At 72.8% G+C, this 57,671-nt stretch carries 47 protein-coding genes and 1 pseudogene (2 of these 48 running past the window's edge); 31 read left to right on the top strand and 17 right to left on the bottom strand.

What is annotated here, in order from left to right:
* Both menD and BMY04_RS18695 read left to right on the top strand, forming a co-directional pair.
* Window positions 1-996 carry the 3' portion of a 2-succinyl-5-enolpyruvyl-6-hydroxy-3-cyclohexene-1-carboxylic-acid synthase gene (gene menD / locus BMY04_RS18700; RefSeq protein ID WP_091184880.1) on the top strand. The gene continues 648 nt to the left of window position 1, outside the view, so the window shows 996 of its 1,644 coding nt (coding positions 649-1,644); the start codon falls outside the window, past its left edge; its stop codon occupies window positions 994-996.
* 42 nt (window positions 997-1,038) lie between these two features.
* Window positions 1,039-1,503 carry a group II truncated hemoglobin gene (locus BMY04_RS18695; RefSeq protein WP_091184876.1) on the top strand — a complete coding sequence of 155 codons (465 nt, stop codon included), beginning with the start codon at window positions 1,039-1,041 and terminating at the stop codon, window positions 1,501-1,503.
* A gap of 42 nt (window positions 1,504-1,545) precedes the next feature.
* Here the strand turns inward: BMY04_RS18695 and BMY04_RS18690 are convergent, their stop codons facing one another.
* The 4 genes from BMY04_RS18690 to sigK form a co-directional block, all read right to left on the bottom strand.
* A complete protein-coding gene (locus BMY04_RS18690; protein ID WP_139209987.1) occupies window positions 1,546-3,411 on the bottom strand; it encodes a TM0106 family RecB-like putative nuclease in 1,866 nt (621 codons plus the stop codon).
* Window positions 3,360-4,085, bottom strand: a complete 726-nt coding sequence (locus tag BMY04_RS18685) for a demethylmenaquinone methyltransferase (RefSeq protein WP_091184871.1) — start codon at window positions 4,083-4,085, stop codon at window positions 3,360-3,362. The genes BMY04_RS18690 and BMY04_RS18685 overlap by 52 nt, the downstream gene beginning before the upstream one ends.
* Before the next feature lie 70 nt (window positions 4,086-4,155).
* The gene (locus BMY04_RS18680; RefSeq protein ID WP_091185146.1) at window positions 4,156-5,001 is read right to left on the bottom strand and encodes an anti-sigma factor; all 846 of its coding nucleotides are present in this window, start codon (window positions 4,999-5,001) and stop codon (window positions 4,156-4,158) included.
* Window positions 4,998-5,648 (bottom strand): ECF RNA polymerase sigma factor SigK, encoded by a 651-nt coding sequence (sigK, locus tag BMY04_RS18675; protein WP_091185143.1) that lies wholly within the window; start codon window positions 5,646-5,648, stop codon window positions 4,998-5,000. Before sigK ends, BMY04_RS18680 begins: the two co-directional genes overlap by 4 nt.
* Window positions 5,649-5,843: 195 nt before the next feature.
* On the opposite strand from sigK, the gene BMY04_RS18670 reads away from it, so the two are divergent.
* Together BMY04_RS18670 and BMY04_RS18665 are read left to right on the top strand one after the other, a co-directional pair.
* Entirely contained in the window at window positions 5,844-6,488 is a 645-nt protein-coding gene (locus BMY04_RS18670) for an ABC transporter ATP-binding protein (protein ID WP_091184867.1), read from the top strand.
* Window positions 6,489-6,495: 7 nt separating this feature from the next.
* Window positions 6,496-8,178: a DUF6297 family protein gene (locus BMY04_RS18665; RefSeq protein ID WP_091184864.1), complete on the top strand. Its 1,683-nt coding sequence runs from the start codon at window positions 6,496-6,498 to the stop codon at window positions 8,176-8,178.
* Between the two features lie 31 nt (window positions 8,179-8,209).
* On the opposite strand, the gene BMY04_RS18660 is transcribed toward BMY04_RS18665, so the two are convergent.
* Window positions 8,210-9,241: a zinc-dependent alcohol dehydrogenase family protein gene (locus tag BMY04_RS18660; RefSeq protein ID WP_091184861.1), complete on the bottom strand. Its 1,032-nt coding sequence runs from the start codon at window positions 9,239-9,241 to the stop codon at window positions 8,210-8,212.
* Between the two features lie 48 nt (window positions 9,242-9,289).
* On the bottom strand, window positions 9,290-10,156 hold the full coding sequence (locus tag BMY04_RS18655; protein WP_091185140.1) for a class II fructose-bisphosphate aldolase: 867 nt from the start codon (window positions 10,154-10,156) through the stop codon (window positions 9,290-9,292).
* Between the two features lie 104 nt (window positions 10,157-10,260).
* Between BMY04_RS18655 and BMY04_RS18650 the strand changes: the two genes are divergently transcribed.
* Window positions 10,261-11,532 carry an isochorismate synthase gene (locus tag BMY04_RS18650; protein WP_091184858.1) on the top strand — a complete coding sequence of 424 codons (1,272 nt, stop codon included), beginning with the start codon at window positions 10,261-10,263 and terminating at the stop codon, window positions 11,530-11,532.
* A 2-nt stretch (window positions 11,533-11,534) separates the two neighbouring features.
* Complete coding sequence (gene mobA / locus BMY04_RS18645; RefSeq protein WP_170854217.1) at window positions 11,535-12,104, top strand: molybdenum cofactor guanylyltransferase; 570 nt, start codon at window positions 11,535-11,537, stop codon at window positions 12,102-12,104.
* 101 nt (window positions 12,105-12,205) lie between these two features.
* Here mobA and BMY04_RS18640 read toward each other — a convergent pair whose 3' ends face one another.
* The 3 genes from BMY04_RS18640 to BMY04_RS18630 all read right to left on the bottom strand — a co-directional run bounded on the left by BMY04_RS18640 (window position 12,206) and on the right by BMY04_RS18630 (window position 15,841).
* On the bottom strand, window positions 12,206-13,747 hold the full coding sequence (locus BMY04_RS18640) for an MFS transporter (RefSeq protein WP_091184852.1): 1,542 nt from the start codon (window positions 13,745-13,747) through the stop codon (window positions 12,206-12,208).
* On the bottom strand, window positions 13,740-14,363 hold the full coding sequence (locus BMY04_RS18635) for a PadR family transcriptional regulator (RefSeq protein ID WP_198410262.1): 624 nt from the start codon (window positions 14,361-14,363) through the stop codon (window positions 13,740-13,742). The genes BMY04_RS18640 and BMY04_RS18635 overlap by 8 nt, the downstream gene beginning before the upstream one ends.
* A 242-nt stretch (window positions 14,364-14,605) precedes the next feature.
* On the bottom strand, window positions 14,606-15,841 hold the full coding sequence (locus BMY04_RS18630) for a geranylgeranyl reductase family protein (RefSeq protein ID WP_091184848.1): 1,236 nt from the start codon (window positions 15,839-15,841) through the stop codon (window positions 14,606-14,608).
* Window positions 15,842-16,089: 248 nt separating this feature from the next.
* Between BMY04_RS18630 and BMY04_RS18625 the strand changes: the two genes are divergently transcribed.
* From BMY04_RS18625 to BMY04_RS18555, 15 genes and pseudogenes are all read left to right on the top strand, one after another.
* Entirely contained in the window at window positions 16,090-16,473 is a 384-nt protein-coding gene (locus BMY04_RS18625; protein ID WP_456299058.1) for an NADH-quinone oxidoreductase subunit A, read from the top strand.
* Window positions 16,474-16,485: 12 nt separating this feature from the next.
* A complete protein-coding gene (locus BMY04_RS23160; RefSeq protein WP_091184842.1) occupies window positions 16,486-17,040 on the top strand; it encodes a NuoB/complex I 20 kDa subunit family protein in 555 nt (184 codons plus the stop codon).
* Between the two features lie 59 nt (window positions 17,041-17,099).
* Window positions 17,100-17,951 carry an NADH-quinone oxidoreductase subunit C gene (locus tag BMY04_RS23155; RefSeq protein WP_091185133.1) on the top strand — a complete coding sequence of 284 codons (852 nt, stop codon included), beginning with the start codon at window positions 17,100-17,102 and terminating at the stop codon, window positions 17,949-17,951.
* Between the two features lie 46 nt (window positions 17,952-17,997).
* A complete protein-coding gene (locus BMY04_RS18610; RefSeq protein WP_091184839.1) occupies window positions 17,998-19,404 on the top strand; it encodes an NADH-quinone oxidoreductase subunit D in 1,407 nt (468 codons plus the stop codon).
* Between the two features lie 68 nt (window positions 19,405-19,472).
* A complete protein-coding gene (gene nuoE, locus BMY04_RS18605) occupies window positions 19,473-20,222 on the top strand; it encodes an NADH-quinone oxidoreductase subunit NuoE (protein WP_091185131.1) in 750 nt (249 codons plus the stop codon).
* Window positions 20,219-21,562 (top strand): NADH-quinone oxidoreductase subunit NuoF, encoded by a 1,344-nt coding sequence (nuoF, locus tag BMY04_RS18600; RefSeq protein ID WP_408630468.1) that lies wholly within the window; start codon window positions 20,219-20,221, stop codon window positions 21,560-21,562. Before nuoE ends, nuoF begins: the two co-directional genes overlap by 4 nt.
* Window positions 21,559-24,051: pseudogene (locus BMY04_RS18595) on the top strand (NADH-quinone oxidoreductase subunit G); the annotation flags it as partial. The gene nuoF and the pseudogene BMY04_RS18595, both read left to right, overlap by 4 nt.
* Window positions 24,052-24,149: 98 nt before the next feature.
* Complete coding sequence (gene nuoH / locus BMY04_RS18590; protein WP_170854216.1) at window positions 24,150-25,490, top strand: NADH-quinone oxidoreductase subunit NuoH; 1,341 nt, start codon at window positions 24,150-24,152, stop codon at window positions 25,488-25,490.
* Window positions 25,490-26,155 carry an NADH-quinone oxidoreductase subunit NuoI gene (gene nuoI / locus BMY04_RS18585; RefSeq protein ID WP_091184823.1) on the top strand — a complete coding sequence of 222 codons (666 nt, stop codon included), beginning with the start codon at window positions 25,490-25,492 and terminating at the stop codon, window positions 26,153-26,155. The genes nuoH and nuoI overlap by 1 nt, the downstream gene beginning before the upstream one ends.
* A 157-nt stretch (window positions 26,156-26,312) precedes the next feature.
* Entirely contained in the window at window positions 26,313-27,206 is an 894-nt protein-coding gene (locus BMY04_RS18580; RefSeq protein WP_091184820.1) for an NADH-quinone oxidoreductase subunit J, read from the top strand.
* Between the two features lie 10 nt (window positions 27,207-27,216).
* Window positions 27,217-27,513 carry an NADH-quinone oxidoreductase subunit NuoK gene (gene nuoK, locus BMY04_RS18575; RefSeq protein ID WP_091075780.1) on the top strand — a complete coding sequence of 99 codons (297 nt, stop codon included), beginning with the start codon at window positions 27,217-27,219 and terminating at the stop codon, window positions 27,511-27,513.
* A gap of 13 nt (window positions 27,514-27,526) precedes the next feature.
* The gene (gene nuoL, locus BMY04_RS18570) at window positions 27,527-29,431 is read left to right on the top strand and encodes an NADH-quinone oxidoreductase subunit L (RefSeq protein WP_091184817.1); all 1,905 of its coding nucleotides are present in this window, start codon (window positions 27,527-27,529) and stop codon (window positions 29,429-29,431) included.
* 16 nt (window positions 29,432-29,447) lie between these two features.
* Window positions 29,448-31,004, top strand: a complete 1,557-nt coding sequence (locus BMY04_RS18565; RefSeq protein ID WP_091185127.1) for an NADH-quinone oxidoreductase subunit M — start codon at window positions 29,448-29,450, stop codon at window positions 31,002-31,004.
* Complete coding sequence (gene nuoN / locus BMY04_RS18560; protein WP_232506498.1) at window positions 31,004-32,611, top strand: NADH-quinone oxidoreductase subunit NuoN; 1,608 nt, start codon at window positions 31,004-31,006, stop codon at window positions 32,609-32,611. The genes BMY04_RS18565 and nuoN overlap by 1 nt, the downstream gene beginning before the upstream one ends.
* A 67-nt stretch (window positions 32,612-32,678) precedes the next feature.
* The gene (locus tag BMY04_RS18555) at window positions 32,679-33,659 is read left to right on the top strand and encodes a polyprenyl synthetase family protein (RefSeq protein WP_232506497.1); all 981 of its coding nucleotides are present in this window, start codon (window positions 32,679-32,681) and stop codon (window positions 33,657-33,659) included.
* A gap of 189 nt (window positions 33,660-33,848) precedes the next feature.
* Here the strand turns inward: BMY04_RS18555 and BMY04_RS18550 are convergent, their stop codons facing one another.
* Together BMY04_RS18550 and BMY04_RS18545 are read right to left on the bottom strand one after the other, a co-directional pair.
* Window positions 33,849-34,865 carry a type IV toxin-antitoxin system AbiEi family antitoxin domain-containing protein gene (locus BMY04_RS18550; RefSeq protein ID WP_139209985.1) on the bottom strand — a complete coding sequence of 339 codons (1,017 nt, stop codon included), beginning with the start codon at window positions 34,863-34,865 and terminating at the stop codon, window positions 33,849-33,851.
* A gap of 281 nt (window positions 34,866-35,146) precedes the next feature.
* On the bottom strand, window positions 35,147-36,475 hold the full coding sequence (locus BMY04_RS18545; protein WP_091184809.1) for a NupC/NupG family nucleoside CNT transporter: 1,329 nt from the start codon (window positions 36,473-36,475) through the stop codon (window positions 35,147-35,149).
* 219 nt (window positions 36,476-36,694) lie between these two features.
* On the opposite strand from BMY04_RS18545, the gene BMY04_RS18540 reads away from it, so the two are divergent.
* Window positions 36,695-37,600 (top strand): pyruvate, water dikinase regulatory protein, encoded by a 906-nt coding sequence (locus BMY04_RS18540; RefSeq protein WP_091184804.1) that lies wholly within the window; start codon window positions 36,695-36,697, stop codon window positions 37,598-37,600.
* A complete protein-coding gene (gene ppsA, locus BMY04_RS18535) occupies window positions 37,597-40,026 on the top strand; it encodes a phosphoenolpyruvate synthase (RefSeq protein ID WP_091184801.1) in 2,430 nt (809 codons plus the stop codon). Before BMY04_RS18540 ends, ppsA begins: the two co-directional genes overlap by 4 nt.
* 124 nt (window positions 40,027-40,150) lie before the next feature.
* Here ppsA and BMY04_RS18530 read toward each other — a convergent pair whose 3' ends face one another.
* Together BMY04_RS18530 and BMY04_RS18525 are read right to left on the bottom strand one after the other, a co-directional pair.
* The gene (locus BMY04_RS18530) at window positions 40,151-42,136 is read right to left on the bottom strand and encodes a M13 family metallopeptidase (RefSeq protein ID WP_232506496.1); all 1,986 of its coding nucleotides are present in this window, start codon (window positions 42,134-42,136) and stop codon (window positions 40,151-40,153) included.
* A gap of 95 nt (window positions 42,137-42,231) precedes the next feature.
* The gene (locus BMY04_RS18525) at window positions 42,232-43,554 is read right to left on the bottom strand and encodes a hypothetical protein (RefSeq protein WP_091184798.1); all 1,323 of its coding nucleotides are present in this window, start codon (window positions 43,552-43,554) and stop codon (window positions 42,232-42,234) included.
* Between the two features lie 242 nt (window positions 43,555-43,796).
* Here BMY04_RS18525 and BMY04_RS18520 point away from each other — a divergent pair, with 242 nt between their 5' ends.
* Genes BMY04_RS18520 through BMY04_RS18505 form a run of 4 tightly spaced genes read left to right on the top strand, consistent with a single transcriptional unit; the run spans window position 43,797 to window position 47,495 of the window.
* Complete coding sequence (locus BMY04_RS18520) at window positions 43,797-44,903, top strand: ABC transporter substrate-binding protein (protein WP_091184794.1); 1,107 nt, start codon at window positions 43,797-43,799, stop codon at window positions 44,901-44,903.
* 2 nt (window positions 44,904-44,905) lie between these two features.
* The gene (locus BMY04_RS18515) at window positions 44,906-45,751 is read left to right on the top strand and encodes an ABC transporter ATP-binding protein (RefSeq protein WP_232506495.1); all 846 of its coding nucleotides are present in this window, start codon (window positions 44,906-44,908) and stop codon (window positions 45,749-45,751) included.
* Window positions 45,748-46,593 carry an ABC transporter permease gene (locus BMY04_RS18510; protein ID WP_232506494.1) on the top strand — a complete coding sequence of 282 codons (846 nt, stop codon included), beginning with the start codon at window positions 45,748-45,750 and terminating at the stop codon, window positions 46,591-46,593. The genes BMY04_RS18515 and BMY04_RS18510 overlap by 4 nt, the downstream gene beginning before the upstream one ends.
* Window positions 46,590-47,495: an ABC transporter permease gene (locus BMY04_RS18505; protein WP_198410261.1), complete on the top strand. Its 906-nt coding sequence runs from the start codon at window positions 46,590-46,592 to the stop codon at window positions 47,493-47,495. The genes BMY04_RS18510 and BMY04_RS18505 overlap by 4 nt, the downstream gene beginning before the upstream one ends.
* A 158-nt stretch (window positions 47,496-47,653) precedes the next feature.
* On the opposite strand, the gene BMY04_RS18500 is transcribed toward BMY04_RS18505, so the two are convergent.
* Window positions 47,654-48,658 (bottom strand): aldo/keto reductase family protein, encoded by a 1,005-nt coding sequence (locus tag BMY04_RS18500; RefSeq protein WP_091184787.1) that lies wholly within the window; start codon window positions 48,656-48,658, stop codon window positions 47,654-47,656.
* A gap of 178 nt (window positions 48,659-48,836) precedes the next feature.
* Entirely contained in the window at window positions 48,837-49,769 is a 933-nt protein-coding gene (gene rarD / locus BMY04_RS18495) for an EamA family transporter RarD (RefSeq protein WP_091184784.1), read from the bottom strand.
* Between the two features lie 171 nt (window positions 49,770-49,940).
* On the opposite strand from rarD, the gene BMY04_RS18490 reads away from it, so the two are divergent.
* Both BMY04_RS18490 and BMY04_RS18485 read left to right on the top strand, forming a co-directional pair.
* On the top strand, window positions 49,941-50,333 hold the full coding sequence (locus BMY04_RS18490) for a YciI family protein (RefSeq protein WP_091184780.1): 393 nt from the start codon (window positions 49,941-49,943) through the stop codon (window positions 50,331-50,333).
* 4 nt (window positions 50,334-50,337) lie between these two features.
* Window positions 50,338-51,618, top strand: a complete 1,281-nt coding sequence (locus tag BMY04_RS18485) for an RNA polymerase sigma factor (protein WP_232506493.1) — start codon at window positions 50,338-50,340, stop codon at window positions 51,616-51,618.
* A 79-nt stretch (window positions 51,619-51,697) separates the two neighbouring features.
* Here the strand turns inward: BMY04_RS18485 and BMY04_RS18480 are convergent, their stop codons facing one another.
* Together BMY04_RS18480 and BMY04_RS18475 are read right to left on the bottom strand one after the other, a co-directional pair.
* Complete coding sequence (locus tag BMY04_RS18480; RefSeq protein ID WP_091184775.1) at window positions 51,698-52,777, bottom strand: 2-oxoacid:ferredoxin oxidoreductase subunit beta; 1,080 nt, start codon at window positions 52,775-52,777, stop codon at window positions 51,698-51,700.
* Entirely contained in the window at window positions 52,774-54,687 is a 1,914-nt protein-coding gene (locus BMY04_RS18475) for a 2-oxoacid:acceptor oxidoreductase subunit alpha (RefSeq protein WP_091184771.1), read from the bottom strand. The genes BMY04_RS18480 and BMY04_RS18475 overlap by 4 nt, the downstream gene beginning before the upstream one ends.
* Window positions 54,688-55,156: 469 nt before the next feature.
* On the opposite strand from BMY04_RS18475, the gene BMY04_RS18470 reads away from it, so the two are divergent.
* Window positions 55,157-56,779 (top strand): DUF7507 domain-containing protein, encoded by a 1,623-nt coding sequence (locus tag BMY04_RS18470; protein WP_139209983.1) that lies wholly within the window; start codon window positions 55,157-55,159, stop codon window positions 56,777-56,779.
* A 168-nt stretch (window positions 56,780-56,947) separates the two neighbouring features.
* On the top strand, window positions 56,948-57,671 hold the 5' end (the start) of the coding sequence (locus tag BMY04_RS18465) for an Ig-like domain-containing protein (RefSeq protein ID WP_091184765.1). It continues 2,273 nt past the right edge of the window; only the first 724 of its 2,997 coding nucleotides appear in the window; the start codon lies at window positions 56,948-56,950; the stop codon falls past the right edge of the window.

The following is a 57,671-nucleotide window of genomic DNA, read 5'->3' as shown; positions in this document are numbered from 1 at the left end:
GCGCCCCCAGCGCTCGGGCGTGCGTGGGCACTGCGGGCCGCCGCCGCGTCGGTGCCGCTGCTCGCGGAACCCTCCAGCAACGCCCGCTCGGGACCCGCGGCGGTCGCGACCTACCGGCTGCTGCTGGCCGGCTCGGCCGGCTCGGCCGGGCTCGCCGAGGAGGTCGAGCGCGTCGTCGTGGTCGGGCACCCGACCCTGTCGCGCCCGGTCCAGCGTCTGCTGGCCCGTCGCGACGTCGAGCTCGTCGTCGTCAGCCCGTACGCCGACTGGCCCGACCCGGGTCGAGCGGCGACGGTCGTCGCCGGCGACGCGGTGCTGCCGGCGCCCGGACCGGCCGAGACGGCGTGGGCGGCGACCTGGCGGGAGTCCGACCGCCGGGTCCGGACCAGGCTCGACGCGCTGCTCGCCGGGTGGCCGGGTCTCACCGGGGCCGAGGTGGCCGCCGCCGTGCTCGCCGGACTCGGCCCCGAGGACGTCCTCCTGGTCGGGTCCTCCAACCCGGTGCGCGACCTCGACCTGGCCGCCGTGCCCGAGCAGCCGCCCGCCACCTACGCCAACCGGGGGCTCGCCGGCATCGACGGGCTCGTGTCGACCGCGGGCGGGCTCGCCCTCGGCCACGACCGGCCGGTGACCGCGCTGCTCGGCGACCTGACGTTGCTGCACGACGCGAACGCGCTCGTGGTCGGCCCGCTGGAGCGCCGCCCGGACCTGCGGCTCGTCGTCGTCAACGACGACGGCGGCAGCATCTTCACGACGCTGGAGCAGGGCGGCGCCGCGTACGCGGAGGCGTTCGAGCGGGTGTTCGGCACGCCGCAGCGGGCCCGTCTGGAAGGGTTCGCGGAGGCGGCCGGGGCGGCGTACCGGCGGGTGACGACGACCGTCGACCTGCGCGACGCCCTGAGCCGGCCGCCGCGGGGGATCGAGCTGGTGGAGGTTCCGGTGGACCGTGCGCAGCGCCGTGCGCTCGACGAGGCGGTGCGCGCCCTGGGCGCCTAAAAGCTCTGGCGGCAGACGCGTGTAACGGTGTAATTTCCGGGTATGACCGGTACGCCGTCGCTGGTCGAGTGGGCCGGGGGCCCGTCGTCGATCCGCGCCATGATCGAGGCCTTCTACGACCGCGTGGAGTCCGACGAGCACATCGCCCCGCTGTTCCCGGGCGGGGTGAGCCGGGAGCATCGCGAGCACGTGACCGACTGGTGGGTCGAGGTCTTCGGCGGGCGCGCCGCGTACACGGAGCAGCACGGCGGCTACGCGACCATGCTCGCCCACCACCGCGGGCTGGGGATCAGCGTCGAGCAGCGTCGCCGCTTCGTCGCCCTGATGAGCGTGGCGGCCGACGACGCCGACCTGCCGGCCGACCCCGAGTTCCGGTCCGCGCTGCTGGCCTACCTGGAGTGGGGCACCCGGCTGGCCATGGCCAACTCCCAGCCCGACGCCGTCGTGGTCGAGCAGGCGCCCGTGCCCCGGTGGGGCTGGGGCGTCGCCCCGCCCTGGCAGCCCTGACCCCTCTCCGTCAGCGAGCGGCGCGCCGGACCGGCGGGGTCCTCAGCGGGCCGCGCGGAGCCAGGCCCGGACGTGGCGGGTGGCGAGGACGTCGTCCTCGTTGTACGCGAGGACGCGGGCCGTCGCCGCCGCGCGGACGTCCTCGTCGGGACCGTGGACCGCGTCGGCGAACCAGCGCTGCGAGTTCAGGCCGCCGGGGTCGTCGTCGCGCCAGGAGAAGCCGGCGTGCGCGGCCACAAGCTTGAGGCCGAGGCCGCCCACCCCGAACCAGTGCGCCTTGACGACGTCCAGCAGGTCGACGAACCCCTCGCGCGCGTACGCCGACGCCCACCCGAGGACGGGCTCCCCGGAACGCTTGGCCAGCGCGTCGATCTGGCTCGGCTCGTAGCTGCTGTAGTGGTAGACGGCCACGCCGCCGCCGGCCGCGGTCTCCGCCTCGACGAGGTCGCGCAACCAGGTGAACGCCTCCACCGCCAGCGTGGTCTCGGCCTGCTCGTCGAGGTCGCGGAACGCGGCGAAGGCCCGGTAGTGCCCCTCGCCGGGCCGGTCCGGGCGTTCCACCCAGAAGCCCCACAGGTAGACGCGGCCGTCGGCCGAGCTCTCGATGTCGAGGTCGACCTCGACGCTCGCCGACGGGACCTCGATGGGCCCCGACGTCTCCCGCACGAACCCGACGCCGCTCTCGAGCAGCCGGGCCCGCCGCACGGCCGTGCGCAGCCGGTCGTCGGCGTGGCTCCGGTGCGGCACCAGCGGGAGGTAGCGGGACAGCAGGTCGTCGACGTCGGCGGTGGCGAGGGCGTGCACGGTCCCGGCCCGGAGGGAGCGGAGGGCCTCGACCTCCTGCCGGTCGAGGGCGCCGCGGTCGATCCGCAGGCTGACGTCGTCGTCGTCCAGCCGGGGGCGGCACCGCGGCCACCACGCGCAGCCGGCGCACTCGCGCACGACGACGGGCTCGAGCAGGGGCTCGCCGCGCCGCGCCGCCTCGGCGACCGCCACCCGACGGGCGAAGGCGGCGTCGTAGCGCTGGAGGGCGGGCTCGAACCGGTAGCGGCCCTCGACCTCCGGGTCGTACGTGCGCAGCATCGGCTCCGCGAGGTCGCACCAGATGACCGTGCGCTCCGCCCGGCTGGCCGGGTCGGTGCCGACCAGGCCGCCCCACGCCGTCGTGCCGGCGAAGCCGGCCGCCTCGAGGAGCCGGTGGTGGTGGGCGAGCTCGCGCAGGTCACGTTCCTCGGACCGCAGCCGCAGGGCCACGTCCTCGCGGCGCCGCACGCGGGCGGGACCCGGCTGCGCGAAGGGCGTCCAGGCCAGGCCGGGGCCCGTCGCCGGAGCGCCGTCGGCGCGCGGCGGGACAGGGGCCAGGACGTGGTGCCACACCACGAGGGCGGGGTGGTAGGTCGCCCGGCCGTCGGCCCGGTCCGCACCGCGCACGAGCAGATCGGGGCTGCCCGTGCGGTGCCCGGCGCGGTCGGGCGGCAGCAGGCCGCCGACGACCACGTCCACGCCGTCGGCGAGCGCCTGGCGCGTGGCCGCCGCCTGGACCTCGGGCCCGTCGGCGGCGAGCAGGCGCAGGTCGACGACGCGGCCCTCGCACTCCTCGATGAGCTGCTCGAGCAGCACGCTGCGGTGCCGGCGCACGGCCTCGGCGCGCAGCGCGGCCGGGTCGTCGAACGCGGCCGGAGGTGACGGCGGCACCTCGCTGCCCGGGGTGAAACGGTGCTGGGTCTTGACCGGGCAGCTGCGGGCGGCGCGGGCGCCGAGCAGCACCGGGCGGGCGGCCTCGGTCAGCTCGGGCACCTCGGGCCCGTCGGGAGCGTCCACCGGCTCGACGGCGGGCGGGGACCCCGCGTACGCCGTCACCGCACGGCCCGGTGCAGGGCCACGACGCCGCCGGTCAGGTTGCGCCACGCGACGTCGCGCCAGCCTGCGGCGCCGATCCGCTCGGCGAGGTGGACCTGGTCGGGCCAGGCCCGGATCGACTCGGCGAGGTAGACGTAGGCCGCCGGGTTGGACGAGACCGCCCGGGCGATCCTGGGCAGCGCCGCCATCAGGTATTCCGTGTAGACCACCCGGAACGGCGCCCAGACCGGCGCGGAGAACTCGCAGACGACGAGCCGACCGCCCGGCCGGGTCACCCGCCGCATCTCCGCCAGCGCGGCCTGGGTGTCCTCGACGTTGCGCAGGCCGAAGGAGATGGTGACGGCGTCGAAGGAGGCGTCCGCGTACGGCAGCTGCAGGGCGTCGGCCGCCACGAAGGACAGGGCCGGGCGTCGCTGCTTGCCCACCCTGAGCATCCCGAGCGAGAGGTCGGTCGGGACGACCGTCGCCCCGGCGGCGGCGAAGGGTTCGCTGGACGTGCCCGTCCCGGCGGCGAGGTCGAGGACCCGCTCGCCCGGGCGCGCGCCGACGGCCTCGAGCACGGCGCGACGCCAGGCCCGGTCCTGCCCGAGGGAGAGCACGTCGTTGGCGAGGTCGTAGCGCTCAGCGACGTGGTCGAACATGGTCGCGACGTCGGCGCGGCGCTTCGCCAGGGTGGCCCGGGCCCCCGCCCGGCCTGCAGGTGCGTGCGCGTCGTCGGCCATGGGAGGAACTCTTCCACGGGCCACCGACAGTTCCGTGCGGCGCGGTGGCGCCGGCCGGCGGCCCGCCGGGTCAGATCTCGACGATCCCCAGGACCGGGGTGGTCGGGGTCTGCGGCGACGTACCGGCCGGCTCGACGTTGATCGCCAGGTTGGTGGAGTCGTCGACCGGGCCGGTGAACTCCGCCGCGGTCTGGCCGCTGGTGGAGAAGACCGCGTCCGGTCGCACCGTCTTGCCCTTGAGGGTCCACAGGTGGAACACGTTCCCGGCGCCGGCCGAGGGCAGGTCGCTGCTCACGAAGGCGGCGCGGTTCAGGCTCTTGGAGACCACGAAGGACGCGGCGGCCCCGTTGACCGTGGTGGCGTAGATCCGGGCGTCGGGTGCGGCCAGCAGCGACGGGTCGACCTGAGGGACCGTCACGGTCGGGGCCGGCCCGGCCACCGGCGGCTCCTGCTGGCGCACCAGCCCCCACACGGTGAAGCCGAGCGCGAGCGCGACGACCGTCACGGCCGCGACGAGCACGGACAGCGCGCGGGCGCGGCGGCTCGCGCGGCGCAGGGCCAGCTCGTCGACCACCGGGTCGGCGACCGGCTCCAGCGCGCGGCGAGGAGCCGCGGAGGTCGCGGCGGCCACGGCGGGGGCGGCGGGGAAGGCGCTCGGGACGGAGCCCGTGGCGGTGGGGGCGGCCAGCGGCGGCAGCTGCTCGACGCCGGTGATCGCGTCGAGGACCGAGGCCCGCAGCGACGGCGGCGGGAGCGGGACCGGCTCGGCGAGCACCAGGGCGGCCGCGGCCTCGTGCAGCTCGGCGACCTCGTCCCGGCACTGCGCGCACCCGGCCAGGTGCTCCTCGAACTGTGCGCGCTCGGCCGCGTCGAGGGCGTCGAGGGCGTACGCGGCGGCGTCGTCGTGGTCGCTCACGGCTCCACCACCAGGACCTTGCGCAGGCTCGCGAGCCCGTCGCGCATGCGTGTCTTGACCGTGCCGAGGGGCAGCCGCAGGCGCTCGGCGACCTGGCTCTGGGTCAGCCCGCCGAAGTAGGCCAGCGTCAGCGCCTCGCGCTGGACGGCGCTCAGCCGGGCGAGCCCGTCCCGTACGCGTTCGGCGTCGAGATGCTCGGACACGTCCTCCCAGACGTGGTCGACCTCGCGGCCGACCTCGGTGAGGGCGTAGTGCTCGTCCCGGGCGACCTCGCTGGTCACGGCACGCACCCGGTCGATCGCGCGGCGGTGGGCCATCGTCGTGATCCAGGCGCTCACCGAGCCCTTGCTCGCGTCGAAGCGCGCGGCCTGGCGCCACACCTCGGTGTAGACCTCCTGGGTCACCTCGGCGGCGTGGTCGCTCGACCGGAGCACCCGCCACACCACGCCGAACGTTCGCGTCGAGGTCGCGTCGTAGAGGCGGGCGAACGCGTCGGCGTCCCCGGCGGCGACCTCGTGCAGCAGGGTGACCAGCCGCGCGGCCTCCTGCGCGCGCTGGGCGCGCTGCTGGGCCTGCGCCGCGTCCCCGGCCGCGTCGACCGTCGGGCCGGACCGCGCCGGCTCGGCGGGCACGGCCTGGGGGTCCATCCGGTGACCGTACCTGCTGCGCACCCGGGTGAGGCGGAGCGGCGGGGCGACCAGCAGTGCGGACACGCTCCACCTCTTTTCTCCGGGCTCTGCTCCAGGGCGCACGACCGGGCACCTCGTCCGGCTCGTCGAGGGTGGTTCGGAGGCGCTGTGCAGAGGGATTGGTCGACGCCCGCGGTGAGGCACACTTCTCCGGTGGCCAAACGCGCGACCGTGCTCAAGGTGTCCGGGCTGCGCCGTGCCTTCGGCCCGAACACCATCTTCGACAAGTTCAACCTCGAGGTGCGCGCGGGCGAGGCGATCGCGCTGACCGGGCGCAACGGCGCGGGCAAGTCGACCCTGCTGCGCTGCCTGGTCGGCGCCGACCGGCCCGACGACGGCACGATCGAGGTCTGCGGCAACCCGATGTCGGAGACCAACCCGCAGGTCCGCCGCGACGTCGCGACGGTGATCGACGACCTCGACTTCTTCCCCGACCTGTCGGTCGTGGAGCACCTCGACCTGCTGGCCCGCGCCCACGGCATCACCGACCCCGACGCGCAGGTCGACGAGGTGCTCGAGGAGGTGCAGCTCGTGCCGCAGTCGGGTCAGCTGCCCGGCACGCTGTCCTCCGGTCAGCGCCGCCGCCTGGCGCTGGCCACCGCGTTCGTCCGCCCGCGCCGGCTCCTGATCCTCGACGAGCCCGAGCAGCGCCTCGACACCGAGGGCGTGGGCTGGCTGTCGCGCCGGCTCCAGGCCGAGCGCCAGCAGGGCCTGGCGATCGTCTTCGCCAGCCACGAGCCGACCCTGGTGGAGAGCGTCGCGACCCGCGTCGTCACGCTCGGGGCGCCGCGCGGATGAGCGCGGCATGAGCACCGCCTCCGTGCCCTCGGTGCCCTCCGACGACTCCCACGGCCCGGACGGGACCGACGCCGTCGACCCGACACCGGTCCAGGTGCTGCCCGCCGCGTCCCCGCGCGAGCTGCGCGGGCTGATGAAGGACTGGCGCCGCGGACGCGCCACGCGCAACGTCGGCCAGGCCCTGAGCGACGCGTACGTCGCGGTCATCGCCGCGCTGATGATCGGGGCCATGACGGTCAACGTCATCCTCAAGGCCCAGCGGGTCGTGGCCGCGTGCGACAGCGCCTCCTGCCTGTCGGCCCGCGCCCTGCTGCCCTGGGCGGCGGTGCTCGCCGCCGTCGCCACGGCGCTGGCGGTGGCGCGGCTGTTCGGTCCCGTGCTCGCGTCCGCCGCGGAGGGCTTCTGGCTGCTCGACGCGCCGATCTCGCGGTCCCGCCTGCTGCGGCCCCGGCTCGTGGCGGCCCTCGCCGGCGCGCTCGTGGGCGGCGCCCTGATCGGCGGCCTCATCTCGCTGCTCACCGGCTCGACCGGGCTCGAGTCGGCCGTCTGGGCCGTCGCCACCGGGCTCTCCGCGTCCGCCGCGGTGGCCGCCGCCGCCGCCCAGCAGGGCCACGAGCGGCACCGGCTCAGCCGCGCGGCGTCCTTCGTCTTCGGCCTGCTCGGCGTCGTCGCGCTGCTCGGCGTGGTCGGCGTGGCCGCCAACTGGTTCACCCTGCGGCTGTCCACCACGCTCGGCACCGAGATCGGCACGGTCGTCGCGGGGATCGCCGTCGTCCTGCTCCTCGTGGCCACGGCGCTGGCCGCCCGGCGGCTCTCGTCGATCCGGCGTACGCGCCTGGTCAGCGGCGGTTCCCTGGTCAAGGGGATCTCCGGCGCCTTCTTCGCCCTCGACGTCGGCCTGGCGCGCGACATCGTCGTGCAGCGCCGCACCATGGAGATCGGGCACGTCACGCCCAAGCGCGGTCACGGCGAGGGGCTGCAGGCCCTGACGTGGCGCGAGTGGCAGCGGCTGCGCCGCTTCCCCCAGCCGCTGATCGCCTGGGCCGGGACCCTCGTCGTCCCCTACGCGTCCGAGGCCCTGGGGATGAGTGCGGTGACGCCGGTGTTCGGCGCGCTGGCGCTGTTCGGCGCGACGGTGCCCATGCTCAACGGGCTGCGCGTCCTGACCCGTACCGGCGGCCTCGCGCGCTGCCTGCCCTTCTCGACGCCGCAGATCAAGCTCGCCGTGGTGACGGCGCCCGCCATCCTCGCCGCCGTCTGGGCCGTGCTCGTCGGGCCGGCGTTCGTCGGCGTGGCGGGCGGTTCGGTGAGCCGTCCGTTCGGCGACGCGTCGCTGATGGCGGTGGCGACCGCCGCGGCCGGCCTGCTCGCCGCGATCCGTTGGACGCAGGCCAAGGGCGTCGACTTCAGCAAGCCGATGGTGTCGACCCAGGCCGGTGCGCTTCCGCCGGGCCTGGTCACAAACCTCTTCCGGGGCTTCGACGTCTGCCTGCTCGCGACCGCGCCGATGCTGCTCGGCTTCTCGCCGGTCTGGTCGCTGGCGATCTCCGCGATCACCGCGATCGTGCTCTTCAACTCCTTCGACGCCGAGTCGATGCAGGCCCGCCAGAAGGAGGCGCAGCGCCAGCTCGACCTGCAGAAGCGCGAGCGCGAGGCGCAGGCGACGCTGTCGCGCCAGCGCAAGCGCTGACGGCGGACCGTCGGCGCCTGCGCCTCCCGCGTCACGGGACCAGGGCGACCTTGCCCGCCCGGCCCTCGGCCGCGAGCTGGTAGGCGGCGTCTGCGTCGTCGATGCCGAAGCGGTCGGTGACGACCACCTCGGGGTGCAGGTCCCACACCGGGAGCCGCTCGACCAGCTCGCGCATGTGCTCCAGGCTCGTCACCCACGACCCGATGATCTGGATCGAGGGGTGGATCAGCGTCGGGCTGACCTCGGGCACGGTCATCCCGTTGCCCTCGCCGACGAGCACCATCCGGCCGCGCGCCCGCAGCAGGCTGATCGCCGTGGCGCGACCGGGCTCGCTGCCCGAGCAGTCGATGGCGACGTGCGCGCCGGCCCCCAGGAGCTCGAGCGCCCCGTTCGCCTCGTCGGGCGCGTACGCGGTGTCGACGGCGCCCAGCTCGAGGGCCAGGGCGCGCCGTTCCGGGCTCGGGTCGACGCCCACGCGCGGGACGGCCCCGAGCTTGCCGCCGAGCAGCCCCGCGGCCAGGCCGACCGGTCCGAGCCCGACGACGGCCAGGCTGTCGCGCCCGCTCACGCCCGCCCGCAGCAGCCCCTCGTACGCGGTCCCGAAGCCGCAGGCGACGCAGGCGCCGTCCATGAACGTCACGAAGTCGGGCAGCACGACGCAGTCGCGCTCCTCGGCCAGGATCAGGTCGGCGTGCCCGCCGTCGCGCTGCCAGCCGTACGCGGCCCGGCGCGGGGAGGAGCAGCTGATCTGGTAGCCGCGGACGCAGTCGTCGCACTGGCCGCAGCCGCTGATGTGGTAGACGCAGACCCGGTCGCCGACCTTGAGCCGGACGGGGTCCGGGCCGACCGCGACGACCTCGCCGGCGGGTTCGTGGCCCGCCACCACGTCCTGGTACATCTCCGCCGGGTCGCCCTGGAGGTGCTCGCGGTAGATGGCGCGGATGTCGGAGCCGCAGATCGTCGACGCCTTCATGGCCAGCAGCACCTGCCCGGGACCGGGCTGGGGGTCGGGCACCTCGCGGATGTCGACGTCGGAGTGGCCGGGCAGGTAGACGCCGCGCACGGGTGGCTCGCTCTCTTCTGGTGGTTCGGGAGGGTTCGGGTGGGGCTGTCAGGACGAGCGGGTGCCGGCGAGGCCGACGGTCGCGACCATCTCGGCGACGACCCCGCTGACGGCCTTGCGGGCCGGCTCCAGGTACTGCCGCGGGTCGTTGAGCGCGGGCAGGTCGGCGAGCTTGGCCCGGATCGGCCGGGTGAAGGCGATGGTGGTGATCGTGCCGATGTTGACCTTGGTGATCCCGGCGCGGATGGCGGCGGCGATCGTCGGCTGCGGCACGCCGGACGAACCGTGCAGGACGAGCGGCACGTCGACGGCCGCGCGCAGCCGGGCGACCAGGTCGAGGTCGAGCTCGGCCTCCGCGCTCGTCATCGCGTGCTTGCTGCCGACGGCGACGGCGAGGGCGTCCACGCCGGTCTCCGCGACGTACTCGCGCGCCTGGTCGGGGTCGGTGCGGACGCCGTCGCCGTGCGCGGACTCGACCTGGCTGGCCTTGCCGCCGACGTAGCCGAGCTCGGCCTCGACGAGCAGGCCGTGCTCGTGGCCCCAGGCCGCGGCCTCGCGGGTGGTGGCGACGTTCTCCTCGTAGGGCAGCGGGCCCGCGTCGAACATCACCGAGCTGAAGCCGCACTCCGCCGTGCGGTGCAGCAGGTCGGTGCGGGTCACGTGGTCGAGGTGCAGCGAGACGTCGACGAGGCTGGCCCGGGCCAGCGCGGCGAGGGCCGCGGCCAGGGGAGCCGGGTCGTCGAGGTGGAACTTCGCGGCGTTCTGGCTGACCTGGAGGATGACCGGGAGCCCGGCCTGCTCGGCCCCGAGGACCGTGCCCTCGGCCTGCTCGAGCGTGATCACGTTCAGGGCGGCGACGCCCGTCCCCCGCGCGTACGCGTCGTCGAGCAGGGCGCGGGTGCTGACGAGGCTCACCGGCCGCTCCGGACGGAGGAGCACCGCTGGATGCGCTCGACGTCACCTGGTGCCGTGGGGTTCGTCACGACTCACCACCCTAGGCCGAGCACTACCCTGGACGTGTGAGCAGCCCCGCCGGGGTGACCCTGGTGCCCCCGCGACTGCGGGTGCGCACCGTCGTGGTCCCTGACCCCGGACCGCTGGTGGCGCTGCTGCCCGAGACCGACGCCCTGGCGTGGATCCGCGGCGGCGACGGCATGGTCGCGTGGGGCGAGGTCGTGCGGCACAAGGCCGCCTCCCCGGCCGACGCCGAGGAGTGGTGGACCACCCTCGTGGCGTCCTGCGACGAGGAGACCGAGCTGGACGGCGCCGTCCCGGGCAGCGGCCTGGTGGCGTTCGGCAGCTTCGTCTTCGACCCGGACAACACCTCGGCGAGCTCGGGCCTCGTGGTGCCGCGCACGGTCCTGGGCCGCCGCAACGGGCGCGCCTGGCTGACCGAGATCGGCGTCGAGGCCGACGAGCAGCGACCGGTCCCGTGCGCGACGCCCGTCCCGCCGGCGCCGGAGGGCGTGCGCTTCGAGGGCGGTTCGCTGACGTCGGAGCAGTGGCGCGCCGCCGTGTCCCGGGCCGTCGGCTCCATCACCGCCGGTCAGCTCGACAAGGTCGTGCTCGCCCGCGACCTCGTCGCCCGGGCCGACGCCGACCTCGACCCCCGGTGGCTCGTGGGCCGGCTCAGCGAGACCTACCCGCGCTGCTGGACCTACCTCGTCGACGGCATCGTCGGCGCGACCCCGGAGATGCTGGTCCGCCTCGAGGCGGGCCTCGCCACCTCGCGGGTCCTGGCCGGCACGATCCAGCGCACCGGCGACGGTCGGACGGACCTCGCCCGGGCCGACGCGCTGACCCGCTCGAGCAAGGACCTCGAGGAGCACGAGTACGCCGTCGCCTCGGTCGCCGCGGCCCTCGAGCCCTTCTGCTCCGCGCTGAACGTCCCGGAGACGCCGTACGTGCTCGAGCTGCCGAACGTGCTCCACCTGGCCAGCGACGTCACCGCCGCCGTCGCGCCGGGCGTCACCTCGCTCAGCCTCGCTGCGGCCCTGCACCCGAGCGCGGCCGTCTGCGGCACCCCGACCGACGTCGCGCGCGGCCTCATCGCCGAGCTCGAGCACCTCGACCGCGCGCGCTACGCCGGCCCGGTCGGCTGGACCGACGCGAGCGGTGCGGGGGAGTGGGCGATCGCCCTGCGCTGCGGCATCCTCGACGAGACCGACCCGCGCACGATCCGGCTCTTCGCGGGCTGCGGCATCGTCGCCGGCTCCGACCCGGACGCCGAGTGGGCCGAGGCGCAGGCCAAGCTCGCGCCGATGATCGGCGCGCTCACCACCCGGCGCTGACGGTGTCGCGCACCGTCGCCGTCGTCCTCGCCGGCGGGGAGTCGCGACGGTTCGGCCGCGACAAGCTCGCCGCCGACCTCGACGGCCGGACGCTGCTGGCCACGACGCTCGACTCGCTGCCGCCGGAGCTGCCGGTCGTGGTCGTAGGGCCTCCCCGGGACGTCGGCCGTGAGGTCACGCTCGTGCGCGAGGAACCTCCGGGCGGCGGGCCGGCGGCCGGGCTCGTCGCCGGGATCCGCGCAGCCCTCGACGCGGGCGCCGAGCGGGTCGTGACCCTGCCGGGCGACGCCCCGGCGGCCGGCGCCGGCGTACGGCTCCTGCTCGACGCCCTCGACCCGGCCGACCTGGCGGTGGCCGTGGGCGCCGACGGTCAGGTGTTCCCGCTGCAGCTCGCGCTCACGCGCACCGGCGGGGCACGGTTCCTGGAGGCGGCGGGGGACGGTGCGGGGCTGTCCCCGCGGCGTCTGCTGCAACCGCTGGCGCCCGTCCGGGTCCTCGTGGGTGCCGCGGCCCTGCGCGACGTCGACGTCCCGACGGACCTTGCGGAGATCGGAGCGGATCCGACCGCGTAGTCGCGGCCGGATCCGCTCCAATCTTGTTCAGGCCGCGCCGGCAGGAAGTACCGACGGACGCCCAGCACGCGTTCCACGAGGTCGGCGTGCCGGTGACGGTGTCACGCGGTGGTCTGGGCCACCTCGGTCTCGGGCGCCGCCCGGCGCGGCGTCGGCGCGGCCGGTCCGCCCGTGCGCTTCGGCAGGACGAACACCAGGAGCAGGGCCACGACGCTGAACGCGGCGCTCACGCCCATGGCGTCGCCCGCCGCGGAGGTGAAGCCCGTGGCGACCGTGTCGGGACCTGTGATGACCAGGGAGCCGAAGAACACGCTGCCGATGATCGCGATGCCCACGGCGCTGCCGACCCGCTGCACCGTCGAGACCACGCCGCTCGCGGCGCCGGCCTCGGAACGGTCGACCGTCGCGATGATGAACTGCGCGTTCGGGGCGATGAACGCCCCGTTCCCGAGGCCCGCGATGAACAGCGGCAGCAGCAGGTCCCAGTGGGTGAGGGTCGCCGGGTCGGCCGAGCGCAGCAGCAGCCACACCCAGACCAGGCCGACGGTGACCAGGGCAGTGCCGACCACGAGGACCGTACGGCCGAGGCGCTGGGCCAGCTGGTTGCTCTGGGACGACGCGATGATGCTGCCGATCGCGAAGGGGATCGAGACGACGCCCGACTCGAGCGCGGTGTGGCCGAGCCCGCTCTGCCACAGGATCGACAGGGTGAAGAAGATGCTCGTGAACGCGGCGAAGTAGACCAGCGCCAGCACGACGCCGCCGGTGAACGAGGCGTGGCTGAACAGGTGCGGCGGCACCAGCGGGCTCGCGCCACGGCGGGTGTACGCGACCTCCCACAGGGCGAAGAGCACGAGCACGACGACGCCGGCTGCGAGGGTGACGTACGTCCACGTCGGCCAGCCCTTGTCCTGGCCCTCGATGAGGGGGACGAGCACGGCGACGAGGCCGACGGTGAGGAGCACCAGGCCGAGCCAGTCGATGCCCGCCCGGACGACCGGCTGGTCGCTCGAGCGCTTCGGGAGCAGCAGCGCGGCGGCGACGAGGGTGGCGACGCCGATCGGCAGGTTGACGCCGAAGACCAGGCGCCAGCCGCTCGTCTCGCCGAAGGCCTGGATGATCAGGCCGCCGACGATCGGGCCGAGCGCGGACGAGACGCCGATGACGGCGCCCATCACGGCGAAGGCCTTGCCGCGCGCCCGGCCCGGGAACAGCAGCTGGATGAAGGCGGTCACGGCGGGCACGAAGATGCCGCCGGCCAGGCCCTGCACGACGCGGAAGACGACGAGCTGGGTGTCGGACTGCGCCAGACCGCAGGCCGCGCTGGCGATCGTGAAGAGGGCGATGCCGGTGAAGAACACCCACTTGTGGCCGATGCGGTCCCCGACCCGGCCGGCCGGGATCAGCGCCAGGCCGAAGGCCAGCGCGTAGCCGGAGATGATCCACGACAGCGTCGCCTCGGAGGCGTCGAGGCTCGTCCGGATGGTCGGCAGCGCGACGTTGACGATCGTGGTGTCGAGCAGGGCGATGAACATGCCCGCCAGCAGCACGATCAGCGCGCGCCAGGCCTCGCGGGGGACGGTGACGGGCGGCGGGCCGCCCGGGACGGTGGTCGCCGCGCGGGCGGCGGTGTGCTCAGTCATGCGGGTCCTTCTGGTTGAGCGTCTTCGCGGGTGGAGCGGTGGGCAGGGGTTCGGGCGTCAGTGCCCGGGCCCGTTCGTCGGCGACGACGTCGGGCAGGGCGGCGGCCAGCTCCTCGTGCCAGGCGAGCTCGGCGCGCAGCCGGTGCTCGCGGTGCAGGAGGGCGTGGGTCTCGCCGAGGGAGAGGTACGGCTTCGCGCGGGCGTTCTGGTGCTCGGTGTCCGCGAGCAGGCGGCGCAGGGTGCTCAGGCGCACCTCGAGCGCGTCGGACAGGTCGTCGAGCCGCGTCGGGTCCGGGCGGCTGAGCGCCAGGTCGAAGGGGTCGGGCTTGAAGGCCACCTGCTCGAGGTGCTGGCGGTGCAGCTCGCCCAGCACGGCCCGGCCGGCGTCGGTGATGCCGTACACCTGCCGTTCGGGGTAGCCGCCCTCACGCTCGGTGCGGACCTCGGCCAGCAGGCCCTCGGCCGCGAGCCGCTTCAGCGCGCCGTACAGCGCCCCGACGGAGAAGTCGGTCCACAGGTGCACGTGCTCCTGCTCGGCCAGCAGCCGCAGCTGGTGGCCGTGCATGTCCCCGCGGCGCGCGAGCGCGTCGAGGATGTACAGCCGGATGGAGGACACGCAAGTACTCTCGCACGAGTAGTCGGTCCTGAGCAACCGAGCACCGAAGACGGGAGCTCGCCGCTTCTCGCCCACTCGACGGCCCGACGGAGTCCCACAGGGGCCTCCGTGGCCGTCGAGCGGGAAAAACCAGTGCGAGGTGTAACGACCGCGACCCGGCCGGCGATGAAGGGGTCGAGAGTCAGCGGCTACCTGAACCCCCGAGCAGGCAGTCGCTGACTCTCGTCACGTCTGCAGGGCCCTCAGGAGAAGGGCGGGCGGTCCTCGAACGCGACCGTGACCCGCCCGGCCGTGCGCCAGGTCCGCGCCACGAGGTCGCGGTCCTCCTCGGTGACCAGGTTGCCCATCACCCGCAGCGCCACGGTCATGAGGACCCGCGAGCGCATCCCGACCGGGCCCAGCGTGCTGAGCAGGCCGGGCACGGTGATGAGGCCGGCCAGCCGACGGGCGATGGCGAACGAGGTCCCGTAGTGCCGCCGCAGCAGCGCCGGCCAGGCCCGCTCGAGGTCGCCGCCGGCACCGATGAGGTCGGCCGCGAACCGTCCCGTCTCGAGCCCGTAGTCGATGCCCTCGCCGTTGAGCGGGTTCACGCAGGCGGCGGCGTCGCCTACCAGCAGCCAGTTCGGCCCCGCGACCCCGCTCACCGCGCCGCCCATGGGCAGCAGCGCCGACGACGGCTCGCGTACGTCGCCCTCCAGCGCGAACTCCTCGCGCCGCGAGTCCGCGTAGTAGCGCATCAGCGGCTTGAGGGAGACGTTCGCCGGCCGGCGGGCGGTGGCGAGGGTGCCGACGCCGACGTTCATCCGTCCCGCCCCGAGCGGGAACAGCCAGCCGTAGCCCGACAGCAGCTCGCCCTGCTCGCCGCGCAGCTCGAGGTGCGAGGAGATCCACTCGTCGTCACGGCCCGTGTCGACGTACCCGCGCGCGGCGACCCCGTACGCGGTCTCGCGGTGCCAGCTCCGTCCGAGCAGCCGCCCGAGCGGCGAACGGACGCCGTCGGCGACGACGAGCCAGCGGCAGCGGACCTCGACGCGGCCGTCCGCGGTGTCGAGGACGACGGCGCCGACGCGGTCGCCCTCCCGGACGACGTCCACGGCCCGGGCGCCGAGCAGCATCCGGGCGCCGGAGGACTCGGCCACCTGCCGTACGCGGTCGTCGAGCTCGGTGCGCGGCACGGCCGACCCGTGGTCGGGCAGGTGCCCGCCGGGCCAGGGCAGCTCGAGCACCTGGCCGAACCCGTGCGCCCGCAGCCCGCGGTTGGTCACGCGCTCCCGCGCCCAGGCGCCGAGCCCCAGGCGGTCGAGCTCGGCCATGGCGCGCGGCGTCAGGCCGTCGCCGCAGGCCTTGTCGCGCGGGAAGTGGGCGGCGTCGGCCAGGAGCACGTCCAGGCCCCGCCGGGCGGCCCAGGCCGCGGCCGACGAACCCGCCGGCCCGGCGCCGACGACCAGCACCTCGGCCCTGAGCGAGCGCTCGCTCACCGGACTCCCACCACGGCAGGAAGTGTGCCAGCCGCCCCCAGCCCGACGGCCCGGCCGCCGTTGCTTTTCGCACGGTACGCGTTGCGTAATTCAGACCGTTTCCCCTGGTCGTGGCGCTGTTTGCGCCGCGCACGAGGAGTCGTATGGTGTCTGCGGACTTCGTGAAGAAATTCACGAGCACCTGTCCGGGACTCCAGCGCAGGAGGGAACGTGGCCGTTCTGACCGCCCCGAAGGGCGTGGCGACGCCGTGCCCGTGGACGGAGGTGCGCCCGTGAGCGGCTACCTCGGCATCGTCATCCTGCTGATCATCTCGACGGGCTTCGTGGCCGTCACGATCATCACGAGCCTGCTGGTCGGACCGAGCCGCTACAACCGGGCCAAGTACGACTCCTACGAGTGCGGCATCGAGCCCACGCCGCAGCCGGTCGGCGGCGGCCGGTTCCCGGTGAAGTACTACATCACCGCGATGCTCTTCATCGTCTTCGACATCGAGATCGTCTTCCTCTACCCGTGGGCCGTGAGCTTCGACCTGATGGGGACGTTCGCGCTGGTCGAGATGGTGCTGTTCATCGTCACCGTCTTCGTCGCGTACTTCTACGTGCTCCGCCGCGGCGGGCTCGAGTGGGATTAGGGGAGAACTGACATGGGTGTCGAGGAACAGCTGCCGACCGGCGTGCTGCTGACCAGCGTCGAGAACATCTTCGGCTACATGCGCAGCGCGTCCTTCTGGCCGGCGACGTTCGGCCTGGCCTGCTGCGCGATCGAGATGATGACGTACGGCGCGCCCCGCTACGACTCCGGGCGCTGGGGCCAGGAGGTCTTCCGCGCCTCGCCGCGCCAGGCCGACCTGATGATCGTCGCGGGCCGGGTGAGCCAGAAGATGGCGCCGGTCCTGCGCCAGATCTACGACCAGATGCCCAACCCGAAGTGGGTCCTGGCGATGGGCGTGTGCGCGAGCACGGGTGGGATGTTCAACAACTACGCGATCGTCCAGGGCGTCGACCACGTCGTGCCGGTCGACATGTACCTGCCCGGGTGCCCGCCGCGCCCGGAGATGCTCATCGACGCGATGTTCAAGCTGCGCGACAAGGTCCGCCACACCCCGGTCGGCCACCACGCGGTCGAGGCCGCCGAGGAGGCCGAGCAGCGTGCGCTCGAGGCGCCCGCGAACCTCGAGCGGACGGGCCTGCTGCGGTGAGCGGACCGACCAACGCCGACAACGCCAAGGCGACCTCCGACGCCGCCCAGGCGGAGAAGGTGACGGGCGAGTCCGACGCGAACGCCCCCGTCAAGGGCGCCGTCCCGGAGGGGGAGTCCGCGCCCGACCGCGGCACCGAGGCCGGCTCGAAGACCGGTTCGGCCACGCCCGTCAGCACGGCCTCGACCGACGCCGCCGAGGACCGGGCGGAGACCGAGCAGGTCGAGCAGGGCGAGACCGCGGTCGCGACCACCCAGCGCGACACCGAGGTGCTCCGCGTCCAGCACGGCATGTTCGGCGTCAAGGGCAGCGGCGACACCTCCGGCTACGGCGGCCTGTCGCGGGTCATCGACTTCCCGGCCGCCGGCCAGCCGCCGTACGGGGGCTGGTGGGACGAGGTCCACGAGCGCATGACGGCGCTCTCGCCCAACTCGAGCGACATCATCGAGAAGGTCGTCGTGCACCGCGGCGAGATCACCTTCCACGTGGTGCGCTCCCAGCTCGCGACGCTGGCGCGGCACCTGCGCGACGACCCGCACCTGCGCTTCGAGTTCTGCAGCAGCGTGTCCGGCGTGCACTACCCGGGCGACGCCGGGCGCGAGCTGCACGCGGTCTACCACCTGCAGTCGATGACCTACAACCGCCGCATCCGGCTCGAGGTCAGCGTCCCCGACGCCGACCCGCACATCCCGTCGGTCGTGCCCACCTACCCGGGCGCCGACTGGCACGAGCGCGAGACGTACGACATGTTCGGGATCGTCTTCGACGGCCATCCCGCTCTGACGCGCATCCTGATGCCCGACGACTGGCCCGGGCACCCGCAGCGCAAGGACTACCCGCTCGGCGGCATCGACGTGGAGTACCACGGTGCCTCCGTGCCGCCGCCGGACCAGCGCAGGACATATTCATGAGGAGCGGAGCGACTTCCAGCCACTCCGGCGAGGAGGGTAGCTACACATGAGCGCGACCACCACAGGGCCCTTCGCCGAGGGCAAGGCCCAGTTCGACCCCGCCGAGGCGGTCGAGGACCCGTTCCAGGCCGGTCCCGGCGAGGGCCCGGGCGCCGCCGAGGGCCACGTCTACACGGTCACCGGCCAGGACTGGGACACGATCGCCGACGACCAGGCCGAGCGCGGCGACGAGCGCATCGTCGTCAACATGGGCCCGCAGCACCCGTCCACCCACGGCGTGCTCCGCCTCATCCTCGAGATGGAGGGGGAGTCGGTCACCGAGGCCCGCTGCGGCATCGGCTACCTCCACACCGGCATCGAGAAGAACATGGAGTTCCGCTCCTGGACGCAGGGCGTCACGTTCTGCACCCGGATGGACTACCTCTCGCCCTTCAGCCAGGAGACGAGCTACTGCCTCGGCGTCGAGCGGCTGCTGGACATCGAGGACCAGATCCCCGAGCGGGCCAGCGTCATCCGCGTGATGATGCTCGAGCTCAACCGCATCTCCTCCCACCTCGTGTGCCTCGCCACCGGCGGCATGGAGATCGGCGCGCTGACCGTGATGACCATCGGCTTCCGCGAGCGGGAGATGGTCCTCGACGTCTTCGAGGCGATCACCGGCCTGCGCATGAACCACGCGTACATCCGCCCCGGCGGCGTCGCGCAGGACCTGCCCCAGGGCGGCCTGGCGAAGGTCAAGGACCTCGTCGCGTGGATGCGCAAGCACCTGCCCGAGTACGCCGCCTTCTGCAACGAGAACCCGATCTTCAAGGGCCGCCTCGTCGGCGTCGGCGAGCTCGACCTCGCCGGCTGCCTCGCGCTCGGCGTCACCGGCCCGCCGCTGCGCGCCACCGGCTACGACTGGGACCTGCGCAAGAAGCAGCCCTACTGCGGCTACGAGACCTACGACTTCGACGTGCAGACGTGGGACACCCCGGACGCGTACGGACGGTTCCGCATCCGCGTCAACGAGATGTGGGAGAGCCTCAAGATCGTCGAGCAGTGCGTCGAGCGGCTCGAGCGCACCGAGGGCCAGCCCGTCATGGTCGCCGACAACAAGATCGCCTGGCCGGCGCAGCTGGCCGTCGGCAGCGACGGCATGGGCAACTCCAACGAGCACATCCGCCACATCATGGGCCAGTCCATGGAGGCCCTGATCCACCACTTCAAGCTCGTCACCGAGGGCTTCCGGGTGCCGCCGGGCCAGGCGTACGTGCCGGTCGAGTCCCCGCGCGGCGAGCTCGGCGCGCACGTGGTCAGCGACGGCGGGACGCGGCCGTTCCGGGCGCACTTCCGCGACCCGAGCTTCTCCAACCTGCAGGCCATGCCCGCCCTCTGCGAGGGCTCGATGGTCTCCGACGTCGTGGTGGCCGTGGCCAGCCTCGACCCCGTCATGGGAGGGGTGGACCGCTAGTGCCCGAGCTCTTGGAACCGCGTCCCGGCGCCGCCGGCCGGCACGTCGGTGGCAACACCGAGGAGCCCATGGGGCACGGCGAGATGAAGTCGTACTTCGACGAGCCCAGCCTCGACTACGCGGTGACCGACACCCTGATCGACGACGGCGTGCGCGAGGAGCTTGCGAGCATCGCGGCCCGCTACCCGCAGCCGCGCTCGGCCCTGCTGCCGATGCTCCACCTCGTGCAGAGCGTCGAGGGCCGGGTGACGCCGGCGGGCATCGAGGCGTGCGCCGAGATCCTCGGCCTGACGACAGCCGACGTCTCGGGCGTCGCGACCTTCTACACGATGTACAAGCGGCGTCCGGTCGGGAAGTACCACGTCGGCGTCTGCACCACCTCGCTCTGCGCGGTGATGGGCGGCGACGAGGTCTACGCCCGGCTGCAGGACCACCTCGGCATCGGCAACGACGAGACCACCGAGGACGGGGCGGTCACGCTCGAGCACCTCGAGTGCAACGCGGCCTGCGACATGGCGCCGGTGATGATGGTCAACTGGGAGTTCTTCGACCAGACCACGCCGCGGCGCGCCTGCGAGATCGTCGACGCGCTGCGCGCCGGCGAGGAGGTCACCGCCACCCGCGGGGCCCGCGTCGTCACCTGGCAGCAGGCCGAGCGGGTGCTCGCCGGCTTCCCGGACGGCCGCGCGGACGAGGGCGTCACCTCCGGCCCCACCTCGCAGCTCGGGCTGCGCGTCGCCGCCGAGCGCGGCTGGAGCGCGCCGGACCCAAACGACTTCCGCACGACCGGAGACGACTCCGCCGAGGAGGCGAAGTGACCGACCCTTCGACAAGCTCAGGGCAGGCGGTGCTGACCCCCGTCCTCACCGCGAACTGGGGCGACGAGCGCGCCTGGAAGATCGGCAACTACGAGCGCCGCGGCGGCTACTCGGCCCTGCGCACCGCCCTGCAGATGGAACCGTCCGAGGTCGTCTCGGTGGTCAAGGACTCGGGGCTCCGCGGGCGCGGCGGCGCCGGCTTCCCGACGGGCATGAAGTGGTCCTTCATCCCGCAGGACAACCCCAAGCCCAAGTACCTCGTGGTCAACGCCGACGAGTCCGAGCCGGGCACGTGCAAGGACATCCCGCTGATGATGGCCTCGCCGCACACCCTGGTCGAGGGCGTGATCATCTCCGCGTACGCGATCCGCGCGAACACCGCCTTCATCTACGTCCGCGGCGAGGTCCTGCACGTGGTGCGGCGCCTCCAGCAGGCGGTGCGCGAGGCGTACTCGGCGGGCTACTGCGGCCCGAACGTGCTCGGCACCGGCTACGACCTCGAGATCATCGTCCACGCCGGCGCGGGTGCGTACATCTGCGGCGAGGAGACCGCGCTGCTCGACTCGCTCGAGGGTCGCCGGGGCCAGCCGCGGCTGCGCCCGCCGTTCCCCGCCGTCGCCGGCCTGTACGCGAGCCCGACGGTGATCAACAACGTCGAGTCGATCGCGTCGGTGCCCAGCATCATCCGCAACGGCGCGGCCTGGTTCTCCTCGATGGGGACCGAGAAGTCCAAGGGCATGACCATCTACTCGCTCTCGGGCCACGTCACCAACCCGGGCCAGTTCGAGGCGCCGCTGGGGATCACGCTGCGCGAGCTGCTCGGCCTGGCCGGCGGCATCCGCGAGGGCCACGAGCTGAAGTTCTGGACGCCGGGCGGCTCTTCGACGCCGATCCTCATGCCCGAGCACCTCGACGTCCCGCTCGACTACGAGGGCGTCGCCGCGCAGAAGTCGATGCTCGGCACCAAGGCGCTGCAGTGCTTCGACGAGACGACCTCGGTCGTCCGGGTCGTGCTGCGCTGGACGGAGTTCTACAAGCACGAGTCGTGCGGCAAGTGCACGCCGTGCCGCGAGGGCACCTGGTGGCTCGTCCAGATCCTGCACCGGCTCGAGGCCGGCCAGGGCCAGGAGGGCGACATCGACAAGCTGCTCGACCTGTGCGAGAACATCCTCGGCCGCTCGTTCTGCGCTCTCGGCGACGGCGCGACGTCCCCGATCAGCTCGGCGATCAAGTACTTCCGCGACGAGTTCGAGCAGGGGATGCACACCCCGGCCTGGGAGCTGTTCCCGTACGAGCGCAGCACCGTCTTCGTGCGCGAGCCGGCAGGAGCGCAGGCATGACCGTCACCGCCAAGCCGTCGACGGGCTCGACGGACACCGGCCGGCTCGCCGCGCGCGAGGACCTCGTCACCCTCACCATCGACGACGTCGAGGTGTCCGTGCCCAAGGGCACCCTCGTGATCCGTGCCGCCGAGCTGATCGGCGTCGCGATCCCGCGCTTCTGCGACCACCCGCTGCTCGACCCGGTCGGCGCCTGCCGGCAGTGCCTGGTCGAGGTGCCCGACGCCGGCAACGGCCGCGGGATCCCCAAGCCGCAGGCCTCCTGCACGCTCGAGGTCGCGCAGGGCATGGTCGTCAAGACCCAGGTGAGCTCGCCGGTGGCGGACAAGGCGCAGCACGGGAACATGGAGTTCCTGCTGATCAACCACCCGCTCGACTGCCCGATCTGCGACAAGGGCGGGGAGTGCCCGCTGCAGAACCAGGCGATGAGCAACGGCTACGGCGAGAGCCGCTTCACCGACGTCAAACGGACCTACCCCAAGCCGGTGGCGATCTCGGCGAACGTCCTGCTCGACCGCGAGCGCTGCGTGCTCTGCGCGCGTTGCACCCGCTTCTCCGAGCAGGTCGCGGGCGACCCCTTCATTAGCCTCATCGAGCGCGGCGCGCTGCAGCAGGTCGGCATCTACGAGCGCGAGCCGTTCCAGTCCTACTTCTCGGGCAACACCATCCAGATCTGCCCGGTCGGCGCGCTGACGAGCGCGGAGTACCGCTTCCGCTCGCGTCCCTTCGACCTCGTCTCCACCCCGTCGGTCTCCGAGCACGACGCGTGCGGCTCGGCGATCCGGGTCGACCACCGGCGCGGCAAGGTCATGCGTCGCCAGGCCGGGGACGACCCCGAGGTCAACGAGGAGTGGATCACCGACAAGGACCGCTTCGCCTTCGCGTACGGCCGCGGCGAGGACCGGCTGACCAGGCCCCTCGTCCGTGAGGACGGCGTGCTGCGCCCGGCGTCCTGGCCGGAGGCGCTCGACGTCGCCGCCGAGGGGCTGGAGAAGGCCGTCGCGGGCACCCGCGGCGAGAAGGTCGGCGTCCTGGTGGGCGGCCGGCTCACGCTCGAGGACGCGTACGCCTACAGCAAGTTCGCGCGCGGGGTCCTCGGCACGAACTCGATCGACTTCCGCGCCCGCCCGCACAGCGCGGAGGAGGCCGACTTCCTGGCCGCCGCGGTCGCGGGGACCGGGCGCGGCGTCACGTACGGCGACCTCGAGACGGCGTCGTCGGTGCTGCTCGTCTGCCTCGAGCCCGAGGAGGAGGCCGGCGCCATCTTCCTGCGCCTGCGCAAGGCGTGGCGCAAGCAGGGCCTGGCCTCCTGGACCCTCGCCCCCTACCGCAGCCGCGGCGCGGCGAAGGCGGGGACGACGCTGGTGCCGACGGTGCCCGGTGCGGAGGCGGCCTGGCTCGACTCCTGGTCCGCCGCCACCGGCGTGGCGCTCGACGCCGGCTCGGTGCTCCTCGTCGGCGAGCGCGCGGCCGGCCTGTCCGGGACGCTCAGCGCGGTCCTGCGGCTGGCCGACCGGACGGGTGCCCGCGTGGCCTGGGTGCCCCGCCGGGCCGGCGACCGCGGTGCGGTCGAGGCCGGCTGCCTGCCCAACCTCCTGCCCGGCGGACGTCCCGTCGCCGACCCGTCGGCCCGCGTCGACGTCGCCTCCACCTGGGGGATCGGCTCGATGCCGCGCCACGAGGGTTCCGACGGCGACGAGATGCTCGTCTCGGCCGCGGACGGCGAGCTCGCCGCCCTCGTCGTCGGCGGCGTCGACCCCACCGACCTCGCCGACCCGGCCGCGTCGCTGGACGGCCTCGAGCGGGCCCGGTTCGTCGTCAGCCTGGAGACCCGCGCGTCGCTGGTCACCGAGCGGGCCGACGTGGTCCTGCCGGTGTCGCTGATGACCGAGCGGAGCGGGACGTTCGTCGACTGGGAGGGCCGGCGTCGTCCGTTCCCCGCGGTCCTCGACGCCCCCAACGCGATGTCCGACCTGCGGGTGCTCGCCGCCCTGGCCGACGCGCTCGGCCGGCCGCTCGGCTTCCGCAAGCCGGAGGCCGCGCTCGCCGAGCTGGACGAGCTCGGTCCCTGGGAGGGCGCGCGCGCCGCCGTGCCCGCCTTCGGTCCCGGCGAGCCGGCCCGTCCCGGGCGCGACGAGCTCGTCGTGGCGACCTGGCGGATGGGCCTCGACGACAGCCGCGCGCTGGCCAACGAGCCGTACCTGGCCGCGACGGCCCGGCCGGCCGTAGCCCGGCTGAGTCCCGCGACCGCCGCCGCGCACGGCGTCGAGGTGGGGGCCGACGGCCTGGTTGAGGCCGATGTGACCCTGACGAACGACCGTGGCGAGCTCACCCTGCCGCTCGTGGTCGAGCCCGGCATGGTCGACGGCGCGGTCTGGGTGCCGGCCAAGGCGCCGGGCCGGTCGGTCGCCGAGCACCTCGCGGTGCTCCCCGGCGACCTGGTCGCGGTGACGGTCGAGCCGCACGTCGTCGAGGCCGCCCCGCGCCGCGCGATGCCGACGGACCCGATCACCGACCCCGCCGTGGACGACCAGGGCGAGGGCCGCGCGCACCGCCGCGACGGCGACACCGGAAGAGAGGCCGCATCGTGAGCCCGTTGGACCTCACGCCGTTCTTCAACGACCCCTGGTGGCTCGTGCTGATCAAGGCGGTCCTGGCCTTCGTCCTGCTGATGGTGCTGACGCTCTTCGCGATCGTCTACGAGCGCAAGGTCGTCGGCGTCATGCAGCACCGCAAGGGCCCGACGATGAACGGTCCCTTCGGCTCGCTGCAGTCGCTGGCCGACGGCATGAAGCTGATGTTCAAGGAGGACTTCACCCCGAAGGCCGCCGAGCGCGTCGTCTTCACGCTCGCCCCGTTCGTCTCCGCCATCCCCGCGGTCGTCGCGATCGCCGTGATCCCCGTCGGCGGCATCGTCAAGGTGCCGTTCACCGACCGCACCACGCCGCTGCAGGTCACCGACCTCCCGGTCTCGGTGCTGTTCATCGTCGCGCTCGCCTCGATCGGCGTGTACGGGATCGTCCTCGCCGGCTGGTCCTCTGGCTCGACGTACGCGCTGCTCGGCTCGCTGCGCTCGAGCGCGCAGGTGATCAGCTACGAGGTCGCGATGGGCCTCGCGCTGGTCGGGGTGTTCCTCTACGCCGGCTCGCTGTCGACCTCGGAGATCGTGGCCGCGCAGGCCGTGCCGCGGGTGAACCTCTTCGGCCAGCAGATGCCGATCTGGTTCTGCCTGCAGCTGCTCCCCTCGTTCGTCATCTACCTGATCTCGATGGTCGGCGAGACCAACCGCGCCCCCTTCGACCTGCCGGAGGCCGAGGGCGAGCTCGTCGGTGGCTTCCACACCGAGTACTCCTCGATGCGCTTCGCCATGTTCTTCATGGCCGAGTACATGAACATGATCACCGTGTCCGCCCTGGCCACCACGCTGTTCCTGGGCGGCTGGCACGCGATCTTCCCGTTCAACCTGATCCCGGGCGCCGACGCCGGCTACCTCGGCATCGTCTGGTTCCTGGTGAAGATGCTCGTGCTGCTCTTCGTCTTCGTGTGGCTGCGCGGCACGCTGCCGAGGCTGCGCTACGACCAGTTCATGCGCTTCGGCTGGAAGTGGCTCATCCCGGTCTCGCTGGTCTGGATCGTCCTCATCGCCGCCCTGCGCGTGAACCGCGGCTTCCTGCTCGGTGCGCTCGGCGTCGTCGTGGTGATCCTGCTGGCGGCGACCTTCTTCACGAAGGGCGAGGAGAAGGCCGAGCCGGAGCCCGAGGCCGAGTTCGACGCGTACGCCGGCGGGTACCCCGTGCCGCCGCAGGGCGACCAGGTCCTGCCCGAGCTGGCGCAGGTGGTGCAGGGCGACGGCCGTGGCCAGGAGAGCGGCCCACCGGGGCCGCGGCGTGAGCGGCTGCCCGACGACGCAGAGGAAGGGCGGTCCTGATGGGTCTCTTCGACCCGGTGGCGGGCTTCGGGGTGACGTTCCGGACGATGTTCCGCAAGACGTTCACGGAGGAGTACCCCAACAAGCCGAAGGTGACCGCGCCGCGGTTCCACGGCCGGCACCAGCTCAACCGCTGGCCCGACGGCCTCGAGAAGTGCGTGGGCTGCGAGCTCTGCGCGTGGGCCTGCCCGGCCGACGCGATCTACGTCGAGGGCGCGCAGAACACCGAGGAGGAGCGCTTCTCCCCGGGCGAGCGCTACGGCCGCGTCTACCAGATCAACTACCTGCGCTGCATCCTGTGCGGGCTCTGCATCGAGGCGTGCCCGACGCGGGCGCTCACGATGACGAACGAGTTCGAGCTGGCCGACGACAGCCGCACGGACCTGATCTACGACAAGGACGACCTGCTGGCGCCGCTGCTGCCCGGCATGGAGCAGCCGCCGCACCCGCGCCGCCTGGGCGACGACGAGCAGGTCTACTTCCTCGGGCTGCCCGCCATGGGCACGCCGGACGAGCGGGCCGGGTCGATCGCGGGCTTCGAGCCGCGGCCGGTGAACCAGGGCTACGAGAACCGGCGCAAGCACAAGGACCTCGGCGGCAAGCCGAAGCCGCAGGACCAGGTCAGCTCGGTCCAGGCGAACGAGAGCAACGGGAGGCTCCGGTGACCGCCGAGGGAACTACGTCGACGGCCCGCGTGGTCCAGGTACGTGCATCGCAAGGCCGACGAGTGAGAGCTGCTGGACGCACCTTGATCGAGGAGAACGCCGCGAGGTGCGTGCCTGGGCCGGGCGGGCCCCGACGTAGGTCCGGAGGGGGTCACTGATGGGCGCGCAGATCGCGTTCTGGCTCCTCGCACCCGTCATGGTGCTCGGGGCCCTCGGCATGATCCTGTCGCGCAAGCCGGTGCACTCCGCGCTCTGCCTGGCCGCGGTGATGATCTCTCTGGCCGTGCAGTACGCCGCGCTCAACGCGCCGTTCCTCTTCGCGGTGCAGATCATCGTCTACACCGGCGCGATCCTCATGCTGTTCCTCTTCGTGCTGATGCTCGTCGGCGTCGACGCGGCCGACTCGCTGGTGGAGACGATCCGCGGCCAGCGCCCGCTCGCGGTGCTCGCCGGCGTCGGCTTCGGCCTGCTGCTGGTCTTCGCCGTCGGCAACGCCGTCACCGGGCCCGACATCGGCCTGGCCGCGGACAACCAGGCGTACGGCGGCAACGTGCAGGGCCTCGCGAACCTGATCTTCACCAAGTACGTCGTGGCCTTCGAGGCCACGTCGGCGCTGCTGATCACCGCGGCGGTCGGCGCGATGGTGCTCGCGCACCGCGAGCGGCTGACCAAGCGCAAGACGCAGGGCGACCTGGTGGGGGAGCGGATGCGTCGCTACGCCGAGACCGGCCAGCACCCCGGCCCGCTGCCGACACCCGGCGTGTACGCGCGCCACAACGCAGTGGACACGCCGGCGCTGCTGCCGGACGGCACGCTCAGCGAGCTGTCGGTGTCCGCGACGCTGCGCAACCGCAGCGGCCAGCCCGACCGGCGCGACCTCGTGCGCCCGATCCAGCGCACGATCGCCGAGCTCCAGGGCGACGGCGAGCTGCCGCAGGTCACCAAGCCCGGTGCCGCCCTGACCCGGCGGGCCGACCTCGTGCCCACCGAGGACCGGCACCACGGCGATCGGCCCGGTCCCGGCGCCGAACCCGACGGCGGAACGGAATGAGGGGCACCGAGTGACCGACCACTACATCGTCCTGTCGGCGATCCTCTTCGCCATCGGCACGATCGGCTTCATGACGCGGCGCAACGCGATCGTCGCCTTCATGTGCGTCGAGCTGATGCTCAACGCCTCGAACCTCGCGCTCGTCGCCTTCTCGCACAAGAACGGCGCGTTGGACGGGCAGATCGCCGCCTTCTTCGTCATGGTGGTGGCCGCCGCGGAGGTCGTGGTGGGGCTGGCGATCATCGTGACCATCTTCCGGACCCGGCGGTCGGCCTCGATCGACGACGCCAACCTCTTGAAGTTCTAGGAGCTCGGGACCCATGGAAAGCGTGACTCCCGTCCTGGGGACGGGCCTCTTCAGCCTGGCCTGGCTGCTGATCGCCGTCCCGGCCGCGAGCGCGGCGGTGCTGCTGCTGATCGGCCGCGCGGGCGACCGCTGGGGGCACTTCCTCGGGACGCTCGCGCCGGTCGTGTCCTTCGTGCTCGGCGTCGTCTACTTCGCCGACCTGCTCGGCCGTGACGAGGCGGAGCGCGCGGTGCACGTGCCGCTCTACGACTGGATCAGCTCCGGCACCTGGAACATCGGCGTCGGTCTCCAGCTCGACCAGCTGTCGATCGTCTTCGTGCTGCTGATCACCGGCGTGGGCAGCCTGATCCACGTCTACTCGATCGGCTACATGGCGCACGACCCGCGCCGGCGCCGCTTCTTCGGCTTCCTGAACCTGTTCGTCGCCGCGATGCTGCTGCTCGTCCTCGCCGACAACTACCTCGTGCTGTTCGTCGGCTGGGAGGGCGTGGGCCTCGCGTCGTACCTGCTCATCGGCTTCTGGCAGGAGCGCCCGAGCGCCGCGACCGCGGCCAAGAAGGCCTTCGTCGTCAACCGCGTCGGCGACCTCGGCATGTCGATCGCGATCATGCTGATGCTCGCCGCCTTCTCGTCGTCGTCCTTCACCGACGTCAACGCGGGCGTCGGCCAGCTGAGCACCCCGCTCGCGACGACCCTCGGCCTGCTGCTGCTCCTCGGTGCCTGCGGCAAGTCGGCGCAGGTGCCGCTGCAGTCGTGGCTGCTGGACGCGATGGAGGGCCCGACCCCGGTGTCGGCGCTCATCCACGCGGCGACCATGGTCACCGCCGGTGTCTACCTGATCGTCCGCAGCCACGCGATCTTCACCGCCGGCCCCGCGGCCAGCATCGCCGTCGTCGTAGTGGGCACGGTGACGCTGCTGTTCGGGGCGTACATCGGCTGCTCGAAGGACGACATCAAGAAGGTGCTCGCCGGCTCGACGATGAGCCAGATCGGCTACATGATGCTGGCCGCGGGCATCGGCCCCGTCGGCTACGCCTTCGCGATCTTCCACCTCGTCACGCACGGCTTCTTCAAGGCCAACATGTTCCTCGGCGCGGGCTCGGTCATGCACGCGATGGACGACGACGTGGACATGCGCCACTACGGTGCGCTGGCCCGGGCGCTGCCGATCACCTTCGTGACCTTCGCCGCGGGCTACCTGGCGATCATCGGCTTCCCGTTCTTCGCCGGCTTCTACTCCAAGGACCACATCATCGAGGCGGCCTTCCACGCCAGCTGGGTCGCGGGGACCTGCGCGCTCATCGGCGCCGGCGTCACCGCCTTCTACATGACCCGGCTGATGCTGATGACCTTCGCGCCCGGCAAGCGCTGGCGCGAGGGCGTGCACCCGCACGAGTCGCCGCTGGTCATGACGGTGCCGCTGATCGTCCTGGGGGCGGCCTCGGTCGTGGGCGGCCTGCTGCTCAACGGCTGGATCACCGAGTGGCTCAACCCGGCCGTGCAGGGCGAGGCGGAGACCGAGGGGCTGATCCACTTCACCCTGATCGGTGGCGTGACCATGCTCGTCGTGCTCGCGGGCATCGCCGTGAGCTTCCTCTTCTTCGGGCCGCAGAAGGTGATCCCCGACGTGCAGCCCGCCACCCGCTCGCCCTTCGTCCGGGCGGGGCGGCGCGACCTGTACGGCGACGCCTTCAACGAGGCCGTCTTCATGCGCCCCGGGATCCGGATGACGAACGACCTGGTCCGCTTCGACGGCGCCGTGGTCGACGGCATCGCGAACGGCACCGGGACGGTCATCAGCGGGTTCTCGAGCCGCCTGCGCCGGGTGCAGAACGGCTTCGTGCGCTCGTACGCCCTCACCATGACCGCCGGCGCGGCCGTCGTCGGCGCCATCATCCTGCTCGGCCGGCTGGGCTGAGGGAGGAGCGAAGATGATGACCACCGCACCCTGGCTCACCGTCCTGGCCCTGCTGCCCACGGTCGGCGCGATCGTCGTCCTGCTGGGCAGCAGCGCCGCGGCCAAGTTCGTGGCCCTGGCCACGTCGCTCGTCACCGTCGTCCTCGCCGTCGTCCTCACCGTGAGCCTGCGCGGCGGCGGCGGGATGCAGCTGGTCGAGGACGCGATGTGGATCCGCCCGCTGGGCGCCCACTACGCGCTCGGCCTCGACGGCATCGGCGCCACGCTCGTGCTGCTCGCCTCGATCGTCACGCCCGTCGTGGTGCTGGCCACGTGGAGCGACTACGACAGAACCCCCGACGGCGGCCTGTCGACGGTGGCGGCGGGGGAGACGGCGCGCTACGACAGCAAGATCTTCTACGCCCTCGTGCTGGCGGTGCAGACCTGCGCGCTGTACCTCTTCCTCGCCACCGACGTCTTCCTCTTCTACGTCTTCTTCGAGGTCGTCCTCGTCCCGATGTACTTCCTCATCGGCGGCTTCGGCCCCGGCGCGCGGCGCTCGTACGCGGCGGCGAAGTTCCTGATCTTCGGCCTGCTCGGCGGGTTCGTCATGCTCGCGTCGGTGATCGGGCTCTACGTCGCCTCGGCCGACGCCGGCAAGGCGAGCTACCTGCTCTCCGACCTGTCCGGGCTGACGCTGGGCACCGGCCAGGAGCGCTGGCTGTTCCTCGGCTTCATGTTCGCCTTCGCCATCAAGGCGCCGCTGGTGCCGCTGCACTCGTGGCTGCCCGACGCCGCGGAGCAGTCGAGCCCCGGCGGCGCGACGATGATGGTCGGGATCATGGACAAGATCGGCACGTTCGGCATGATCAGGTTCTGCCTGGGGCTCTTCCCCGAGGCGAGCCAGTGGGCGACGCCGGTGGTCATGGTCCTGGCCGTGATCTCGATCCTGTACGGCGCGATCCTCGCCATCGGGTCCAAGAACCTCATGCGGTTCGTCGCCTACACCTCGATCAGCCACTTCGGCTTCATCGTGCTCGGCATCTTCGTGCTGACCCGCCAGACGCTGACGGGCTCGACGTTCTACATGCTCAACCACGGGCTGTCGACGGCGGCGCTGTTCCTCGTGGCGGGCTACCTGGTCAAGCGGCGCGGCTCGGCGAACATCGACGACTTCGGCGGCGTGCAGAAGGTCGCTCCTGTCGCCGCCGGGCTGCTGCTGTTCGCGGGCCTGTCCACGCTGTCGCTGCCGGGCCTGTCGAGCTTCGTCAGCGAGTTCATGGTGCTGGCGGGCACCTTCGGCAAGCACCCGGCGTACGGGGCCGTCGCCACCCTCGCGATCGTCCTGGCCGCGCTCTACATCCTGCTCATGTACCAGCGCACCATGACGGGACCGGTCCGGCCGGCCGTGGCCGACCGCGTCACCGACGTGACCGTGCGCGAGCGCGTCGCGATCGCCCCGCTCGTCGTGCTGATCCTGCTGCTCGGCGTCTACCCCAAGCCGGTGCTGTCGATGATCGAGCAGTCGACCACGCTGCTGCAGACCTCGGTGGGCGTCAGCGATCCCGCCCCCCTCGTGGGAGGAACCCGATAGTGGGCACCATCGCCGCACCGACGATCGGCTACGCACTGCTGCTGCCGTTCATCGTGATCTTCGCCGCCGCCTGCGTCGGCATCCTCGTCGAGGCGATCGTCCCGCGCGACCTGCGCCGGGCGGCCCAGCTGCTGCTCGCGTTCGTCGCGGTCGGGGTGGCGCTGGTCGTCACGATCTCCAACTGGTCGGCCGGTGGTGACGTCGTCGTCGGGGTCGCCTCGGTGGCCGTCGACGGGCCCACGTCGTTCATCTGGACGATCCTGCTGGTGTTCGGGGCGGTGTCGTTCGGCATGTTCGCCGAGCGCAAGGTGACCGCCGGCGTCAGCGCCTTCGCGCCGATGGCGGCCGCCGTTCCGGGCACCGTCGCCGAGCGCGAGGCGATCGAGGACCGTCGCGAGCACACCGAGGTGCTGCCGCTGGCGCTGTTCGCGCTGTCCGGGATGATGCTCTTCCCGGCGGCGAACGACCTGATCACCATGTTCGTGGCGCTGGAGATCCTGTCGCTGCCGCTCTACCTGCTCTGCGGGCTGGCCCGCCGCCGCCGGCTGCTCTCGCAGGAGGCGGCCATGAAGTACTTCCTGCTCGGCGCCCTGTCGTCGGCGTTCTTCCTCTACGGCGCCGCGCTGCTCTACGGCTACTCCGGCTCCTTCCTGCTGTCGGGCATCGACGACGCGATCCGCAACGGCGTGGCCGGCACCGGGCCCCAGGGGACCGGCCTGCTGCTCGCCGGCATGGGGCTGATGGCGGTCGGGCTGCTGTTCAAGTTCGGCGCGGTGCCGTTCCACTCCTGGACCCCGGACGTCTACACCGGGGCGCCGACGCCGGTCACCGCCTTCATGGCGGCCTGCACCAAGATCGCCGCGATCGGTGCGCTGATGCGTGTCTTCTACGTCGCGCTCGGCTCGGACCGCTGGGACTGGCAGCCGCTGATGGCCGTCGTCGCCATCGCGACCATGGTCGTCGGCTCGGTCCTGGCGATCACGCAGACCGACGTCAAGCGGATGCTGGCGTACAGCTCGATCGCCCACGCCGGCTTCATCCTGACCGCGTTCGTCGGGGCCTCGCAGGCCGCGACGGGTGCCCGGGAGGGTCAGCTGACCAGCGTCTCGTCGGTGATGTTCTACCTCGTCGCGTACGGCGCGGCGACGATCGGCGCCTTCGCGATCGTGACGATGGTGCGCGACTCCACCGGCGAGGCCACGCAGCTGTCGAGCTGGGTCGGGCTGGGCAAGCGGTCGCCGGCGGTGGCCCTGGTCTTCTCGGTGTTCCTGCTCAGCTTCGCCGGCATCCCGCTGACCAGCGGCTTCATCGGCAAGTGGTCGGTGTTCGCCAGCGCGTGGAGCGGCGGCCTGCACTGGCTCGTCGTCGTCGCGGTCGTGGTCAGCGTCGTCGCCGCCTTCTTCTACATCCGCGTGATCGTGATGATGTTCTTCACCGACCAGCCCGTGGAGGCGACGGGCGCCGGGACGGCGGGGGCCGAGGTCGTGCGGCCGGGCTGGACGACGCTGCTCGCCGTCGGCGTGGGCGTGGCGGCCACCGTGGTCTTCGGGATCTACCCCGGTCCGCTGCTCGGTCTCGCCCAGCAGGCGAGCGAATTCATCCGATAGGCGACGTTGGTCCGAACGATAGGCTGGAGGTGGCCGGCCAGGACGGCGCCGGGTCCGAAGGAGTGACGTGCTCGCCAGCCAGACGCGTGACCCGGTCTTCGAGACCGTGGTCCGCGACCAGCTCGACCGCGTCGAGTCGGCGCTGGTGCGGGCGGCGGACGCCGACAGCCCGATGGTCCGCGAGGCGGCCCAGCACGTCATCCTCGCCGGCGGGAAGCGGTTCCGGCCGCTGCTCGTCATCCTCGGCTCGCACCTCGGACCGGCTGCGGTCGACGCCGACGTCGAGCGGGCCGCCGTCGTGGTCGAGCTGACCCACGTCGCGAGCCTCTACCACGACGACGTCATGGACGAGGCGGGCCTGCGCCGCGGGTCCGTGAGCGCGAACTCGCGCTGGGGCAACACCGTCGCCATCCTCGTCGGGGACCTGCTCTTCGCCCGCGCGTCCGACCTCGTCGCCGACCTCGGCCCCGAGTTCGTGCGCCTCCAGGCCCGTACGTTCGCCCGGCTCGTCCAGGGCCAGCTGGCCGAGACCGTCGGCCCCGCCCCCGGGCAGGACCGCCTCGGCCACTACCTGCAGGTGGTGGCGGACAAGACCGGGTCGCTGATCGCGACGTCCGCGCTGTTCGGCGCCAAGCTGGCCGGCGCGACGGCCGAGCAGCAGCGGACGATGGCCGAGTTCGGCGAGCAGATCGGCATGGTCTTCCAGCTCAGCGACGACATCATCGACATCACCAGCGACGAGACGGGCAAGACGCCGGGCACCGACCTGCGCGAGGGCATCCCCACGCTGCCGACCCTGCTCGCCCGGGCGTCGACCGACCCGGCCGACGCCCGCCTGCTGACGCTGCTCGACTCCGACCTCTCCTCCGACGACGACCTCGCCGAGGCCCTCGACCTCCTGCGGAGCCACCGCAGCATCGACGAGGCCCGCGCGGAGGTCCGGCGCCGGGCCGAGTCGGCCCGCCTCCTCCTCGACGGCCTGCCCGCCGGCCCCGCCCGGGACTCCCTCGAGGAGCTCTGCGACACCGTCGTCAGCCGTACGGTCTGAGCCGCCGCTCGACAGCACCGCTCCGCTCCTCCCGGCTTCAGCCGCCCTCCTCGCCTGGTGGTGGTGCTGGTTTCCCAAGAGATCTTGGTAACCCTGCACTTCTCACGGCAGATTCGCCTTGAGAAGTGCAGGAGTGCCGTGGTGGGTTCCCATCCGTGATCTCGGGCAGCTGATCCCGTAGGGTCGGAGTCAGTTCGCGCGTGACCGGGCGCTGACGAAACCGGGCCGGTCCGGCGAACGGCTGACGTGGACCCAGAGCCTGTGGGACTGCTCGAGCTCGAGCGCGAGCCGTGCCATCCGCGGCGCGGCCGCACCCGGCTGTACCTCGCTCCAGACGAACCTCGACATCCCCTTGCCTGTCGCGCGCATGTCGTCCTCGCGACCCTTCTCCCCGACGACGACGGCGCTGGCCGACTGGCCGGGCTTGAGGAGCCTCTCGTACTTGATGCGCCCGTCGAACTCGCCGAGGTGCGCGAACTCCTCCCAGGAGAAGTCGGACCGACCGATCAGGCGACCGTCCGGGCCGAACACCTCGTGCTGCAGCTCGGGCCGAGGGATACCGTGCCGGTAGCAGGCCATGCGGGTGAGGGACTCGCCTGGCGACTCGGCCCTGCCGTCGGCGAGCCCGAGCGCGAGCCTCGCGCGGCGCGAGTGCGGATGGCGTTGCTGCCGCTCGGCCAGCTCATGGAGGGGGCCCACCAGCTCCGGGCGCAGGTGGAGGGCCGAGTCCAGGGCGACGACCGCGGCCTCCAGCGTCGAGGCGAGCGCGGTCTGCCAGGCCGCGTCACGGGCGCTGACGGTCAGCAGGCCCTCGCACAGCTCGAGCCCGACGTCTCCCGGTGCCGCGAGGTGATGGACCACCCCGGCCTCCCGCCGTCCCGCGCCTCGATCGAGGCGTACGACGTGGACCTTGGCCAGGTCGTGCCCCCAGACGGAGAAGCCGTGCAGCAGCGCGGCGGACGGGCCCGCGAGCGCCACCCTGCCCCTCTGCCGGGCCAGAACGGCCCGGGCGAGAAGGAGGTGGCGGCCGCGCTCGTCCTGCGTACCGACGTCGACGGCCCGGACGTAGGCACCCTGCCGCAGGCGGACCAGCTCGCCCGAGCGGACGGCGCTCGCCAACGAACGGTCGTTCTCGCCCAGCGCGAGCACCTCGGCCCGGCTGAAGACGCCGCCGTTGGCGCGCAGGAGGTGACCCGGAAGATCCATCGCGACAGCCTGCAGCGCGTACGGGGGCACGCTCGACCTATCCACAGGACCGCGGCCGGGTTGGCGCACCCGTCCACAGAAGTGAGGCGGTGCGGCACGCCCGGTGCTGCAGTACACCTCACGGGAACCCTGCACTTCTCGTGGCCGATTTGCCGTGAGGAGTGCAGGTTTCCCAAGACCTCATGGGAAACCGGCAGCCGAGCCCGAGTGAGCCCGAGCCCGAGGAAGCGGGGGGGGGGGGAGATGCGGGGGCGGAGGTCGTGGGGTGACCGCCCAGGACGTCAGCGGGCGAACACCAGGCCCGCGATCGCGGCGTTGGCCAGGTTGGCCAGGGTGGCGGCGAGGAGGGCGCGGACGCCGACCCGGGCGACGAACCCGCGGACCTGCGCCCGCAGGCTCCCGAGGGCGCCGATGGCGATGGCGATCGAGCCGAAGTTGGCGAAGCCGGCCAGGGCGAAGCTGACCACGACCACGGTCACCGGTGACAGCGAACCCACCTGCGGGCCGAACTCGCCGTACGCGACGAACTCGTTCAGCACGGTCTTGATGCCGATGAACTGGCCCGCCTGCACGGACTCCGACCAGGGCACCCCGAGGAGCCAGGCCACGGGGGCCATGACGTAGCCCAGCAGCTGCTGGAACGTCACGCCCTGCGCCCCGAACAGCCCGGCGACGCCGCCGATGATGCCGTTGAGCAGGGCGATCAGGGCGACGAAGGCGATGAGCAGGCAGCCGACGGCGACCGCCACCCGCCCGCCCGCCAGGGCGCCGCGGGCGAGGGCGTCGATGACGTTCGCCGACTCGGTGTCGCGCACCTCGCGGACGTCGAAGTCGTCGTCCGCCGGCGGCACCTTCGTCGCCGCCCGGTCGTCCGACCGGTCGTCCACCTGGCGCGCGGCGTCGGCCCCTGCGGTGCGGTCGTCCGACTCCGCCACCTCCACCGGCTCCCGCACGCTGTCCGGCCACATGATCTTCGCCATCACGAGCGCCGCGGGGGCGTTCATGACGGTGGCGGCCAGCAGGTAGGGCAGCGGGGCGCCGAGCAGCGCGTAGCCGATCAGCGTCGAGCCGGAGGCGGCGGTGAGGCCGGCGGTCACGACCGTGAACATCTGCGACGCGGTCAGCCGCCTGAGGTACGGGCTGATCAGCAGCGGCGCCTCGGACATCCCCAGGAACACGACCACCGCCGCATACATCGACTCGACCTTGCTGACCCGCAGCAGCCGGCCGATCGCGCCGCCGACGTAGTGGGTCGCGTACTGGATCACGCGCAGGTAGAGCAGCAGGTAGATCAGCGCGCCGAGGAAGATGATCACCGGAAGGACCTGCAGGGCGAAGGCCACGCCACCGGGTGCACCGACCTTGGCGAGCGGGCCGAAGACGAAGTCGGTCCCGGTCTGGGTGAAGCCGATGAGGGTCTCGACCTGGCGGGAGAGGAAGTTCAGCACCGCCTGGCCCGGCCGGGTGCGCAGCACGAGGAACGCGAAGACCACCTGGACGGCCAGGGCCACCCCGACCGTGCGCCACCGGATGCCGCGCCGGTCGCGCGACGCGAGCACCGCGACCGCCAGCAGCAGGACCAGCCCGAGGACCCCACGCAGCGCGTCCATGGCGGCACCCTAGCCACCCCGTCCGGCGCGGCTGGCCACGGTGTCACTGGTCTGGTCGCGCGCTCCGGCGCCCGTGATGTCGCTCACGGCTGCTCGGTGCCACCACGCGGGGAGCCCGCGGACAAGACCACTGCCACTGGTGGTCCGGTCGGCAGCGACGTTAATACCAGTGGCTCTGGCGGTCTATCTTTCTGCCCACCCCAGGCGAGAGGAGACCCCGTGACCGACGTCAGCCGACCCGCCGTCCCCGTGTTCTTCCTGTCCGACTCGACCGGCATCAGCGCCGAGACGATGGGCAACGCCCTGCTGATCCAGTTCCCCGACCAGCACTTCGAGCGCCGGCTGTTCCCCTTCATCACGACGGTGGAGGAGGCCGAACGGGTGGTCGCGGTCCTCGACGCCGCCATGGACGGGCCCGTCACGCCGCTCGCCTTCTCCACCACCGCGGTGACCGAGATCCGCGACGTCCTGCACCGCAGCCGCTGCCCGCTGATCGACTTCTTCGACCTGCACCTCAGCCGGGTCGAGGCCGTGCTCGGGGTGCAGGGCCGGCGGGTGGCCGCCCGGCTGCACGGGGTCGGCGACATCCAGCGCTACAACGCACGGATGGCCGCCGTGGAGTACGCCCTCGAGCACGACGACGGCGGCAGCCTGCGGGCCCTCGACAAGGCCGACGTCATCCTGCTGGCGCCGTCGCGGTGCGGCAAGACGCCCACGACCATGTACCTCGCCCTGCAGCACGGCGTCTTCGTCGCGAACTACCCCCTCGTGCCCGAGGACCTCGAGAGCACGGACCTGCCGCGGCCGGTCCGGGCCCTGCGCGAGCGCTGCGTGGGCCTGACGACCACGCCGGCCCGGCTCACGCAGGTGCGCGCCGAGCGGCGACCGCACTCGACGTACGCCTCGCTCGAGCAATGCACGTACGAGCTCCGGCGCGCCGAGGCGCTCTACCGCACCCACCGGCTCCCGGTGATCAACTCCTCCGCCAAGTCGGTCGAGGAGATGTCGACCCTGATCCTGCAGCTCCTCTCCGCCCCCTCGAGGTCGTCGTCGACCCCGGGCCGGACAGCGCCGTCCACCTCCCCGCCGTCCCAGCCGCCCGCCCGCACCCAGGAGGTCTCGTGAGCACCACCGCCACCCCCACCCGTCCCGCCGACGCCGAGGCGTCGCCCCGGAGCAACGTCCGCTGGTTCTCCGAGCTCGGGCTGGCCGACCTCGCCGAGGTCGGGGGCAAGAACGCCTCGCTCGGGGAGATGGTCTCCCACCTGGCGGGCGCCGGCGTCCGCGTCCCCGACGGCTTCGCCACCACCGCCGACGCCTACCGCCGCTTCCTCGGGGAGACCGGGCTGGCCGAGCGCATCGACGCCGAGCTGACCGGCCTCGACACCGACGACGTCACCCGGCTCGCCGAGGTGGGCGACCGGATCCGCGGGCTCGTGCTCGCCCAGCCGTTCCCGCCCGACCTCGAGCGCGACGTACGGGCCGCGTACGCGCGCCTCGCCGGCGACGCGGATGACGTGTCCTTCGCGGTCCGGTCCTCCGCGACCGCCGAGGACCTGCCGGACGCGTCGTTCGCGGGTCAGCAGGAGACGTTCCTCAACGTGCGCGGGATCGAGGCCGTGCTCACCGCCGTCCGCGAGGTCTTCGCCTCGCTCTACAACGACCGGGCCATCGCCTACCGCGTGCACCACGACTTCGCCCACGCCGACGTCGCGCTCTCGGCGGGCGTGCAGCGGATGGTCCGCTCCGACCTCGGCGCCTCCGGCGTCGCCTTCACGATGGACACCGAGTCCGGGTTCACGGAGGCCGTGTTCGTCACCTCCTCGTACGGGCTGGGCGAGGCGGTCGTGCAGGGTGCGGTGAACCCCGACGAGTTCTACGTCTACAAGCCGGCCCTCGCCGCCGGCCGCCCGGCGATCCTCAAGCGCGGCGTGGGCGCCAAGGCGATCAAGATGGTCTACACCGACGACCGGGCCGTCGGGCGGACCACGGCCTTCGTCGACGTCGACGAGGCCGACCGGCGCCGGCTGTCCCTGACCGACGCGCAGGTCACCGAGCTCGCGCAGCACGCGGTGACGATCGAGCGGCACTACGGGCGGCCGATGGACGTCGAGTGGGGCCTCGACGGGATCGACGGGCGGCTCTACGTCCTCCAGGCCCGGCCGGAGACGGTGCAGTCCCGCCGGGCGGTGGGGAGCCTCACGCGCTACCGGCTCGACGAGCGCGGGGAGGTCGTGCTTGAGGGCCGCGCGATCGGGCAGCGCATCGGCGCCGGTCCCGTCCGGGTGCTCGACAGCGTCGCCGAGATGGCGTCGTTCGTCCCCGGCGACGTGCTCGTCGCCGACATGACCGACCCCGACTGGGAGCCGATCATGAAGCGCGCGTCCGCCATCGTCACCAACCGGGGCGGGCGGACCTGCCACGCGGCGATCATCGCCCGCGAGCTCGGCATCCCGGCCGTGGTCGGCACCGGGTCGGCCACCCGCGACCTCGCCGACGGCCGCGAGGTCACCGTCTCCTGCGCCGAGGGCGACACCGGGCTGATCTACGACGGCCGGCTGTCGTTCAGCATCGAGGAGACCGCCCTCGACACGATGCCGCCGGTCGGGGTGAAGGTCATGATGAACGTCGGCACGCCCGAGCAGGCGTTCGCCTTCTCCCGGCTGCCGAACGCGGGCGTGGGGCTCGCGCGGCTCGAGTTCATCATCAACCGCCAGATCGGCATCCACCCCAAGGCGCTGCTCGAGGTCGACCGGCTGCCGGCCGACCTCGCGGCGCAGGTGCGCGAGCTGACCGCCGCGTACGCCTCCCCGCGCGAGTTCTTCGTGGCCCGCGTGGCCGAGGGCGTGGCGACGATCGCGGCGGCGTTCGCGCCCGACCCCGTGATCGTGCGGATGAGCGACTTCAAGTCCAACGAGTACGCCAACCTGCTGGCCGGCGACCTCTACGAGCCGCACGAGGAGAACCCGATGATCGGGTTCCGGGGCGCGGCGCGCTACCTGTCGGAGGACTTCGCCGACTGCTTCGCGATGGAGTGCGAGGCGCTGCGCCTGGTGCGCGACGAGATGGGCCTGACGAACGTCAAGATCATGATCCCGTTCGTCCGCACGCTGGGCGAGGCGGCGGGCGTGATCGACCTGCTGGCGCGGCACGGGCTGCGGCGCGGGGAGAACGGCCTGCAGGTGATCATGATGTGCGAGCTGCCGTCGAACGCGGTGCTGGCGGAGGAGTTCCTCGAGCACTTCGACGGGATGTCGATCGGCTCCAACGACATGACCCAGCTGACGCTGGGGCTCGACCGTGATTCCGGGCTGGTGGCCGCGACGTTCGACGAGCGCGACCCGGCGGTCAAGCACATGCTGGCGCTGGCGATCCGGGCCTGCAAGAAGCGCGGGCGCTACGTCGGCATCTGCGGCCAGGGCCCCTCGGACCACCCCGACCTGGCCGCCTGGCTGCTGCGGCAGGGGATCGACAGCATCTCCCTCAACCCCGACACCGTCGTCGACACCTGGCTCGAGCTGGCCCGGCGCAACCCCGTACGCCTGGCCTGACGGCCGCCACCCTCGGCTCCGCCCCGGCGACCACGTCCCCCTTGCCGGGAAGTGGTCACTCCGCGGCCGCACGACCGGCGCGTCGGGTCCTGGAGTGACCACTTTCCGGGGAAGAGGGCCGGGATCACCAGATGCTGACGCGCTGCTCCGGGTCGAGCCACAGCCCGTCGTCCTTCGTCACGCCGAAGGCGTCGTAGAAGGGGTCGAGGTTGCGCACGATCTGGTTGCAGCGGAACTCCGGCGGCGAGTGCGGGTCGGTCGCCAGGCGCTGGCGGACCAGGGCGTCGCGGGCCTTGGTCTGCCAGACCGTGGCCCACGACAGGAACAGCCGCTGCTCGGGCGTGTAGCCGTCGATCTGCTGCGCCGGCGTGCCCTCGGTGGCGATGCGGTGGGCGAGGAACGCGATGGCCAGCCCGCCCAGGTCGCCGATGTTCTCGCCGATGGTCAGCGAACCGTTGACGTGCATGTCCGGCGCCTGCTCCGGGCTGAGCGCGTCGTACTGCGCGACGAGCACCTTCGTCCGGTCCTCGAAGGCGCTGCGGTCGGCGTCGGTCCACCAGTTCTGCAGGCGGCCGTCGCCGTCGCAGGTGGAGCCCTGGTCGTCGAAGCCGTGGCCGATCTCGTGGCCGATGACCGCGCCGATGCCGCCGTAGTTGACGGCGTCGTCGGCGTGCTCGTCGAAGAACGGCGGCTGGAGGATGGCCGCGGGGAAGACGATCTCGTTGCGCAGCGGGTGGTAGTAGGCGTTGACCGTCTGCGGCGTCATCAGCCACTCCTCGCGGTCGATCGGCGCGCCGATCTTGGCGATGTTGCGCTGCAGCTCGAACTCGGTGGCGCGCTCGACGTTGCCGATCAGGTCGTCGGCGACGATCGTGAGGTCGCCGTAGTCGCGCCAGCGCGTCGGGTAGCCGATCTTGCTGCGGAACTTGCCGAGCTTGTCGAGCGCGCGCGTCTTGGTCTCGTCGGTCATCCAGGCCAGGTCGGTGATGGAGCGCCGGTACGCCTCGATGAGGTTGGCGACGAGCGTGTCCATCCGCTCCTTGGCCACCGGCGAGAAGTGCCGCTCGACGTAGATGCGGCCGACGGCCTCGCCGAGCGCGCCCTCCACGAGGTCGACGCCCCGCTTCCAACGCTCCTTGAGCACCGGCGTGCCGGAGAGGACCGTCCCGTAGAAGCCGAACCGCTCGGCGACGAAGGCCGACGCCAGGTACGGCGAGCGCGAGGACACCAGGCTCCAGGCCGCCCACGAGCGCCAGGCCGGCAGCCGGTCCTCGGTGAGCAGGTCGGCGACCTCGGTGAAGAACGACGGCTGGGTGACGACCAGCTCCGCGACCGCCGCCCCGGGCACGCCGAGGCCGTCGAGCCAGGCGGCGAAGGGCAGCCCGGGCGCCGACGCCTCGAACTGCTCGCGACCCATGAGGTTGTACATCTGGCGCAGGTCGCGGGTGCGGACCTTGTCCCAGTGGCAGGCGGCGACGTCGGTCTCCAGCGCGAGCACCGCGTCGGCCTGCGCCTCGGCGTCGGCGAAGCCGGCGAGGGCGAGCGAGCGCGCCACGTGGTCGCGGTAGGCGGTACGGATCTGCTCGTACTCCCCGAGGCGGTAGTACTCCTCGTCGGGCAGGCCCAGGCCGCCCTGCCCGACGAACATCACGTAGCGCTGCGGGTCGCCCGGGTCGGACTCGGCCTCGATGTCGAGCAGGCCGCGCACGCCCCGACGGGTGTGCAGGCCCACGAGGCGCAGCAGCTCCTCGACCGTCCCGACGCCTGCGATCGCCTCGAGCGGCTGGGTGAGGGGCGCGGCGCCGGCGGCCTCGACCGCGTCGGCGTCCATGAAGCTCGCGTACAGGTCGGCGATCTTCTGCGACTCGCTGCCCGGCTCGCCGGGCTCGATGGTGGTGATGATGTCCCGCACGGCCTGCTCGGACGCGTCGCGCAGCGTGATGAACGCGCCCGTCATGGGCTTGTCCTCGGGGATCTCGGTGCGCGCGATCCAGGCGCCGTTGACGTGGCGGTAGAGGTCGTCCTGGACGCGCACGGAGGGGTCGAGGTCGGACACGTCGAGCGCCGGGACGTCGGTGGTGGGCACGGTCTCGTCAGCGGTCTGCGTCACGGCGCCGATGCTACCGACGGGGCCTGACGGGGCTGCGGCGCGCGCGAGGCCAGGAGGCCCCGCGCCTGGCGACGAGGACCCTCCGGCCGCACCGGCTAGCTCCCCCAGCGGACCTTGACCTTGCTGCCCGACACGTCGGCGCGGGCGATGGCGGTCCCGGTGAGGAAGCCCGTGCAGGTGCCGGAGCGCCCCTGGTAGGTGCAGCGGCCCTTGAGCTGGAGGTCGACCTTCACCGAGTAGGTGATGGCGGTCGACGAGGGGTAGCTCCTGGGCTTCTTCGTCGGGTCGGAGCCCTTCCGGGACCACGTGACGCTGCCCTTGGCGAACTTGTACTTGCCGGTCCAGCGGTTGGGGCAGTCCTTGGGCGCCGGGTCGTCGGACTTCAGGCAGGACTTCCAGCTCGTGCGGACGGCCGACAGCGCGCTGGCCTTGCCCTTCTTGCTGATGCCCGGCGACAACCGGCTCGTGTCCGGGTCGTCCGCCGGGGACTGCACCACCACGTCGGGACGGGAGCCGTAGTCGTAGTTCGGCTGGCCGGTGGTGAAGCGGTAGGCCCCGGGGAGCAGGGTCAGCGCACCGCGCTTGACGCGGACCCCGTTGACCAGCATCGGGACCGAGTCGTCCTGCGCGAAGGTCACGTCGACCGGCGCGGCCACCCGGGCCAGCTTCCAGTCGTCGCCGACCTTGACGACGTCGAAGCTGGCCGAGACGGGCGTGGAGCCGAGCGTGTACGTGGCAGGCACGCTCGTGGCGTCCTGGTCGGTGACCGGCTGGACGACGACGTTGCCGATCGGCGCGAGCTTGGCCGAGGCCGCGAGCACGCCCTTGGTCATGAGCGTGCGGTCCACGTTCGGGTCGGCGGAGAAGCCCAGCGCGGCGTCGACGTCCTGCTGCACGAGGGCGCCGAGGAAGCCGCTGACGGCGTCCGACGCGGTCGCCGCCGGAGCGTTCGAGCCGCCCGTCGAGCCGCCCGAGCCGCCGCCCGAGGTGCTGCCGCCCTCGGCGGTGTCGGACCGGCCGCCGAGGTTGACCCCGATGGCGACGATGACGAGGACCAGCGCGAGCGCGCCCGCGCCGATCAGCGCGAACAACCCCTTGCGGCTCTTCTTCTGCGGCGGCTGCCCCGGCTGGCCGTACGGCTGCGGGCCGACCGGGCCGCCCGGGCCGTAGCCGCCACCCGGCGGGACCGGGCCGTACGGGCCGCCCGTGAAGCCCTGGGGCGGGTAGCCCTGCTGCGGCGGGTGGCCGGGTCCGCCCTGGGGCGGGCGGCCCTGCTGCGGGTAGCCCGGCTGCGGCGGTCCCTGGTAGGGGTGCTGGGGGTAGCCCTGCTGCGGCGGACCGGGCTGAGCGGGCGGCTGCTGGCCCGGCTGCTGGCCCGGCTGCTGGCCCTGCGGGCGGTCCTGCGGTGGTTGGCTCATCCCTCGTGCCTTCTCGTGCCGGTCACTCTGGCGCGCGCCACTCTAGGGCTCCGCGGGTGCGCGGGAGGCGGTTTCCGGCACCTTCCGGCGATACTCACCGACTCCGCCGAAACCTCGCCGTCACACGGTTGGAACGGCACCGCCAACACCGGTTGAGACGGTGTGCGCGGGCCTCTCAGGGGAGGGCCCGCCCTCGTGCCCCACCTCGCACACCCTGCTCGAGCAGCGCCCTGGAGGCCACCGTGTCCTGGTTCGACCGCCCGTCCACCCGTCGTGGCTTCCTCACCTCCGCGGGGCTCGGTGCCCTCGGGCTGGGTGCCCTCGCCGCCTGCGGCGGTGGGGGGAGCGCGGGCAGCGCCGGCAGCGCCGGGGCCAGCAGCGCGGCCGCCGCGCCGAGCTCGGTCGCCCCCGGGACGTACGGCAAGCTCTCGCTGCAGCTGTCCTGGATCAAGAACATCGAGTTCGCCGGTGAGTTCTTCGCCGACTCGAAGGGCTACTACAAGGACGCGGGCTTCGACAGCGTGGACCTCGTGACGGGTCCGGTGGACAGCGCCGACGCGCTCGTCGTCGCCGGCACCGTCGACGTCGGCCTCTCCGCGCCCGACGCCACGGCCCGCCTGGTCGCCGAGCAGGGGGCGCCGCTCAAGATCATCGGAGCGACGTTCCAGAAGAACCCGTTCTGCATCCTGTCGCTGGAGGAGGGCAAGCCGATCCGGACGCTCGCCGACCTCGGCGGCAAGACGATCGGCATCCAGGCGGGCACCAACCAGTCGATCTTCGAGGGCCTGCTCAAGGCCAACAACATCGACCCGTCGACGATCAAGACGACGGTGGTGCAGTACGAGCCGACGCCGCTGACCGAGAAGAAGATCGACGGCTTCATGGCCTACCTGACCAACGAGCCCTTCATCGTCAAGGCCAAGGGCTTCACCCCGGTCACGCTGAGCTTCGCCGACAACGGGCTGCCGCTGGCGTCGGAGACCTTCTGCGTCCTGCAGGACACGATCGAGAACGACCGCGACAAGCTCAAGGCGTTCCTCGCCGCGGAGATCAAGGGCTGGAGCGACGCCGTCGCCGACCCCGCCGCCGGCGCCAAGCTCGCGGCCGAGACGTACGGCAAGGGTCTCGGCCTCGACGTGGCCGGGCAGACCGAGCAGCTCGAGGCGCAGCTGAAGCTGGTGGTGTCCGACGACACCAAGGCCAACGGCCTGTTCACCCTGACGCCGGAGTTCCAGGACAAGATCGTCGCGGCCATCGGCGCGTTGGGCACCCAGATCAGCGCCGCCGACCTCTTCGACATGAGCCTGCTCGACGAGGTCTACGCGGGCGACCCGAGCCTGAAGGCCTGAGCGTGACCGCCGGGCCGACCACGCGGGCGCACGACGACGTCCTGGCCACCCGTGACCCGGCAGGCGTGCCGGGCGCGGCCACCGGGCTGAACCTGCAGGGACTGAGCAAGACGTTCACGCTGGGCCGCAACCAGGTCCACGCGCTCGCCCCGACGGACCTGGGCACGGCGCAGGGGACGTTCCTGTCGCTGCTGGGCCCGTCGGGCTGCGGCAAGTCGACGATCCTGCGGATCCTCGCGGGGCTCGAGTCCCCGACCTCGGGCACGGCGCTGATCAACGGGATGTCGACCGGCCAGGTGCAGCGCGAGCACCACCTGGGCATCGCCTTCCAGGACGCCGCGCTGCTGCCGTGGCGCACCGTCGAGAGCAACATCCGCGTGCCGCTCGAGGTGGCCGGCATCAAGCCCGAACCCGGCCTGGTCGACGACCTGATCGCGCTCGTCGGACTGCAGGGCTTCGAGAAGGCCAAGCCCGCCCAGCTGTCCGGCGGCATGCGGCAGCGCGTCGCCATCGCCCGGTGCCTGGTCGTGAAGCCGTCGGTGATGCTGCTCGACGAGCCCTTCGGCGCCCTGGACGACATGACCCGCCAGCGGCTGAACGTCGAGCTGCTGCGCATCTGGACCGAGAAGCCCGCGACCACGCTGATGGTCACGCACGGGATCGCGGAGGCGGTGTTCCTGTCCGACGTGGTGGCCGTGATGAGCCCGCGCCCTGGCCGGGTCGTCGAGGTCGTCACCATCGACCTGCCGCGGCCCCGCACGCCGGACCTGATGCGGACCCCGGAGTTCCACGCCTACCACGACCGGCTCTCGGAGGTGCTGTTCGGCAAGGGCGGGGCCGACGGGTGAGCGCTCCTGCGACGGCTGCCGTGGGCGCGGGCCCGGTGCCCGTCCCGCGGGGCCGTACGGGCGGCGTCCCCTCCTGGGTCGGCGGCGTCGTCGGCGTGGTCGTCATCGTCGTCGTCTGGTGGGTGGCGTCGCGGACGCTGTTCACCGCGAGCGGCGCGATCCCGCCGCCGGGCGCCGTCGTCGCCAAGCTCGTGTCCGGGCCGACCTGGGCCGCCACGCTCGGCAACCTGTCCGGCACGCTGCTGGCGGCGGCCGAGGGCTACCTCATCGGCAACGTCGTCGCGCTCGTGCTCGCCGCCCTCGTGCTGCTGGTGCCGCGGCTGGAGCAGGTCGTCACGCAGATGGCGATCGTCACCTACTGCCTGCCGCTCGTGGCCGTCGGCCCGATCCTGGTCATCGTCGCCGGGCGCGACGCCCCCGCCGGGGCGTCGGTCGCGCTCGCCGCGCTGAGCGTCTTCTTCACCACCGTCGTCGGGGCGCTGCTCGGGCTGCGCGCGGCGCCGCGCACCACGCTGGACGTCGTGGCCGCGTACGGGGGCACGCGCTTCACGCAGCTGCGGATGGTGCAGCTCGTCGCGGCCCTGCCGAACCTCTTCGCCGCGCTCAAGATCGCCGCTCCGGCCGCGTTCCTCGGGGCGGTCCTCGCCGAGTACCTCGGCAGCGGCGGCGACAAGAGCCTCGGCCGCGCGCTGATCGCGGCGCAGAGCAACTCCGACGCGCCGCAGCTCTGGTTCCTGGCGCTCGTGTCGGGCGGGGTCGCGGGGCTCGCGTACGCGCTGATCGGCCTGGTCGGCCGGCTCGTCACGCCGTGGTCGTCGGGTTCCGACGGGAGGCAGCCGTGACCGCGGCCGCCGTGCCGTCGGTCGGCGAGGCCGCCGGCACCTCGCGGGTGCCGGGCGGCGGGGTCGCCGCTGCCGCGGTGCGACGCCTCGGGGCCTCGCTGCTCGTGGTCGTCGTCGCGCTGGTCGTGCTCGCGGTGCTCTGGGTGGCGCTGCTGCGGCTGTTCGACGTGTCGACCTTCGTCGGCAAGACGCCGTTCGACGTGTGGTCCTACCTCTTCGCCGACGCGCCGCCCCGGGCCGTACGGGCGTCGTCGATCACGGCCGACGCCGCGCGCTCGCAGCTGCTCGGCGCCTGGCTGGTCACCCTCGCGGACGCGGCGATCGGCTTCGTCACCGGGCTCGTCGTGGCGATCGTGGTCGCGGCGCTGTTCGTGGTGGTGCGGCCGTTCGAGTTCGCGTTCATGCCGATCGCCATGCTGCTGCGCTCGGTCCCGCTCGTGGCGATGGCGCCGGTGCTGCTGCTGATCTTCGGGCAGGGCAAGCTCGGCGTGGCCACGATCGGCGCCATCGTCGTGCTCTTCCCGGCCCTGGTGAACATCGTGCTCGGCCTGCGCTCGGCCTCGCCGCTCGCGCTCGACCTGGTGAAGGTGAACGGCGGCGGGGAGCTGAAGAGCCTGCTGCTCGTCCGCGTCCCGTCGGCCCTGCCAGCGTTCTTCGCCTCGGTGCGGATCTCGGTGCCCGGGGCCATCGTCGGGGCGATGCTCGCGGAGTGGCTGTCCGGGTTCACCGGGCTCGGCGGGATCCTCAACGCCTACAAGGGCCGCGGCAACTTCTCCGGCGTCTGGGCCATCGTCGTCGTCTCGGTCGTCACCTCGATCGTCGGCTACGCCGTGGCGGCCGTCGTCGAGGCCGCCGCGCTCGCCGCCTGGGGCCCGGACGCGGGACGTTCGACGCGTCGCTGAGCGTCGCCCACGAGCCCTTGCCGAGCTCACTCCACCCCGACGAAACGCTGAAGGACGACAGCCCGGAGCGTGATCGGGCTGTCGTCCTTCAGCGTTTCGCGGGGGTGCTGCTCGGGGTGCTGCTCGGGGTGGGCGAGCGGCGCCGAGCGGGGCCTCGCTCAGCTGGGGCGGGACTCCGGCGAGCGGGTCTTGCTCGCGTCGGTCTCGGGGATGTCGCCGAGGACCTCGTCGATGCGCTTGAGCACGTCGGCCTCGAGCGTGACGCCGCTGGCGCCGGCGTTGTCGTTCACCTGCTCGGGCTTGGAGGCGCCGATGATCGCGGTGGCGACGTTCTCGTTCTGCAGCACCCAGGCCACGGCGAGCTGCGCCATGGACAGGCCGAGGTCGCTCGCGACCGGCTTGAGCTCCTGCACGCGGCCGAGGAGGTCGTCGTTCATGAAGCGGCTGATCATGTCGGCGCCGCCCTTCTCGTCCGTCGCCCGCGAACCCTCCGGCAGCGGCTGGCCCGGCACGTACTTGCCGGTCAGGATGCCCTGGGCGATCGGGGAGAAGACGACCTGGCTGAGGCCGAGCTCGGCGGAGGTCGGAACGACCTCGCTCTCGATGACGCGCCACAGCATCGAGTACTGCGGCTGGTTCGAGATCAGCGAGAAGCCGAGGCCGTGGGCCAGCTCCTGGCCCTGGCGGATCTGGTCCGCGGTCCACTCGCTGACGCCGATGTAGAGCGCCTTGCCCTGGCGGACGACGTCGGCGAAGGCCTGCATCGTCTCCTCGAGCGGCGTCTCGAAGTCGAAGCGGTGCGCCTGGTAGAGGTCGACGTAGTCGGTGCCCAGGCGGCTCAGCGAGCCGTTGATCGACTCCATGATGTGCTTGCGCGACAGCCCGGAGTCGTTGGGCCCGCCGGGCCCGGTCGGCCAGTAGACCTTGGTGAAGATCTCGAGCGACTCGCGCCGCTCGCCCTTGAGGGCGTCACCGAGCACGACCTCCGCCTTGGTGTTGGCGTACGCGTCGGCGGTGTCGAACGTGGTGATCCCGGCGTCGAGCGCGGCGCGCACGCACTGCGTCGCGATCTCGTTCTCGACCTGGGACCCGTGGGTCAGCCAGTTGCCGTACGTGATCTCGGAGATCTTGAGGCCGGAGCGGCCCAGGTAACGAAATTGCATAGGTTCCGTTATACGTGCCGTTCCTGGCGCGGTTCTGGGCGGGTCTAGAACGGTGCAGAGGCAGCGGCCGGGGAGCCTGGCTCAACTTCTGCTGCGTTGACCACCTGTGAGGTGGTCAACGCAGCAGAAGTTCTCGAGGGGAAGAGGGACGCCAACCCCTTCGGGCCCTTCGACAAGCTCAGACCGCGGCCGGCTCCGCCTGGGCCTGGCGGCTGGTGGCGCGGTTGCGGCGGGCCCGCAGGAGGCCGTCGGCGGTCATGACGATGAGGGCGAGCCAGACGAGCCCGAAGCCCACCCAGCGACCGGTCGACATGGACTCGCCGAAGTACGTGATGCCCAGGACGAACTGCAGCGTCGGCGCGAGGTACTGCAGCAGGCCGAGCGTGCTCAGCGGCAGCCGGGTCGCGGCGCCGGCGAAGAAGAGCAGCGGGACCAGCGTCACCAGGCCGGTCGCGACGAGCAGCAGGCTGAAGCCCCAGCCCAGGTGGCCGAACGTCGCGCGCCCGGTGACCTCGAGGAACCCGAGGTAGACCAGCGCGACGGGCGTCAGCAGCGCCGACTCGACGGCAAGGCTGTCGACGGCGCCGGCGCCGAGGCGGTTCTTGATGAAGCCGTACGTCGCGAAGCTCACCGCCAGCACGAGCGCGATCCAGGGCAGCGTCCCGTAGTCGACGGTCAGCACGACGACGGCCGCGACGGCGAGCCCGAGGCTGGCCCACTGGGCCCGGCTCAGCTTCTCGCGCAGCACGACGACGCCGAGGACGATCGAGAGGATCGGGTTGATGTAGTAGCCGAGCGCGGTCTCCACGACGTGGCCGTGGTTGACCGACCAGATGTAGGTGCCCCAGTTCACCGAGACGATCGCGGCGGCGGCACCGAGCAGCAGCAGGCTGCGGCGGTTGCCCATCCTCGTCCAGAACCCCCGGCGCACGGCGAAGAGCACGAGCACCACGGAGATGACGAAGGACCACACGATCCGGTGCGCCAGGATCTCGAGCGACCCCGCCTGCGCCACCAGCGGCCAGAACAGCGGGACCGCGCCCCACAGCCCGTACGCCGCCAGGCCGAAGCCGATCCCGCGGCTGCCCTGGTCGGCCCCCTCGTCGGACACAGGCCCTCCCTCTCGTCGCTGAGGAGGCTAGCCGCTCTATGCGCTCACCACCCTGGTTCCCAGCCAGGACGAGATGGTGGGATCGGGCTGCCGTGTCGAGATCGCACGTCCGGTTCCGACGTCTCGGGTGGAGGGCCACCCGGGCCCGCCGCGACGAGAGGGAGCACCACCGTGAAGTACGTCATCCTCATCCACTCCAACCCCCAGCCGTGGGGCCACCCGACCGGCGACTTCATCGCCGAGCAGCAGGCGCTGCCCACCGAGCAGCGGCGGGCGATGAACGCCGGCTTCGAGGCCGTCCTCACCGAGCTGTCCGAGCGCGGCGAGCTCGTCGGCGGCGAGGCGCTGGCCGACCCGGGCAGTGCGCGGCTCTACCGCTGGGAGGGCGGGTCGCCCGTGGTGACCGACGGCCCGTACGCCGAGGCCAAGGAGCACCTCGCCGGCTTCTTCCTCATCGACGTCGAGAGCCAGGAGCGCGCCGAGGAGGTCGTGCGGCACTTCTCCGGACCGGGCGAGACGGTCGAGCTGCGGCCCACGATGACCGTGAGGGCCGAGGAGGCCTGAGCGCGTGGTGACGGGCCGGGCGCTGGAGGCGCTGGTCGAGGACGTGTGGCGGCGGGAGTCGCCGCACGTCCTGGCCGCCCTGCTGCGCCGGCACGGCGACCTCGCCGACTGCGAGGACGCCGCCCAGGAGGCGCTCGCGGCCGCTGCTGTGCAGTGGCCGCGCGACGGGGTGCCGGACCACCCGCGCGGCTGGCTCGTCACGGTGGCCTCGCGGCGCCTGGTCGACCAGGTCCGCGCCGAACGCTCGCGCACCGCCCGGGAGGTGGCCGTCGCGGTCGCCGAGCCGCACGGCGCCGACCCCACCGCACCGTCGGCCGACGCCGACGACCCGGCCGAGGTCGACGACAGCCTCCAGCTGCTGCTGCTCTGCTGCCACCCGGCGCTGTCCGCGTCGTCGAAGGTCGCGCTGACGTTGCGCGCGGTGGCCGGGCTGAGCACGACGCAGGTCGCGGCCGCCTTCCTCGTGCCCGAGACGACGATGGGCCAGCGCCTGAGCCGCGCGCGGGCGACCCTGCGTACGGCAGGGGCACGGTTCGTGGAGGTCGGGCCGGCCGAGCTGCCCGCCCGGGTCGCGGCGTGCCTCGACGTGCTGCACCTGCTCTTCAACGAGGGGTACGCGGCCAGCGCCGGCGCCGCGCTGCTCGACGTGTCGCTGACCGCCGAGGCCGTCCGCCTGGCCCGCGGGCTGCACGCGTCCCTGCCCGACCACGACGAGGCCACCGGCCTGCTCGCGCTGATGCTGCTGACGGCGGCCCGCGAGGGCACGCGCGTCGACGCGGCGGGGGACCTGGTGCCGCTGGCCGCGCAGGACCGCGGCCGCTGGGACCGTGCGATGGTCGCCGAGGGGGTCGCGCTGCTCGAGGAGGCGCTGCCGCACGGCCACGTCGGGCGGTTCCAGCTGCAGGCGGCGATCGCCGCGGTCCACGCGGAGGCGCCGAGCGCGGAGGAGACCGACTGGCGCCAGATCAGCCTGCTCTACGCCATGCTCGCCGAACGGGCGCCGAGCCCCGCCGTCACCCTGAACCGTGCCGTCGCGGTCGGCGAGGCCTTCGGCCCCGAGCCGGGACTGGCCGTGCTCGACCCGCTGCTGGCGGACCCGACGATGCGGCGCCACCACCGGACGTTCGCGGTGCAGGCGCACCTGCTCGAACGGGCCGGTCGGCGCGACGAGGCGCGCGAAGCGTACGCGACGGCCGCGCGGATGACCGCGAGCATCCCGGAGCAGCGCTACCTCAACGCCCGGCTCGCGCGTCTGGACAACCCCTCGAACCTCGACGAGCGGTAGGTTGCCGTGCCTTTTCCGTGGGAAAGGCGCCGCAACCTACCGCTCGCCGGAGGTCGGGGAGGTCAGGGGAGCTCGAGGCTCAGTCGACGACCCAGGTGTCGCCGCCGTTGACGAGGTCCTGCAGGGCCGCGTCGTCGTTGCTGCGGCCGCTCGTGGCCAGGGCGACCTGCTCGCGGGCGAGGTCGTCGTACGCGGGCGCCTCGACGTCGCGGAAGATCCCGATCGGCGCGCGGTGCAGGACACCGGCGTCGGTCAGGCGCGAGAGGCCGAAGGCGTACGACGGGTCGGAGATGTGCGCGTCGTGCACGACCAGGGCCTCGACCCCGACCGACTCGACGTCGACGACCGAGAACTCGCCGGTCCGCGGGTCGCGGACCACGCCGAGGCGGTTGTCCACGCCGAACCGCACGGGCTCGCCGTGGGTCAGCGGGATGATCGCGTCGGCCGAGGTGTCGCGGTCCTTGACGGCGGCGAAGGCGTCGTCGTTGAAGATCGGGCAGTTCTGGTAGATCTCCACGAACGACGTCCCGCGGTGCGCGGCCGCGGCCTTGAGCACCGAGGTGAGGTGCTTGCGGTCGGAGTCGATGGTCCGCGCGACGAACGTCGCCTCCGCGCCCAGCGCCAGCGACACCGGGTTGAACGGGTTGTCCAGCGAGCCCAGCGGGGTCGACTTGGTGACCTTGCCGATCTCGGAGGTGGGGGAGTACTGGCCCTTGGTCAGGCCGTAGATCCGGTTGTTGAACAGCAGGATCGTCACGTTGACGTTGCGGCGCAGCGCGTGGATCAGGTGGTTGCCGCCGATCGACAGCGCGTCGCCGTCACCGGTGATGACGAACACCGCGGTGTCGGGCCGCGCCGTCGCCACGCCCGTCGCGATCGCGGTCGCGCGGCCGTGGATCGAGTGCATGCCGAAGGAGTCCACGTAGTACGGGAAGCGGCTGGAGCAGCCGATGCCCGAGACGATGACGGTGTTCTCCTTCTTGATGCCGAGGTCCGGCATGAAGCCCTGGAACGCGGCCAGCACGGCGTAGTCGCCGCAGCCTGGGCACCAGCGCACCTCCTGGTCGGAGGTGAAGTCCTTGCGCGTCAGCGGCTCCAGCGACAGGGGCACGCCGGCGAGGCCGCCGGTGGTGATCGTGGGTCGGTCGAGGGTCGTCATGCGAACGCGCCTTCCTTCAGGGGGCTCTCCTCGACGGCCGGCAGGGCGTCGATCTCGAGCTCGAGGTCGCGGGCCAGCTCGGAGAGCGAGATCGGGAGCCCGCGCACCCGGGAGTAGCTGTGGACGTCGACCAGGTACTTGCCGCGCAGCAGCAGGGCGAGCTGACCGAGGTTCATCTCGGGGACGATGACGCGGTCGTAGCGCCGCAGCACCTCGCCGAGGTTGGCCGGGAACGGGTTCAGGTGGCGCAGGTGGGCCTGCGCGACCTGGCGGCCGGAGTTGCGGACGCGGCGCACCGCGGCGGCGATCGGGCCGTACGTGGAGCCCCAACCGAGCACGAGCGTGCGGGCGTGGCTGCCGTCCGGCGCGGTCGGGTCGTCGACGACGACGTCGGGGATGTCGCGCACGATGCCGTCGATCTTGGCCTGGCGGGTGCGGACCATCTCGTCGTGGTTCGCCGGGTCGTACGAGACGGCGCCGGTGTCGCGCGCCTTCTCGATGCCGCCGATGCGGTGCTGCAGCCCCTCCGTGCCGGGGATCGCCCACGGGCGCGCGAGCGTCTCGGGGTCGCGCCGGTAGGGCAGGAAGTGCGGCTTGCCCTTGGCGTCGGTGGCGTTGGCCTGCGTCGCGAAGCCCGGGTCGATCGGCGGGATCGCGGCGACGTCGGGGACCTGCCACGGCTCGGCGCCGTTGGCGATGTAGCCGTCGGACAGCACGATCACCGGCGTCCGGTACTTGACCGCGATCCGTACGGCCTCGATCGCGGTGGCGAAGCAGTCCGACGGGGTCGAGGCGGCGATGACCGGCACCGGCGACTCGCCGTTGCGCCCGTACAGGACCTGCAGCAGGTCGGCCTGCTCGGTCTTGGTCGGCATGCCGGTGCTGGGGCCGGCGCGCTGCACGTCGATGACCACGAGCGGCAGCTCGGTCATCACGCCCAGGCCGATGGTCTCGGCCTTCAGCGCCATGCCCGGGCCCGAGGTCGTGGTGACGCCGATGTGGCCGGCGAAGCTGGCGCCCAGCGCGGCGCCGACGCCGGCGATCTCGTCCTCGGCCTGGAAGGTCGTCACGCCGAAGCGCTTGTGCTTGCTCAGCTCGTGGAGGATGTCGCTGGCCGGGGTGATCGGGTAGCTGCCGAGGAACATCGGCAGCCCGGCCTTGCGGGCGGCGGCGACGAGACCGAGCGACATCGCGAGGTTGCCCGAGATCTGCCGGTAGCGACCGGCGGGCATCGGGGCCGGCGCGACCTCGTAGCTGACCGCGAAGACCTCCGTGGTCTCGCCGAAGGCGTAGCCGGTCTTGAACGCGGTGATGTTGGCGTCGCGGATCGCCGGCTTGCTCGCGAACTTGGTCGACAGGAAGTTCAGCGTGCCCTCGGTGGGGCGGTGGTAGAGCCAGGACAGCAGGCCGAGGGCGAACATGTTCTTGGCCCGCGAGGCGTCCTTGCGCGACAGCCCGAAGTCCTTGACCGCGGCCACCGTCATGCCGGTCAGGTCGAGGGCGTGCAGCTGGTAGTCGGCCAGCGAGCCGTCCTCGAGCGGGTTGGCCGCGTAGCCGACCTTGGCGAGGTTGCGGGTGGTGAAGTCCGCGGTGTCGGCGATGATCAGCCCGCCGCGCGGCAGGTCGGCGACGTTGGCCTTGAGCGCGGCCGGGTTCATCGCGACGAGCACGTCGGGCCGGTCGCCCGGCGTCATGATGTCGTAGTTGGCGAAGTGGAGCTGGAAGCTCGACACCCCGGGCAGCGTGCCCGCAGGGGCGCGGATCTCGGCGGGGAAGTTGGGCAGCGTCGAGATGTCGTTGCCGAACGTCGCGGAGTCGGCGGTGAAGCGGTCGCCGGTGAGCTGCATGCCGTCGCCGGAGTCGCCCGCGAAGCGGATGACCACCCGGTCGAGCGTGCGGACCTCAGTCATGGAGCAGGAGCTCTCTTCCTCGTAGCGGTCGTACGGGCCAGGGTTCGGGGCCCGGGGCGCCTCCGGATGGGCTCCGGGGTGGTCGCCGGCGGCGGTGCCGCCTCGGGCCCGTCGTCCAGCTCGCTGCACGAGCCGGGTTCCTGGCGATGGACCGTCGTCCATGATAAGGGGGCCCTAACCACGGACCGGGGTCGTTCACGCGGTGAGAAGGGACTCATCGACCCTCTGCAACCGGTGCCGCAGACCCCCGGCGATTCTGCCGCCGTGGTGCCCACCGCCTTCGGTCGTTGCGCCGTCGTCCCGACCGGCTCCCGGTCCTGACCGTCGGCTCAAGGTCGCCGACGGCAACGGCTCCACCGCCCGCTCGACCCTCACGTCGGCGGACAGCACGCCGAGCGCCCGCCGGGAAGGTGCGCGAAGCGGGACCTTCCCCTGCGCGCGTGCCCGCCGTAGCGTGCCCCTGCCCGCGGTGAGCGGCCCGTCGAGCGACGGCGCCACGTCCGGCGGGACGCGAGGGGGCGTCGTGCGGGAGCTGCGGAGGGTCCGGGTAGGCAGGCCGCGCGGCCGGCAGATGGCGGGGCTCGGCCTGGTGCTCGGTCTCGCGCTCCCGGTCGCGTCGGTGTGCGTGCCGGCGTCGGCCGCGCCGGGTGACGCGGTGATGCGCGAGTCGCGGGCGACCCAGCTGGCCAGCGAGGTGCTCACGGTCGAGGCTCTCGACAACAACGACCCGCCGGCCGGGACGACCTGGGACCGGTCGTCGGTCTGCATCCCGTGGCAGGGCGGGTGCGTGAAGCGGCTCGAGCTCGACGGCTTCGTCAAGGTCGTGAACGACGACGGCACGATCACCTCCTCCAACCCGAGCCGGTTCGGCGGGGTGGGCGGCTACACCTTCCGGGTCCGCGACAGCGCCGGCGGCACCCACACCTCGACGGTGGCCACGCAGACCAAGCTCGTCTCCGCCCCCCGCGACGGCGACCCGGACCCGGCCGTACGGACCCGGCTGCGCGTCACCCAGGTCGTCAGCCCGACGACGTTCGACCGGGCCGGGCAGGTGCTGACCTGGACCTCCGTGGTCAGGAACACCGGCAACGTGGCCCTGGCCCGGCTCGTCGTCACCGACGCGTCCTTCCACGTCTCGGCGCGCACCTGCACCCCGGTCCCCCTCGGCGGCACCCTGGCGGCCGGGGCGTCGACCACCTGCACCGGCACGATGCCGGTCTGGCAGGACTTCCTCGACGAGCGCGCCGACCGGACCGACCTGGTCACGGCGTCGGGCAAGGCGACCGTCGGGACCGTCACCTACAAGGCGTCGGCCTCGGCCACCGCGACCTCGAAGCCCGTGACCACCCCCGGCCTGGCGCTCACCGCGAGCGCGACCCCCACCGTGGTGACGCGGGCCGACCAGGTGGTGGCGTACCGGTTCGTGGCGCGCAACAAGGGCAACGAGACGCTGCGCGACCTCCTGGTCCGGGCGCCCTTCCCGGGGCTGTCGGCGCTCGTCTGCGCCCCGGTCGCGCTGGGCGGGCAGCTCGCTCCGGGCCAGACCACGACGTGCACCGCCGATCGGGTCCTCGGAGCGGCGCAGCTCGGGAGCCGGACCCTCACCGACACCGGAAAGGCCACCGCACGGACCTATCGGGAGCGGGTCAACGCGACCGCCACCGTTGGCCTCGGTGTGACGGCACCGGCCGGGCCCACGACCCCGGGCTCCGGGCCGGCGCCGGTCGCCCGGCCCGACGTCGTGACGACCCACGTCGGGCAACCGGTCGTCGTCGCGGTGCTGGCGAACGACGCCGTCGGGCCGACGAGCCCCCCGCTCGTCGGGTCGAGCCTGCGCCTCCGGCTGGACCCGCAGCTGCCGGACGGGACGGTGCTCTGGGGTGACGCGAAGTCGCTGGTGGTCCCGGAGCCGGGCGACAGCCCGCTGACCCCCACGGCCGGGGGCGGGGCGTTCCTGGTCTCGGGCCGCGGCGAGATCACGTTCGTGCCGCTCGGGTTCTTCCCGGCACCCGAGCTCCGGGTCGGCTACCAGGTCGCCGACGCCGCCGGGGCCACCACCCGCTCCACGCTGACCGTGACCGTCCAGCCCTGACCGGACCGGATCCCGTTCGTCTCGTCGGCGACGTCGAGACGGATTCCCGTGAAGGGGCTTGTAAAGCCTGAGAATGCTTCTTAGAGTCAGGCCTGCTGTCCCGCGGTGCTCCGGCCAGCCGGCCGGACCGGGGACCGGGCCAGCGACTTCCTCGAAGGTGGGCCCGCCGTGCCTGCACGTCCCAGCGCCCCGCTCGTCCGCCGCTCCACCTGGGGGGCGCCGCTCGTGCTCCTCGCCGGCCTGGGTCTGCTGTCCGCGGCACCGTCGACCGCGTCGGCCGCCGGGGTCGGACCCACGGTCGTGGACGACGCGGCCGTCCTGGCCCTCGGGAGCCCCGCAATCGTGCTGCCGGGCTCGTGGAACGACACCGCAGGGTCGGAGGCGATCCAGCCCAGCCTGACCTCGTTCCCCACCGACCAGCTCTCCTCGCTGCCCCCGGGCAGCTCCGTCGCGTCCTACCAGGTCGTCGACGCGGGTTTCGGTACCTGGTCGCTCAACGACGCCAGCGGCGAGATCACCTTCCGCTCCAGGGGCGTGGCGGGAACCAGGACGGTCCGCTACCGGGTCGTCGACGCCAGGGAGCGGACCGACGAGGGGACCGCCACCGTGACGGTCTCGGCGACGTCGGGCGCCCGGGCCGACCAGGTGGTCACCGTGCAGGGCGCGCCCGCCTCGGTGGACGTCCTCGCGAACGACCGGCCCGGCTTCGACGCCGACGGCACGCGCGGCACGCTCGACCGCTCGACCCTGCGCTGGTCGAGGGCGCAGAGCCACGCCGTCGTGTCCGCCGACGGTCTCGTCCTGACGTCCGGGAGCCTCGGCACCTTCACCATCGACGCGACGACCCGACGGGTCACCTACGTGCCCGCCCCCACGTACACCGGCGACACCG

Source organism: Microlunatus flavus (assembly GCF_900110855.1).
Taxonomy (GTDB): domain Bacteria; phylum Actinomycetota; class Actinomycetes; order Propionibacteriales; family Propionibacteriaceae; genus Microlunatus; species Microlunatus flavus.
Note: the sequence above shows the minus strand (reverse complement) of the source record. Positions and strands in the feature narration are given on the sequence as shown.

Coding starts and splice junctions, on each gene's coding strand:
- BMY04_RS18695 (WP_091184876.1), top strand. CDS start 1,039: ATGACCGGTACGCCGTCGCTGGTCGAGTGGGCCGGGGGCCCGTCGTCG.
- BMY04_RS18685 (WP_091184871.1), bottom strand. CDS start 4,085: ATGGCCGACGACGCGCACGCACCTGCAGGCCGGGCGGGGGCCCGGGCC.
- sigK (WP_091185143.1), bottom strand. CDS start 5,648: ATGGACCCCCAGGCCGTGCCCGCCGAGCCGGCGCGGTCCGGCCCGACG.
- BMY04_RS18665 (WP_091184864.1), top strand. CDS start 6,496: ATGAGCACCGCCTCCGTGCCCTCGGTGCCCTCCGACGACTCCCACGGC.
- BMY04_RS18640 (WP_091184852.1), bottom strand. CDS start 13,747: ATGACTGAGCACACCGCCGCCCGCGCGGCGACCACCGTCCCGGGCGGC.
- BMY04_RS23160 (WP_091184842.1), top strand. CDS start 16,486: ATGGGTGTCGAGGAACAGCTGCCGACCGGCGTGCTGCTGACCAGCGTC.
- BMY04_RS18610 (WP_091184839.1), top strand. CDS start 17,998: ATGAGCGCGACCACCACAGGGCCCTTCGCCGAGGGCAAGGCCCAGTTC.
- nuoE (WP_091185131.1), top strand. CDS start 19,473: ATGGGGCACGGCGAGATGAAGTCGTACTTCGACGAGCCCAGCCTCGAC.
- nuoI (WP_091184823.1), top strand. CDS start 25,490: ATGGGTCTCTTCGACCCGGTGGCGGGCTTCGGGGTGACGTTCCGGACG.
- BMY04_RS18580 (WP_091184820.1), top strand. CDS start 26,313: ATGGGCGCGCAGATCGCGTTCTGGCTCCTCGCACCCGTCATGGTGCTC.
- nuoL (WP_091184817.1), top strand. CDS start 27,527: ATGGAAAGCGTGACTCCCGTCCTGGGGACGGGCCTCTTCAGCCTGGCC.
- BMY04_RS18565 (WP_091185127.1), top strand. CDS start 29,448: ATGACCACCGCACCCTGGCTCACCGTCCTGGCCCTGCTGCCCACGGTC.
- BMY04_RS18550 (WP_139209985.1), bottom strand. CDS start 34,865: ATGGATCTTCCGGGTCACCTCCTGCGCGCCAACGGCGGCGTCTTCAGC.
- BMY04_RS18545 (WP_091184809.1), bottom strand. CDS start 36,475: ATGGACGCGCTGCGTGGGGTCCTCGGGCTGGTCCTGCTGCTGGCGGTC.
- BMY04_RS18525 (WP_091184798.1), bottom strand. CDS start 43,554: ATGAGCCAACCACCGCAGGACCGCCCGCAGGGCCAGCAGCCGGGCCAG.
- BMY04_RS18500 (WP_091184787.1), bottom strand. CDS start 48,658: ATGCAATTTCGTTACCTGGGCCGCTCCGGCCTCAAGATCTCCGAGATC.
- BMY04_RS18480 (WP_091184775.1), bottom strand. CDS start 52,777: ATGACGACCCTCGACCGACCCACGATCACCACCGGCGGCCTCGCCGGC.
- BMY04_RS18475 (WP_091184771.1), bottom strand. CDS start 54,687: ATGACTGAGGTCCGCACGCTCGACCGGGTGGTCATCCGCTTCGCGGGC.